We start from the raw sequence: 55,553 nt of genomic DNA on the forward strand, positions 1-55,553 counted from the left end.
ACCGTTGCTCGGGGTCGGCCTGCCCAGTGTGGCGGGTCCGGCCGGGACCGGTCCCGGGGAAACGCTGCGTGTTCGATCTCTCACTCGATAGATTCGGTATGTGCGCTTCCTGCAGCGGTGTTCGGGACCACAGGAGAAGGGAGCCACGGTGCGCCCGGGCGAGACCGTCGACGGGCGTTACCGGCTGGCGCGAAGCCTGACCCGAGGGCGGACCGGCGAGGTGTGGCTGGCCCGCGACCTGGAGCTGGGCCGCGACGTCGTGCTCAAGCGGATGGCCGTCGACGGGGCGGCCGGGTTCGACCGGTTATGGGCTGAGGCGCGGGCACTGGCGAGGTTCAGCCATCCGCACGTGGTCACGCTCTACCACGCCGTCCGCGGTGGGCGGCGGCGGGCCACGTCGTGGCTGGTGATGGAGCACGTGCCCGGCGGCAGCCTGGAGGGCCGGCCGCCGTTGCCGCCGGAGGTGGCGGCGCGGATCGGCGCCCAGATCGCCGACGCGCTGGCCGCCCTGCACGCCGAGGGCATCGTGCACTGCGACATCAAGCCGGGCAACGTGGTGGTCACCGCCGACGGCACGGCGAAGCTGGCCGACTTCGGGGCCGCGTACCGGACGGGGGGTTCCGAGACCATCACGCCGAACAGCGCGGTCAGCTACACCCCCGACTACGCCGCGCCGGAGGTGGTGCGGGGCCGTCCGGAGCCGAGGTCGGACGTCTTCTCGCTCGGCGCCACGGTGTACGCGCTGGTGACCGGCAGGCCCCCGCGAAGAGGCGGCGATCCGGCGGCGCGCGGGCCGGAGCCGGGCAGGCCGCCGCGACGAGACGGCGACCAGGCGGCGCGCGAGCCGGTCGGCGCGGACACCGCCGCGCAGGAGCCGGTCGACGCCTTCATCGCCGCGCGGGAGCCGGTCGACGCCTACATCGCAGCGCGGGAGGCCGCCCGGGGGACGGTCACGCTGGACCTCGACGTCGGCCCCCTGACCGGTGTGCTGGCGGCGATGCTGCGGCGCGATCCCGGCGAACGGCCCGACGCGGCCGATGCGCGGCGGCGGCTGGAGGAGATCGCCGCCCCGGCAGGCCCCATCCCGGCCCTCGCCGCCGATCCCGACCCCGAACCCGATCCCGGCGGGCTCCCGGCCCTGGTCCGTGACCTGCCCGCGCTCGTCAGGGCGCTACCCGATCGCGTACGCGGCCTGCCCGCGTCCCTCCGGGGCCGCCGGACGGGCGTGGCCGTGACGGCGCTGCTCACCGCGGTCGTCCTCGCCGCCGCCGGCGCGCTGTGGGCCTGGGGCGCGCGGACCACCGGCGGCCCGCCCCCAGCGGCGGGCGGGCCCACCGTCCGCACCCCGCTCGACGTGGTCGGCGACCGGCGCACGGTCGACCCGTGCGCCCTGCTCAGGCCCGCCGCCCTCGTCCGCTTCGGCCGGACCCAGCTCGACCCCGACTACGGCAACTTCGACCGCTGCGACGTGCTCATCCACCCCCCGTCCGACGCCGTCGTGGACGTCAGGATGGACTTCAACCTCGATCCCCCGCCCGAGCGGGGCGGCCCGGCGCGGACCGAGGGGATCGTGACGGTCGTCGAGGACCCGGCAGAGAGCCACGCGTGCAGCCGCACGCTGGTGCTCGCGGGCGTCGCCGACATGACCATCACGGTCACCGCGAAGCGCGACGACAAGGGCGAGACCGCGCTGTGCGAGATCGCCGACGTCGCCACCGTCGACGCCGTCGAGATCCTCAACCAGGGCGTGATCGCCCGCCGCTCCCCCGGCTTCCCCCCGGAGTCCCTGGCCCACCTGGACGCCTGCACGCTGCTGCCCGCCAGGGCGCTGGAGGTCGTCCCCGGCATCGACGCCGCCGACCCCGACCGCGGCTACGGCGGCTGGGACTGCGAATGGGCGAGCACCACCAGCGACATCTGGCTCGACCTGCGCTTCGACCGGGGCAGCCCGCCCGACGCGGAGGGCGGCACGTCCACGCGGCTCAACGGCTTCCGCTCCTTCGTCCAGCCGGAGGGGGAGGGCGACGAGACGTGCCTGGTGCAGATCGTCTACCGCACCTACGCCGACCAGCGCAGCCAGACCTCCGCCGAGACCCTGCGCGTCCTGGTGGGCGGGTCGCGCCCGATCACCCAGCTCTGCCGGATGGCCACCGACCTGGCCGACTCCGCCACGGCCGGGCTGCCTGCCCCGCGGGCGTGAACGGCGCCGGGAAGGGTCCCGGCCCGGTGCGGGCACGCTGTTGGCCGAAAGCGTCTTGGGGAGGCGGGCGATGAACGTCCCTGACAGTCTGGCCCGCGGCGTCGCGCCCGCCCCGCCGGGCACGCTGCACGCGCGGACGGTCAACGGCGGCGTCGAGGTGGCGCCCCGGCCGGGCCTGACCGTCACGTTCGGCCGTGGCGACCGTCCCGACGTGGACCTGTGCGTCGGGGAGGACGACCTGTGGGTGAGCCGCAGGCACGGCGAGCTGGCCTACCGCAAGCACCGCTGGTGGCTGCGCAACACCGGCCAGCAGCTCCTGCGCCTGCCCAGGGGCCGGTTGATGCACGCGACGACCGAGGCCGTCCCGCTGGCGACGGGCTACACGCCGGTGTTCGTCCGCGGGTCGGGCTATCGGGAGCACCTGGTCGAGCTGTACGTCTCGGGCCACGACGAGGAACGCGCCCCGCGCCGCTGCACAGACACCCTGCCGCCGAGGCGATGGCCGCTCGACGACGACGAGCGACTGCTCCTGGTGGTGCTGGGGCAGCGCTACCTGCTGTACGAGGAGGGCCCGCGGCCCCTGTCCTACCGGCAGGCCGCCGAGCAGCTCGCCTACCTGCGGCCCGGCGGCGACTGGCGGGAGCGCCGGATCGAGAACAGGATCGAGGCCGTGCGTCACCGCCTGCAGGCCGGAGGCTTCCCCTATCCGCTGACGCACGACAAGGCGGCCGGCGGGCCGTCCGACAACCTGCTGCACAACCTGCTGCGAGGGCTGGTCGACTCCACCACGCTGGTCCCGCCGGACCTCGACCTGCTGGAGGACTGAGGCCGCGGGCGGTTCAGCGGGTGTCGCGGCGCAGGGGGTGGTCGGGCGGGATCTGCACGAGGACGATGCGGTGGCCGTCGGGGTCGGCGATCCACAGCTCGATCAGGCCCCACGGCTCCTGCCGCGCCTCGCGGAGCACGGTGACGCCCGCCTCCCGCAGCCGTCGTTCCTCGGCGGCGACGTCGCGTACCTGGAGCCAGAGCGACACCGCGTCGCCGGGCGGGTCGTTCGCGCCGCCGGACAGCTCGAGCAGGCCCTGGCCCAGGAAGAAGACCACGCCCGGGTGGTCGGGCGGGCCGAACTCGCGGTAGACCGCCAGGCCGAGCGTGTCGGCGTAGAAGTGGCGGCTGCGCTCGGGGTCGCCGGGACGGAGCAACACGCGACTGCTCAGCACCTCCATGCCCGTACTCTTCCCCGATCCTCCTCCGGGGAAGCCCTCACGGGCCCCGGGAAGGCCGTCGCCGGGCGACTACCTTCCCGGGGGGTGCGCTGACGCCGTACCAGGCGGTCAGGGCGGGGTGGGGCGGTCGATCCGGTAGAGGTAGTGGTCGCGGCCGTCCTCCGGGTGGTCCGGCTCCAGCTCGCCCTCGGCGACCCGGCGCAGGCCCGCCTTGCGCAGCGCGTTCCACGACGCGAGGTTTCCCGCCGCGACCGGGACGAGGACGCAGGACGCGTCGGGCAGCTCCGTCCACGTCCGCTCGACGATCGAACGGATCATCAGCGTCCCGAGCCCCTTACCCACCTGCCCGGGGTCGCCGATCAGGTAGTCGATCGTGACCGCCTCGTCCGGAACGGGCACGATCGCGGCCAGCTCGGCCTGGTAGTCGGGATAGTCGGCGAGCCGTGACCGCTGCACCAGCCCGAAGGGACGACCGTCGAGGAGGGCGAGCAGGTCCTCCGACGGCTCCTCCCCTCGCGCGGCCGGGCCGAAGTCGCGCGCCACGGCCTCCGGCGAGGTCTCGTGGTGCCACCAGCGGGCCACGTGCGGCTGTTCGAGCCACGAGCGCAGCAGCGGGAAGTCCTCCTCGGTGAGCCGCCGCCAGGTGATCATCAGGACGCTCCTGGGGTGAGATGCCGTCGGTGGGAGCGCGCCCGCCGGTCCCCCGCACGGGGGACGGCACCGGCGGCGCGCGTGGTTCACCAGCATCACACCACAGCTCCCGAGCCCCGGCGGGGTCGAGCGGCGCGCGACGCGGCGGGCCTGGCCGGGGGACGCCGGTCGTACCTGGCCAGCACGATCGCCACGGGACCCGCCACGAAGGCCGACGACAGCGTTCCCGTCACGATCCCGGCCACCAGCGCGATCGCGAAGTCACGCAGCGAGTCGCCGCCGAAGGCCATGAGCGCGAGCAGGATGAACAGCGCGCCGAGCCCGGTGTTGACGGTGCGCGGCAGGGTCTGCAGGATCGCGCCGTTCACCGCCGCCGCGAACGGCTCCCCCGCGCGGGCCGCCCACAGCTCCCTGACCCGGTCGAACACCACCACCTTGTCGTTGACCGAGTACCCGACGATGGTGAGCATCGCGGCCAGGAAGACGCCGTCGATCGGCTTGCCCAGCCACGCGAACATCCCGGCCACCACGATCACGTCCACCAGCAGCGCCAGCACGGCCGCCGCGCCGAAGCTCCACCGGAAGCGGACCGCCAGGTAGGCGAGCTGCATGGCCACGGCCACGCCGAGCGCGACCAGGGCGTTGCGGCGCAGCTCCGCACCCAGGCTGGGGCCGATGAACTCCTCGCGCCGCTTGCTCACCTCGCCCGCCCGGCTTTCGAGCGCCTGCTCGATCCTGGCCACGTCGTCGAGGCCGAGGCGCGCGGCGCGTACGGTGACGCCGTCGTCCCCCGCCTGCACCACCGCGCCGGGGATCCCGGCGCGCGCGACGGCGTCCCCGGCCACGTCGGCCGGTACGGGCCGCGCCGTGGCGAACTCGACCAGCCGCCCGCCGGTGAACTCCACGCCGAAGTTCAGCCCGCGGGCGACCAGCCCGGCGACCGCCACCGCCGCCAGCCCGCCCGCGACCGCCAGCCACACCTTCCCGGCCCGCATGAGCTGCGGGTTCCTGCGCGTCAGCCACGTCCTGACGGCTCCGGGCGAGCCGAGCCCCGACAGGCGCGGCCCGATGCGGCCGATCACGGACTGGGTGAGCACGCGGGTGATGAGCAGGGCCGAGACGAGCGAGGCCAGCACGCCGACGGCGAGCGTCACGCCGAACCCCTTGACCGGCCCCGAGGCCAGCCAGAACAGCAGCCCGGCCGCGATCAGCGTGGTGACGTTGGAGTCGGCGATCGCGCTCCAGGCGTTCCTGAACCCGCGGTCGAGCGCCGGCCGCAGCCCGCTCGACCGCTGGTACTCCTCCCTGGCCCGCTCGAACACCAGGACGTTGGCGTCGATGGCCATGCCGATCGCCAGCACGAACCCGGCCAGCCCCGGCAGCGTGAAGGTCGCGCCCATCGCCGCCAGCACCGCGTACGAGATCACGCCGTAGCAGAGCAGCGCGACCACCGACAGCAGCCCGGCCAGGCGGTAGACGGTCACGATGAACACGGCGGTGAGGATCAGCCCGGCGACGGCCGCCCTGGCACTGGCGTCGATGGCCGCCGCGCCCAGGGTCGGGCCGACCGTACGCTGCTCGACCAGGTCGAGCGGGACCGGCAGCGCGCCGCCCTTGATCAGTACGGCGAGGTCGCGGGCCTGCTCGTGGCTGAACGAGCCGGTGATGTCGGCGCGGCCGCCCGGGATGCCGCTGCCGCAGGGCACGGACGGGTCGAGCGGCGGCGAGGAGATGACCTCCGTGTCGAGCACGATGGCGATCCGGCGGCGTGGATCGTCCTGGGGCCGGCAGGCCGCGTCCCCGGTCAGCCGCTGCCAGGCCCCTTCCTCGCGGAAGTCGATGCTCACCCACCAGCCGGGGCCGCGCTGGGGGTCGCTGCGCTCGGCGGCGTCGCTCACCCCTTCGCCGGTGATGGCCGCGGCGCCGAGCTTGAGCAGGCCGCCGTTCTCGTCGGCTACCGCCGTACGGTCACCGTCCTCGGCCGCGCCGAGCACGGGATGGAACGCGAGCTGCGCGGTACGGCCGATGACCTCGGCCGCCTGGCGCGGGTCGAGCACGCCGGGCAGTTCGACGATGATCCGCCGCTCGCCGGAGCGGACCAGGGTGGGATCGACCACGCCGAGCGCGTCGGCGCGCTGGCGCAGCACGTCGAGCGCGCGGTCGGTGGCCGCCGCGTCGGCCTTGACGGTCGGCGAGTCCCTGGTCTCGAAGACGAGCTGGGTGCCGCCGCGCAGGTCCAGGCCCAGGCGCGGCGCGGTGGTGAGGGTGAGGAACAATGAGATCGCGATGACGGCGCACGCCGCCACCGCACGCCAGAACGGCGCTCCTGACATGAAAGCCTCCACGGGCTCTGAAGGGGGAAAGCGCTCGACGGCGCGGGCTGACGCGCCGCGCGGGAGCAGCTCGGACGCCGGGTGATCGCCGGCGTCCGCGGTGTCTTCAGTGCGTGGTGGCGGGCGGCGCCCGCGCCGCGGCCGCCAGGGGCGGGCGCGCGGCGGGGACGCCGGTGGACGGCTCGGGGACGGCGACGGACCACGGATGACGGAAGCCGGGCGGCCCTGCGGCGAGCGTGACCGCCGCGCCCGTCGCACCGCCCGGGCCCGGCCAGGCCCGCAGCGAGGGAGCCGGGGGCGGAACCTCCCGCACCCCGGAGTGACGCTGCTCGGGCCCCCAGGTGGCCTGCCGAACGGTCTGGGCGCGGGTGACCTGCGCGGCGGCCTGCGCGTGGGCGGCGACCGGCAGGAACCAGGACAGGAGAAGCAGCAGCGCGGCCGACAGCCGGGTGCGCATGTCGCCTCCCCTCCCTTCGAGGCTCACCTTAACCTCGAATCGCCGTCGCCGGGATCATGCGGGGACGCCCGGGTGCGGGACGGCGAACGCCTGCGGTTTACCGGCGGCCTCGGGACTCCGGGTGCGGACGCCTGCGGCTAACGGGCGGTCTCGGGGCTCCGGGCCAGGAACACGAACTCGCGGCCTGGCCGGTCGGGCGCGTCCCTGACCTCCTCCAACGTGTACCCGTGGGCGGCCAGGTCCGCCTCGACCTCGTCGCGCTCGCGGAAGCGCAGCGTCGAGTCCGAGGTCAGCACCTGGCCGTCGGAGGCGAAGATCCACGTGCCGCGGAAGGTCACCAGCGGCGGGCTGACGTCGAGCAGGTCGAACCACTGCTCCACCTTGCCCAGGCCGGGGATCTCGGCCACCTGGTACGAGTCTTCCCTGGTCCACCCGAGCCAGGCGCGCCGGGCCGGGTCGCGGGTCTCGAACATCAGCAGCCCTCCTGGCCGCAGCAGCCCGCGTACGGCGGCCAGGGTGGCCCGCCAGTCGGCGGGGTCGGCGATGGCCTGGGCCACGTTCGCGGTCATGGTGGCGAGGTCGGCCCGCAACGGCGGCACGGCCGTGGCGTCGCCGTGGATCCAGCGCACCCGCTCGGCGCCCGGCTTGGCCCGTGCGACGTCGAGCGAGGCCCCGGCCGGGTCGACGCCCGTCACCTCGAACCCCCTGCCCGCCAGCAGCAGCGCGAACGTACCCGTGCCGCACCCCACGTCGAGCACCGTGCGCGCGCCGCGCTCGGCGGCGACGGCGGCATAGGGGTCCAGGTCACTGCGGTCGGGGTCGAACGGGTCGTAGAGGGCGGCCAGGCGTGGATCCTCGAAGACGGCGTCAGCCATGGCCGCCACGATACGCGGCCCACACGGCACGAGTCCTCCGGATTACGACCCGCCCGGCCTCCCCGCCGCCCCGGTCTCCCCGGTCTCCCCATCGCCCCGGTCTCCCGCCGCCCCGGCCTCCCCGAGGTCCCGACGTCCCCGACCTCCCCGGCGTCCCGGAATCGTCGCGGTCAGGCGGCGCGTTGGAGGGCTCGTTCGCGGCGGGCCGCGACGGACGAGCCGGACTCCCCGCGCGCCATCCGCCGCAGCACGATCGGCGCCACGGCCAGCCCCAGCACCGCCCACGCCCCCAGGACCCCGGCCGTCTCCAGGTGCCGCCACGACTCGCCGATCTCGACCACGACCGCGCCGTCCGGCAGCAGGGCGGAACGCATCCCGAGGCCCAGCCAGTAGACCGGGAAGACCTGCGCGATCGCCTGTACCCACTCGGGCAGCACGGTGATCGGGTAGAACACGCCGGAGACGGCGATCAGGCCGATCATCGGGAGCTGGAGCAGTCCCTGGCCGCGCGCGCTGGCGAACACCGAGCCCAGCACCGCGCCGATCGGCAGCGTCGCCACCAGCCCGAGCAGGAACACCCACAGCAGCGTCAGCCACGAGCCCAGGCCGGCGACGACCAGGCCGGGCACCAGGAGCAGGCCGGGGACCAGGAAGATGGCCAGGTCGACCACCAAGCCGCCGGACACCATGACGATCTTGCCGATCAGGTAACCCGTCATGCCGTTGGGGGTCGCCTTGGCCCGCAGCAGGGTGCCGTCCTCGCGGTCGGCGGTGAGGTGCTGGCTCATGGTGATCATGGCCATGCCCGCGTTCATGCCCAGGATGCTCGGCACGGCCAGGGTGCCCAGCGAGAACGAGGTCTGCCCGAACGACACGTCCCGCAGGAAGTACGTGGTGATCAGCATCAGCACGGGCCAGAAGCAGTGGTTGAACAGGTCGCCCGCGTTGGTGAGCGACTGGCGCAGCTCGATGAGGCCGCGGGACCAGCCTGCCCGCCAGGCCGTCGTGGCAGGGTTGCTCATCGGACTTGTCCTTCCTGGTTCTGGGGCTCGGTCTCGGCTCGCGTTTCCGCGTGGCGGACCAGGGAGAGGTAGGTGTCCTCCAGGGAGGCGCGGCGGACCTCCAGGTGCTCGATCGCCGCGCCGTACCGGTCGAACAGGCCGCGGACGAACGGCGTGGACTCCCGGGTCGTGTGCCGGTGGCCGCGGCCGTCGTGCCGCCAGCGGATCTCGTCCTCGCCCGCGATCTGTTCGGCGAGCTGCCCGGCTGTGCCGTCGGCGACGATCCGGCCGCCGTCGAGCACCACGATCCGGTCGGCGAGCCGTTCGGCCTCGGCCAGGTCGTGCGTGGTGAGCAGCACCGTGGTCTCGCCGGACAGGCCCTCGATCAACTCGTGGAAGCCGCGCCGGGCCACCGGGTCGAGCCCGGCGGTGGGCTCGTCCAGGAAGATCAGCTCGGGCCGGCCGACGAGCCCGATCGCGACGTCGAGCCTGCGCCGCTGACCGCCGGAGAGCGTCCTGACCTTGTGTCCGGCCTGCTCGGTGAGGCCCACCGCGGCGACGAGGCGGTCCGCGTCCCAGGGCCGGGCGATGGACGGGGTGGAGTAGGCCGCGTAGTAGCGTCCGAGGTGGGTGAGCAGCTCGCGTACCCGCCATTTGCCGTGGTCGCGCCACGACTGCAGGACGACGCCCACCCGCGCCCGCCAGCGCTCGTCACCGCGCGCCGGGTCCTCGCCGAGCACCTCGACCCGCCCGGCGGACCGCATCCGGAAGCCCTCCATGATCTCGATCGTGGTGGTCTTCCCCGCGCCGTTGGGGCCGAGCAGGCACAGCACCTCCCCCTGGTACGCCTGGAAGCTCACGTCGTGCAGGACGTCGGTCGTGCCGTAACGCATACGCAGGCCGCCGACGTCGAGCACCACTCGGCTCGTCGCCATTCCCGTTCCGCCTTTCCTCAGGAGCCGGCGCGAAGGGTGCCGACTTCTAAGCAACCGTAGTTGACTAATTTCAAATTAGTCAACCGGAGTTGCTTGATGGAAGTTTGCCGTTTCCCTCCGGGCGACCCGCCCCGAGCTGGGCTGGAATGGGGGTATGGGTGATCTGCTCGACCTGGCCCGCGCCGAGCGCGCGGCTCCCGGCGCGGCACTGGCGGAGGACGCGGCCGAGCTGGTGCGCGCCGCGCAGGCCATGTCGGAACGCTTCCGGCACGGCGGACGACTGCTCGCCTTCGGATCCCCGGCGGACGCGGCGCACGTGGCGGTGGAGTTCACCCACCCGGTGATCGTGGGCAAGCGGGCGCTGCCCGCGCTGTCCGTGGACGCCGCCCTGCTGCCCACGCTGGGCCGGGCCGGAGACCTCGCCGTCGGCATCGGCCCGCCGATCGACGGCCGCGCCCTGGAGACGGCCGCCGCCCTGGGCATGCTGACGGTCGTCCTCACCATGCCCGGCGCCGTCGAGGCGGCCGATCACGTGCTGGTCGCGCGCACCTCCGACCCCATGATCGCCCGGGAGCTGCACGTCACCGCCTACCACCTCCTCTGGGAGCTGGTCCACCTCTTCCTGGAGACCTCATGAGCGACTGCGAACGCTGCGTGACCTGCGGGGACGTCGCCATCCCCGTCCAGGTCACCGAACTGCTGCCGGACGGGATGGCGCTGGCCATCACCGGGGCGGGGATGAAGGAGATCAGCGTGGCGCTGGTGACGGGGGTGCGGCCGGGTGACACCGTACTGGTCCACGCCGAGGAGGCGATCGCGGTGGTGCCGCGATGACCGGGACGCTCTACCCGTTCCTGCGCCGCGACCCCGCCGACCTCACCGCCTCCACCGCCGCCAAGGCGCGCGAGAGCCTGGAGCTGCGGCTGCGCGTGCTCGACGAGCTGGGACCCGCGCTGGCCGCGTGCGCGACGGACGTGGCGGCGGCCCTGCGCGAGGGCGGGCGGCTGTACGCCTTCGGCAACGGCGGCAGCAGCACCGACGCCGAGTCCGTGGCGGCGCTCTTCACCGCGCGCGGCCTGCCCGCGATCTCGCTGGCCTGCGACACCGCCCTGGTGACCGCGCTCGGCAACGACATCGGGTTCGAGGTGGTCTTCGCCCGCCAGCTCGCCGCGCTCGGCGGGCCGGGCGACGTGGCGGTGGCGCTGTCGACCAGCGGCGGCTCGGCCAACGTGCTGCGCGGGCTGGACGAGGCCCGGCGGACGGGCATGGTGACGGTCGGGTTCGCCGGGTCGGGCGGCGGGCGGATGGCCTCGGAACGGCTGGCGGAGCACCTGTTCGTGGTGCCGTCGTCGTCGGTGCACCGGATCCAGGAGGCGCAGGCGACCCTCTACCACCTGCTGGCCGAGCTGGTCTCAGCAGATGCGCGGTAGCGGGTCGCCGACCAGCACGTCCACCACGCGCGTGCCACCGACCCCGGTACGCAGCAGCACCAGCGCGGCGGGCTCGGCGGCGACCGTGCCGACGATCGCGGCCTCGGCCCCGAGCGGGTGGGCCCGCAGCGCGTCCAGGGCGCGTTCGGCGTGCCCGCCGTCCACGACGGCCACGAACCGGCCCTCGCAGGCGACGTAGAGCGGGTCGAGGCCGAGCAGCTCGCACACGCCGGTCACCTCAGGACGTACCGGAACGGCCTCCTCCTCCAGCACCACGGCCACCCCGGAGGCGGCGGCCACCTCGTTGAGCACGGTGGCCAGGCCGCCTCGGGTGGCGTCGCGCAGCGTCCTGACCTGGCCGGGCACGGCGTCCAGCAGCCCGGCGACGACCTCGTGCAGCGGCGCGGTGTCGGACGCGATCGGGGCCTCGATCTCGAAGTCGCCCCTGGCCAGCATGATCGCGGCGCCGTGCGCGCCGATCGAGCCCGACACGAGAACGGCGTCGCCGGGACGGGCGGCCCCGGCCGAGAGCGTGACCGGCCGCTCGACCAGCCCGACGCCCGTCGTGGTGATGTAGCAGCCGTCGGCCCGGCCGCGCTGGACGACCTTGGTGTCACCGGTGACGATCTCCACCTTCGCGGCGGCGGCGGCCCGCGCCATGGAGGCCACGACCCGGCGCAGGTCCTCGACCGGGAAGCCCTCCTCCAGGATGAACCCCGCCGACAGGTAGCGCGGGCGGGCGCCGCACATCGAGAGGTCGTTCACGGTGCCGTTGACGGCCAGGTCACCGATGTCGCCACCGGGGAAGAACAGCGGCGAGACCACGTACGAGTCGGTGGTGAACGCCACGTCGCCGGTGTCGAGTCGCAGGGTGGCGCCGTCCTCCAGCGGGGCGAGCAGCGGGTTGCGGAACGCCTCCAGGAAGACGGCCTCGACCAGCGTCTGCGTGGCCTTGCCGCCGGAGCCGTGGGCGAGCGTGATGCGCTCCTCCCTGACGACCGGCTTGCGGCGGCGGGCCCGTTCGATGCGGTCGAGCACCTGCTGCTCGCGGTTCACGTCAGCGCCCTCTCCCTGGTGAAGCGGCCGAAGTTGTAGTACGCCGCGCACGCGCCCTCCGAGGAGACCATGCAGGTGCCGATCGGCGTCTCCGGGGTGCAGGCCGTGCCGAACACCTTGCACTCCCACGGCTTGAGCACGCCCTTGAGCACCTCGCCGCACTGGCAGGAGCGCGGATCGGCGACCCGTACGCCGGGCAGGTCGAAGACGCGCTCGGCGTCGAAGGCCGCGTACTCCTCGGCCATCGCCAGCGCCGAGTGGGCGATGAAGCCGAGCCCGCGCCACTCGAAGTGCGGGCGCAGCCGCATCACCTGGCCGATGGCGCGCATCGCGACCTGGTTGCCGTCCCACGGCACGACCCTGGCGTACTGGTTCTCCACCTCGCAGCGGCCCTCGGCGAGCTGGCCGAGCAGCATGTGCACGGAGGCCAGGATGTCCAGCGGCTCGAACCCGGCCACCACCAGCGGCTTGCGGTAGTCGCGGGCGATGAACGCGTACGGCTCGCAGCCGATCACCGCCGACACGTGGCCGGGGCCGATGAACCCGTCGAGCCGCAGGTCCGGCGAGTCGAGGATGGCCTTGATCGCCGGAATGATCATGACATGGTTGCAGAAGACCGAGAAGTTGCGCACCCCTTCCGCCGCCGCCCGCAGCACGGTCATGGCGGTGGAGGGCGCGGTGGTCTCGAAGCCGATGGCCATGAAGACGACCCGGTGGTCCGGGTTCGACTTGGCGATCTTGAGTGCGTCGAGCGGCGAGTACACCATGCGGATGTCCGCGCCCGCCGCCTTGGCGTCGAGGAACGAACCGGTGCCGCCGGGCACCCGCAGCAGGTCGCCGAACGAGGTCATGATCACGCCGGGCTGCCTGGCGATGTGGATGGCGTCGTCCACCCGGCCCATCGGGATCACGCACACCGGGCAGCCGGGACCGTGCACCAGCGACACCTGCTCCGGCAGGTGGTCCTCCAGGCCGTGCTTGTAGATGGTGTGCGTGTGCCCGCCACACACCTCCATGAACGCGTACGACCGCCCCGGCCGGCACCGCGCCGCGATGTCGGCGGCCAGCGCCCGTGCCCGGCCCGCGTCACGATATTCGTCGACGAACCGCATCCGCCCCCCTCAAGAGATGTCCGACGCCCGCAGCGCGTCGATCTCGTCCGCGTACGGCTGCCCCAGCCCCTCCAGGTAGTCGAGGACGGCCTGCGCCTCCGACTCGGAGATCTTGGACAGCGCGAACCCCACGTGCACGAGCACCCAGTCGCCCGGCTTCAGCTCCTGCTCGGCCAGCAGGCCCACGTTGATGCGCCGCCGCACCCCGCTGACCTCCACCACGGCCAGGTCGTCGTGCTCCCCGGCCGGGCCGATCAGCTCACCTGGGATGCCCAGGCACATCGCCCGCCCCCTCGCCACCGAACCAGACCGACTCCAGCACCAGCTCGTCGCCGCCGCTGACGCCCACGTCGCCGCTCTCGCAGCGCGGGCACGCCGCCAGCACGTCGGTCGACTCCGACTCACGGCCACAGGCCCGGCACTCGACCGTGACCGGCGTGATGACCAGGTCCACCACCGCGTCCTGCGCGGCCGTGCCCTGGGCGGCGAGCGTGAACGCCTGCCCGAACGCCTCCTCGGCCACCGCGTGCCTGGCGCCGACGCGTACCCGCGCGGAGGCCACGCGCCTGCCCGCCGCCTGGCGGTGAATCAGCTCGACGAGGCCCTCGCACAGCCCGATCTCGTGCACCTACATCCGCTCCATCCTGAAGTACCGGCGGATCTCCGGCCATTGGTGGGCCACGACCGCCGCCAGCCCGCAGGCCAGGAGCAGCCACTTCGCCCTCGACTTCCACATGTCACACCACCTCATTCCTGAGCACGATCGCGGCAGCCAGGTCCGGCGCTTTCCGCAATCATTTCCATAACCAGGGCTTTCACCAGGTTCGCCGCCTCGGGGACGGCCGCGCGTACGGGCTCGCTCAGCTCGTACAGCGCCTCGCCGAGGCTCTCGGGCTCGCAGCACACCACGCGCACCACGCCGGGCACCCGGCCCAGCTCGGCGGCGAGCCGCAGCACCTTGACCGGGTCCATGCCGTGCGTCTCCAGGGCCGCGCCGCGCGACGGGGTTCCCGGGTCGACGACGGTGAGCGTGCCCGGCGGCTCGCCGCGCGGGGCGGCGTCCACCAGGACTGCGGCGTCGTAGTCGCGTTGCAGCGCGTACGCCAGGTCCATGCCCCGGATGCCGAAGTCGGCCACGTCCACGCCCGGGACGCGCGGCAGGCCGGACAGGTGGCGGACCACCTCGACGCCGAAGCCGTCGTCCCCCAGGAACACGTTGCCGATCCCGGCCACCAGCACCCGGTACGCCCGCTCACCCAGCGGCTCGACCTCCTCGGCCGCGTAGAAGAAGCGGTGGCCCGGCAGGCGGGCCTCGCCCAGGTCGCGGCCGGGGTCGTCGTCGAGCGTCACGGCGACGTGGAAGGCGCCCTCGGCGTCCTGCTCGACGGCCTCGACCACGCCCTCCCTTCCGGCCAGGACCAGGTCCAGGACGTCGGCGCGGGCATGGGGGCGCAGCCGTACGCGGCTGCCCGCCATCACGGTCACGCCGTCGATCACCACTTCGCCCGGCCCTCTCGACTCCATCCGCTCCCAGAACCCGGCCGCGCCGCCTGCCTCGGGGCCGGTCATGCGGTCGGTCATATGGTCGGTCATGGGGTCGGCTCCGTCTTGCGCATGATGCCGTGCAGGCGCATCAACTGCTCCTCCGTGAGTGCCGTGCAGCGGTCGAGGATCTCGCGGGCGCGCGGGTCGCCGTCGCGGATCTCGGCCCGCTCCCCGTCGCTGAGCGCCAGGACGCTGAGCGTGAGGAGCTGGTCGATCTCGGTCGCGTCGAACAGGTCGCCGGGGCTCTCCTGGGCGATCCTCGGGTGGTCGTACAGGATGATCGGCGACGCGAGCATCGTGCGGAGGTCCTCCCCCACCAGCACCGGCCACGCGCCGTCGTTCCGGCAGCCCGCCGCGTGCTCGCGCAGGTGCTCGGGCGGGTCCATGAGCGAGACGAAACGGCCGCGCGGCACGTGCAGCACGGCGTGCGCCGAGACGAACGTCCGCGCGAGCGCCGCCACCCGTGCCCTGCCCGGATCTCGCGTTCCGAGGTCCCGCGCTCCGAGGACCCCTGTTCCGAGGTCCTGGGTGTCAGGGTCCTGGGTGTCGAGGTCCTGGGTGTCGAGGGCGGGTTCCGGGGTGGTGTTGACCAGGTCGGCCGTGATCCGGAACAGCCCGGGACCCAGCGGCTCGGCGGCCACCTCGACGTGTCCGCGCAGCGCCTCCCAGCGGTGCGGCACCGCCCCCTCGCGTTCCTCCCCGGCCGGCAGGTCGATCTCCGTGCGGACGGAGCCGCCGCCGAGGGCGAGCACCCGGGCGCTCACCTCGCGCTCGCGGGCCTCCTCGCCCCGGCCCCTGGCCACGACGTGCAGGAACCGCACGCACACCTCGACGGTGTCGTCCGGGCCGGCCTCCACCAGGCACTGGGTACGCATCCGGCACCGGCCGCCGTCGTACCACGCGGGGTGGACGCCGCCGATCGTCCACCGGTGCCGGTTCTTCAGCGCCGACTCCCGGTACGGCCACAACAGGTACCCCTCGTACAGCACGGCCCGCGCGATCTGCCTGATCTCGTCCACCGGCTCACCTCCCGGCCAGCAGCGAGCGGATGGCGTCGTCCCAGCCGGGCAGCGTGTGCCGGACCCGGTAGGCGTACAGCAGGTCGAACGTGTCGCGGCCGAGCCGGAGCCAGGCGGTGTGCGGGAAGTGACGCTCCATCAGCTCCCGCCACACGCGCACCGGCATCGCGAAGCCCGCCTCGGTACGCCGGGGCAGGTGGGCGGCCTGGAGCCGGTCGCCGTCGAGGTAGAAGAGCGTGCCGGTGAACAGGAAGTCCAGCGGCGCGTCACCGTCCGCCAGGCCGTGGAAGAACTTGGCGGCGGCCACCTCGAAGTCGTACGTGCAGGGCACGGTGACCCGGGCCCGCGTGCTGCCGGTGAAGCCGGGCACCTGGGTGACGGTCTGGGCCCACAGCAGGCTCGACAGATTGCGCGACCATTCCTGCGGCGGGCCGAACAGCTCCGCGAGCCGCTCCTGGTCGTCCTCACCGTAGGCGCGGCGGGTGGCGTCGATACGCACCTGGGTGGCCAGCGTGAGCGAACGTACCTCGGTCCCGCCCGGGACCTCGATGCTCAGCGTGAAGTCGAGCGCGGGCACGGCGGCGGGCGCGGCGGGCTCGACGCCCACGACCTCGATACGCGGCTCGGGCGGCTCGGGCGGCCCGCCCGGCGCGCGCGTCAGCGGTGCGGTGGCCGGGTCGGGCGTCGGTGGTCTGGTGGTCGGTGGCATCGGCTAGGCGGGTGAGAGGTTGGGCATGCTTGGATCGATCGGGTCGTGCCGGCCGGGGTTGACGCCGGTCGAGCGCTTGGCGGTGGAGCGGCCGTCGGGCAGGTGGCCGGGCTGGCTCTCGTAGTTGCCGGTCGCATTGCCCTCCTTGACGCCCTTGACGTGGGAGGGCGCGTCGGGCCGGATGTCGGGCCTGCCCGTCTTGATGGGCTTCTTCGCGGTCATGCCGGGCTCCTGTCTTCGCTGAGGTCGGTGAAGAAGCGGTCGATCAGCTCGCGTACGGCCGAGCCGCCGGTCAGGCCCTGCCAACGGGCCCGTACCAGGCCCACGAGCCGGTAGCAGTCGTCCAGCGGGACGATCCAGGCCCCGTGGTCGCGGTCGAGCAGCAGCGCCTCGACGTCGGGCTCCAGGCGGGCGAGCGCCGGGTCGTCCCAGGCCGGGGCCGCGACGGCGCCCGCCGGGCTGGGGTAGTACATGACGGGGCGTGCCGCGGCGGAGTCGCGTACCAGGAAGACCGTGCGTACGGGGGCGCCCAGGCCCGACCACGCGAAGCCGGTCAGCCGCTCGCGCCGCCTCGGCACTAGGCGGTACTGTCCGCCCCCGGCCGCCTCGTGGTCGAAGAGCACCTGGCAGGCGCGGCAGGCGCAGCGCAGCTCGCGGATGGTGAGGTCGAGCAGGTGGCGGTGCCCGTCGGGCACGGGCTCGCCGCACATGTCGCACCGCTCATCCACTCCCGCGGACCCTGCGCCCGTGGAGGCGGCGTCCATGGACGCGTCGTCCTGGGCGGCGGGCGGGCGGTCGTCCGCCACGCCGGGGCGCCTGCCACCGGGCAGGGCCAGCAGCCGCAGCAGCCCCGTCATCGGGTCACCGGTCCACGCCGGGTGGTCAGGGTGTCGAGCGGGATCAGCGGGCGTTCGTCCGGCTCGATCTCGACCCGGTCGACCTCGGGGGCCACCGCGCGGATGGCCTGCTCGACCTCCGCCGTGGCCGACGTGCGGCAGCCCGACGGGCGTACGCGGACGCGCACCAGGCCGTCCGCCACCGACAGGATCTCGCCCCCGAGCCCCGCCACCGCCGCCTCCGCCCGGGTCCTGGTGTCCAGCGGGTGCAGGTCATGCAGCAGGAGCAGGGGCGAGACCAGCTCGTCGGCGGCCACCTCGACCGCCACCGCCTCGCCCGCCAGCGCCAGGATCCGCGCCAGCCCCTCCCCGTAGAGGGCCAGCAGCTCCTTGACCAGCTCGACCGCCGCAGGACCCGCCTCGTCCAGCATCGCCTCGATGCGCTCGATCCGCTCCGCCGCCCCCGCCCATTCCGGCGGCGGCGACGGCAGAGGCTGCTGCTGCTTCGAGATCGGGGCCTGGGCCTGGTCCGGCGTCACCGTCCGTTCCGGCATCTCCGCCGCCCCTATCCGGCCGCGCCGAACGTCGGCGAGTGCACCTGCTGGAGCACCTTGCCGCCGCCGAGGTACATGTGGACGCCGCACGGCAGGCACGGGTCGAAGCTGCGTACGGTACGCATGATGTCGATGCCCTTGAACGAGTCGGGCCCGTTCTCCTCGAAGATCGGCTGCCCCTGCACCGCATCCTCGTACGGCCCCGGCGTGCCGAAGCTGTCGCGGGGGCTGGCGTTCCAGGGCGTCGGCGGGTACGGGTGATAGTTCGCGATCTTGCCGTCCCTGATCACCATGTGGTGCGAGAGCACCCCGCGCACCGCCTCGTGGAACCCGCAGCCGATCGCCTCCTCCGGCACGTCGAAGTCGCTGAACACCTTCGTCCGCCCGGCCCTGACCTCGGCCATCGCCTGCTCGATGAAGTGGACGGCCATCGCCGCCGCGTACGCGACGAAGTAGACGCGGGCCCGGTTGCGCTCGATGGTGTTCGACCAGCGCGGCACCCTCCACTCGAAGCTCATCTCGGGCAGCGACTTGCTCCTCGGCAGGTTGATCTCCACCGAGTGCCCGGTGGCGCGTACGGTGCCGGTGTCGACCAGCCCGGCGAGCGCGGTCGTCCAGAGCCTGGCCAGCGGGCCGCCGCCGGTGTCGAGCGCCAGGTGGTCGCCGGTGCGGCCGTCGTACCAGCGGGGGCTCATCACCCAGCTGTAGTTGCCGTCGAGGTCGCGTTTCTGCGGGTGGGGCAGCGTGGTCTGGTTCCACGGGTGGCGCTGGTCCACCGGGTTGCCGAGCGGGTCGTGGGTGACGAACGTCTCCTCGCCCTGCCAGTCGTCGTAGTACGAGCTGCCCAGCATGATCCGGATGCCGAGGTTGATGTCCACCAGGTTCGTGGTCAGCAGCTCCCCGTCGAGCACGATGCCGGGGGTGACGAACATCCGGCGGCCCCACTCGCTCATGTGCCGGTAGTCGTAGTCGACGTGCTCCGGGTCCTGGAACGCCCCCCAGCAGCCGAGCATCACCCTGCGGCGGCCGACCTCCTCGTAGCCGGGCAGCGCCTCGTAGAAGAAGTCGAACAGGTCGTCGTTCATCGGGACGGCCCGCTTGACGAAGTCGAGCACGCGCAGCAGCCTGGCCAGGTAGTCGGTGAACACCTGGGGCGTGGCCACGGTGCCCACGCCGCCCGGGTAGAGCGTGGAGGGGTGCACGTGGCGGCCCTCCATCAGGCAGCACATCTCCCTGGTGACCCGGCTGACCTGCAGCGCCTCCTGGTAGACGGCGCCGGTGAACGGGTTGAACGCGCGCATGACGTCGGCGATCGTGCGGTGGCCGTGGATGCGGGCGTTGGGCGCCTCGGTGGTCTCGGCACGGCGCAGCACGCTGGGGTTGGTCTGCTTGACCATCTGCTCGCAGTAGTCGACGAAGACCAGGTTGTCCTGGAAGAGCGTGTGGTCGAACATGTACTCGGCCGCCTCGCCGAGGTTGACGATCCACTCGGCGAGCGGGGGCGGCTTGACCCCGTACGCCATGTTCTGGGCGTAGACCGAGCAGGTCGCGTGGTTGTCACCGCAGATGCCGCAGATGCGGCTGGTGATGAAGTGCGCGTCGCGCGGGTCCTTGCCCTTCATGAACACGCTGTAGCCGCGGAACAGCGACGAGGTGCTCTTGCACTCGACCACCTCGCCGTTGTTGAAGTCGATCTTCGTGTAGATGCCGAGGTTGCCGATGATCCTCGTGATCGGATCCCAGGACATCTCGACCAGCTCGCGCTCGGTCTCCGTCTCCTGGCCGCGTCCCCTGGTGCGGGTTGTCACCTTGCCGTCTCCCTAGTTGCCCCAGCGCGGGTCGTACCCGCTGGTCAGCTTGCGGCCCCTGTGCCGCCACTTCGGCTCCTTGCCGGCCGCGTGGTTGGTGATGGAACGGAGCCTGCGGATCAGCGACCCGTACGCGTGGCTCATCGACGCCGACACCGTGGCACCGGGCGGCGCGTCCATGAAGGGCATGAACTTGTCGGGGAAGCCGGGCATCGTGCAGCCGATGCAGATGCCGCCCACGTTGGGGCAGCCGCCGACCCCGTCCATCCAGCCGCGCTTGGTGACGTTGCAGTTGACCACCGGCCCCCAGCAGCCGACGCGCACCAGGCACTTGGGCGAGTTGTAGTCGTGGGCGAAGTCGCCCTGCTCGTAGTAGCCGGCGCGGTCGCAGCCCTCGTGCACCGTCTTGCCGAACAGCCAGGTCGGGCGGAGCAGGTCGTCCAGCGGGATCGTCGGGGCCATGCCCGCCGCCTGGTAGAGCAGCCAGGTCAGCGTCTCCATGAAGTTGTCGGGCTGCACCGGGCAGCCGGGCACGTTCACGATCGGCAGGCCGCCGGCCGAGCGGAAGTCGCGGCCGAGGTAGTCGGACAGGCCCATGCAGCCGGTCGGGTTTCCGGCCATCGCGTGGATGCCCCCGTACGTGGCGCAGGTGCCGATCGCGACCACCGCCCACGCCTTGGGCGCCAGCCGGTCGATCCACTCGTTGACGGTGATGGGCTGGCCGGTCTCCGGGTCGCTGCCCATCGAGGTCCAGAAGCCGTCGCCGTTGATGCGCTCGTTCGGGATCGAGCCCTCCACCACGAAGATGAACGGCCCCAGCTCACCCCGTTCCCCCTGCCTGAAGGCGGCCAGGAAGTCCTCGCCCGTCTCGGTCGCCAGGACCTTGTTGTGCAGGTGGACCTTGGGCAGGCCCGGTACCAGGCCGAGCAGCACGTCCTCCAGGCTCGGCAGCGTGGCGGCGGTGATCGACACGGTGTCGCCGTCGCAGCTCATGCCCTCGGAGGTCCACAGGATGTGCACCTCGTCGAGCGCGGTGGATGTCGTCATGGCCCAACCCCCCGTGTGGCCACTCCAGGTGAATGTCACTCACCTCTCGGTAGCGGACATACCGCGCCGCTGACCTGCGCAAACCCTGAGCATCGCGTGCGTTTCAGCACGGATCGGAGGGTAGGCGGAGCGGATGTGGTGGCTGACGCGCCCCGCCGGAGAGTCCGCCTAACCTGACACCAGGTGAGCTTTCTATGGCGGAAAGTGTTATAAGTGCCGTCTTGTGTGAAGGTAGGGGACCGGGCGGACACTCGTAGCGAAACGCTCATCGTCTGCCCGGGGGTGGTTCCTCGTGCGCGACGGGTTCGAATCCCGCGAATCCTGGCCCTTCGAGTGCCTGCGCTGCCTGTACGTCTGGGAAGAGGATTACGTCGTCAGGCACCTGACCGACGACCACGGCAACGACGTCGAGGTCTGGCTCAGCTCCGGCGTACCCGTGCAGCCGCCGTGGTCGGGGCTGTCCTGCCCGGAGTGCGGCGCGTTTCACCTGACCTCGTTCCCGTCCGGCTATCTGGCCCGGCATCCGGAGCTGACGGCCGCGCCCGATCCGTTGCCGCTGGCCAAGGTGCCGGCCGTGCCCATCAAGGACGTCGTGCCCATCAAGGACATCGAGCTGACCGCCGACCGGCCGGGGCTGCCGCGCCGGCTGCTGATCGCGATCGGCTTACCGGTGGTCGCCTTCGTGGGCTACGAGCTGTACCAGTACGTCCTGGCGCCCGCCGTCCCGCACCACTAGGGACCCGGGCGGCAGCCCGTCAGAGGACCGCCGGTCCGCCGACGTCGATCCGCAGGTCCGCGCCCGTACGGGTGGCGCGGATCGCGGCGGCGTTGGGCTCGTCGACCTCGGCGACCCAGCGGGCGGCCTGGTCGGGGGTCTTGCCGAACTCGACGTGCCGCCGGACGAGCCGCTCCAGGCGGACGCGGTCGTCGAGGTCTGCGTACCAGACCTCGGTCATGGCCGCGCGCACCCGGGGCCAGGGCTCCTCGCCGGACAGCAGGTAGTTGCCCTCGCTGACGACGACCCGCGTGCCCGGCGGCACGGGGATGGCGCCGGCGATGGGCTGCTCGATCCCGCGGTCGAACGAGGGCGCGTAGACCGTGTCGGCGATCTCGGCGCGCAGGCGGCGCAGGAGTGCCAGGTAGCCGTGGGCGTCGAAGGTGTCGGCGGCGCCCTTGCGGGACAGCCTGCCCAGGCGTTCGAGCTCGATATCGGCCAGGTGGAAGCCGTCCATCGGCACCCAGACGGCCGGCAGCCCGCCGGCGGTGAGCGCTCCGGCGAGCCGCCCGGCCAGCGTGGACTTGCCCGCTCCCGGGCACCCCGCGATGCCGACCAGCACCCGCCCGCCGCCGTCCGCCAGCCGCCGCACCCGCTCGACCAGCCCTTCGGCGCCCATCCCCCACCCCCGGCTCCTCGATCCGGCTCTCCGCGCGGGACCGGATCGACCGCATGCTACGCGACCGGCCCCGCCACCCATGAATCCCCTCGTCAGACCAGGTCGGAGCGAGGGCGGGCACCGGGCCTGGGCCGCTTCGCTGTCCATTTCATGGGACGGGCTTTGAATGGTCATGCATCCTTGTGTATATACTTCTACTCGTGTCCAAGATGCTCACCTCTCTCCCAGTCGGCGAACGCGTCGGTATCGCCTTCTCCGGCGGCCTCGACACCTCCGTGGCCGTCGCGTGGATGCGCGAGAAGGGTGCGGTGCCCTGCACCTACACCGCCGACATCGGCCAGTACGACGAGCCCGACATCGCCTCGGTGCCGGGCCGCGCCACGGCGTACGGCGCGGCGGTCGCCCGGCTGGTCGACTGCCGGGAAGCCCTCGTCGAGGAGGGCCTGGCCGCCCTGGCCTGCGGAGCGTTCCACATCCGCTCCGGCGGCCGCACGTACTTCAACACCACCCCGCTCGGCCGGGCCGTCACGGGCACGCTGCTGGTGCGCGCGATGCTCGACGACGAGGTGCTGATCTGGGGCGACGGCTCCACGTTCAAGGGCAACGACATCGAGCGGTTCTACCGCTACGGCCTGCTCGCCAACCCGTCCCTGCGCATCTACAAGCCGTGGCTCGACGCCGACTTCGTCAACGAGCTGGGCGGGCGCAAGGAGATGTCGGAGTGGCTGCTCGCCCGTGACCTGCCCTACCGGGCCAGCACGGAGAAGGCGTACTCCACCGACGCGAACATCTGGGGCGCGACCCACGAGGCCAAGTCGCTGGAACACCTCGACACGGGCATCGAGATCGTCGAGCCGATCATGGGCGTACGGTTCTGGGACCCGTCCGTCGAGATCCCCGCCGAGGACGTCACGATCGCCTTCGAGCGCGGGCGGCCGGTGTCGATCAACGGCAAGGAGTTCCCCTCCGCCGTCGACCTGGTGCTGGAGGCCAACGCCATCGGCGGACGGCACGGCCTGGGCATGTCCGACCAGATCGAGAACCGGGTCATCGAGGCCAAGAGCCGGGGCATCTACGAGGCGCCTGGCATGGCCCTGCTGCACGCGGCGTACGAGCGGCTGGTCAACGCCATCCACAACGAGGACACGCTGGCGAGCTACTACACCGAAGGCCGCAAGCTGGGCCGGCTGCTCTACGAGGGCCGCTGGCTCGACCCGCAGTCGCTGATGCTGCGCGAGTCGCTGCAGCGGTGGGTCGGCACGGCGGTCACCGGCGAGGTGACGCTGCGCCTGCGGCGCGGGGAGGACTATTCGATCCTCGACACCTCGGGCCCGGCGTTCAGCTACCACCCCGACAAGCTGTCCATGGAACGCACCGAGGACGCCGCCTTCGGGCCCCTCGACCGTATCGGCCAGCTCACGATGCGCAACCTCGACATCGCCGACTCGCGCGCCAAGCTGGAGCAGTACGCCGGGCTCGGCATGGTCGGCAGCCCGCACCAGACGCTGCTCGGCGCCACCCAGACGGCCGCCGCCGGGCTGATCGGCGAGATGGACGAGGGCGGCGCCGAGGCGATCGCCTCCCGTGGCGAGGTGCCGGGCGACCTCCCCGACGACGACGTGCTCCTCGACAACGCCGCCATGGAGCTGGGCACCGACTGACCCTCCCCGGCCCGCGCACAGGTCGTCCGCAGCCCCTCACCGCACGTCGGTGGGGGGCTTTGTCGGTATGGCAGTGTCGGTATGGCAGGGCGTGTTTGACGGCTCAGGCGGGCACATCCGTACAGCGGGAACCCTTGCCACGATGATTCTGGTAACAAACATTTCCCAAGATAACCGGTCTACCGGGTTGTCATTGACTGGAATTGTTGGAACATATGGTTCGAGTCATCGAGTGAAGTCCAAAGATCGCTTACCGCAAAAGGGTCAGCGGCGAGGGGAAAGGGGCAACGCTCATGCACCAACGTGCTGTCCGTAATTTGGCCAAGCTGGAAACGACGCAGGCCAGGATCACGCGCATTTTCGATGCCGCGGCCGGCGGGAAGAACAACTTCCTGGCCGACAAGGACACGGTCCGCCATTTCGATCAAGCGACTCCCGCCCTCACCACGGCGGCCCGCGCGGTGCTGGAGTTCCTCTCACGGGTGATCCGCCACCTGGCCACGGTCGAGGACGTCGACCAATTCATGATCATAGGCAGCGGGATCCCCAGCGGGCTCTCGGCCGGCCACGGGCTGCACGACATGGCACGCCGCCCCTCCGGCCCCGCCCCCCGCGTGCTGTACGTCGAGTCCAACCCCATGGTGGTGACCCTGGCCCAGGCCACCATCGAGCCGTTCACCGACCTGGTGCGGGTGGTGGAGGGCGACGTGCGGGAGATCGACGAGGTGCTCCGGCACCACGTGGTCAAGACGTTCATCGACTGGGAACGTCCGGTGGCCGTCCTGGTGCTCTCGGCCTACAGCCTCAACGACGACGAGTACGCCCACTACGTCATCAAGCGCCTGCGCCACAACGCGCCGGGCGGCAGCTTCCTCGGCCTGCTGCACACGACGTTCGACGGCGTCCCGCCGGAGTTACTGCCCGGCATCCGCGACCTGCTCGCCATGACCCTGCCCCACCTCGCGATCCGATCCAAGGACGAGGTCGCCGCGCTGCTGGAAGGGCTCGACCTGGTGGAGCCCGGACTGGTGTGGGTGCCCGAGTGGCATCCGGACGGCAGCGAACTCGCCTGCCGGGAGACACCCACCTCGTCGGGCAACTACGGCGCCGTGGCCCGCATCCCCTGAAGAGACCTTCCCCGCTCCCTCAAGAAGGGTTCGCCCTGACACTGGGAGCGCTCCCGAAGTAAATGGCCCCGGCCCCTCGGGGCGGCCCGAAAAGATCGTTCCGGTTCCCGATCAATCACGGCGCGTGATCTTTTGCCCGACCGAGCGGGTTCGGCGGGCTCTTTTGCCTGTTCAGGCATTCGTTCAGGGAATCTCCAGGTACGACGGGTAACCTCGCTTTGCATGAAGTGGCAGCGCACAATCAACGGGGCGCTGGCCAGGTACACCGGATTCCAAATCAACCGAGTAGGTAAAGCAGGGCAAGCGGCGAAGGTTCCGGACAAGACCTCGGTCAAGCGACCGAACACGCCGTTCCGGCCCCCGTCCGAACCGGAGATCGACCGCCTGGTGAAGTCACCGGTGTTCATCATCTCGCCGGTGCGATCGGGCTCGACGCTGCTGCGGGCGATGCTCAACGCTCACCCGGACCTGCACGCTCCCCACGAGCTGCACGTACGCCGGCTGAGAGTGGAATTCGATACCTCGCTGGCCGACAAGGCGATGGCGGCACTCGGGCACAACCGGGCCGACCTCGAACACCTGCTGTGGGACCGGGTCCTCCATCGTGAGCTGGTACGCAGCGGCAAGCGGTTCATCGTGGAGAAGACGCCGGCCAACGCCTTCGCCTACGAGCGGCTGGCCGCCTGCTGGCCGGACGCGCGGTTCGTGTTCCTGCTGCGCCACCCCGCCTCCATCGCGACCTCCTGGCACGAGGCCAGCCCCGACAGGCGCACTCCCGACGAGGCCGCGGCCGACGCGCTGCGGTACATGAAGGCCGTACAGCGGGCCCGCGCGGCGCTGCCCGGCCTGACCGTCCGCTACGAGGAGCTGACCGCGGACCCCGAGCGGATCGCCCGCGGCATCTGCGGGTTCCTCACCCTGCCCTGGGCTCCCGAGATGCTCTCCTACGGCACGCCCGACGTGGTGTCCAAGGGTCTCGGCGACTGGAAGGACAAGATCCGGTCCGGCGCCGTGCAGCGCGGCCGCGACCTGCCGCGCGCGGACGAGGTCCCCGCGGTGCTCAAGGACATGTGCCGGACCTGGGAGTACCTCACATGAAGATCCGCTACATGCTCCTGCACGCCTACGGCATGGGCGGCACCATCCGTACCGTGGTCAACCAGGCCAACGCCATGGCCGAGGCGGGCCACGACGTCGAGATCGTCAGCGTGGTCCGGCGGCGCGACGAGCCGCAGTTCGCCATCGACCGGCGGGTGGCGGTGTCCGCGCTGGTCGACCAGCGCGAGGGCGTCCCCGCCGACTCCCTGGCCCGCAAGGTGTGGCGGCGGGCGCGCGGCAAGATCGTCCCGTACGGCGAATTCGCCGCCGAGTGGTTCACCGAACGGGTCGAGGCGGCGGTCATGGACTACGTCTCCGGCCTGCGTGACGGCATCCTGGTCACCACCCGCCCCGCGCTCAACCTGATCTCGGCCCGCCGCGCCTCCTCCGGCGTGATCCGCGTCGCCCAGGAGCACATGAACCTGGGCTCCTACCACGAGGCCGTACGCGAGCAGATCGCCCGCCACTACGACCGCTTCGACGCCGTGGCGGTGCTGACCGAGACCAGCCGCACGGAGTACCGCGACCTGCTGTCCGGCACGCCGGTGGTGCGCATCCCGAACGCCGTGCACATGGAGCAGCGCAAGCACTCCGACCAGAGCAACCCGATCGTGATCGCGGTCGGGCGGCTGGTGCCGCAGAAGGGGTTCGACATGCTCATCCCCGCCTTCGGCGCCGCCGCGGGCGAGCACCCGGAGTGGAAGCTGCGCATCTTCGGCACCGGCCCGTCGAAGGAACGCCTGCAGGCCCGCATCGACAAGGCCGGGCTCGGCGACCGGATCCGGCTGATGGGCCGCAGCAACATCATCCACGAAGAGCTGGCCAAGGCGTCGGTCTACGCGCTCAGCTCGCGCATCGAGGGCCTGCCCATGGCCATGATCGAGGCGATGGGGCACGCCCTGCCGATCGTCGCCTTCGACTGCCCCACCGGGCCGGCCGACGTCCTGACCCCCGGCAAGGACGGCGTGCTGGTGCCGCCCCGCGACGTGGACGCCCTGGCCGAGGCGCTCGGACGCGTGATGGGCGACCGCGACCTGCGCGTACGCCTGGGCGCCGCGGCGGCGGAGACGGCCCACGGCTACACACCGGACGTGGTCATGCCGCTGTGGGAGAGGCTGTTCGCCGAGCTGACCGCCGGCCGGCCGATCACCGAAGGGCCCCACCCGGCCCGCTGACGACGGGCGCCCGCTCGGACAGCCCCCTGCACCCGGCGGGGCGGGCGCCCGGCCGAAGACCGGCGACGGGACACCCCGGCCTTGCCGGTCAGCACATGGTCCAGCTCGCCGACCTGGACTTGCGTACCGGGGAGGTGAGCTGGAAGACGACCGTGTGGCTGGAGCCCAGCTCGGGCTCGACCAGCTTCTTCGAGCCGAAGTAGTCGCTGTTCCCGTAGGACGGCAGCCGCCTGGAGCCGCTCTCGATCACCTCGCCGTCGACCAGCCACTGGTAGGAGAACTGGGCGCCGTTCTGGGTGGCGTCCAGGCCGACGCCGAAGTTCACCGAGCCCGAGTAGCAGGTGACGCCCTCCTGGTTGATCTTCGAGCGGCCGGCGACGCGCACGTAGGCGAGGTTGAACGAGGCCGCGGCCTTGGCCCTGCTCTTGGACGCCGTGGGGGACGGGCGGGTGGTCGTCGGCTTCGCGGTGGGCGTGACCGGCCGCTTCGTGGGGGTGGCGGCGGGCGTGGGGCGCGCGGTCGTACGCCGCTGGGACGGGGTGGCGCTCGGGCGGACGGTCCTGCTGGACGAGGGGGACGGCGTCCGGGTCTTCTTCGCACGCCCAGCGGCGGTCCCAGTGGCGGAGTGGGAAGGCGACGGGTCCTCGGATCCGGCGGCGGCCAGCGCCGACGAGACAGGGGTACGGGCGGAGGCGGCGTTCCAGACGACCACGCCCGTCACCAGACAGGCCGCCAGCGCCGCGGAGACCCCGGCGATCAGCGGCATCCGCCGCGCGGGGCGGCGGTGGGGCGGGAGGGTGTGGTGCGGTGCCTCCCGGCCCCCTCGATCACCGGCGTGGGGCACGTGCCGAGCCGGATGCTGGGCCGGATGCTGGGCCGGATGCTGGGCCGGGTGCTGGGCCGGGTGCTGGGCCGGGTGCTGGGCCTGGTTCAGGCCGGGGGCCCGCTGGGGGTGGCCGCCCGGCCCGGGGTGGGCGCCGCCGCCGATGAGGCGTAAGAGGACGTCCTGCATGCGGGGGCGGGCGGCCGGGTCCTTGGCCAGGCAGGCGTACACGATCGAGCGGAGCGGCTCCGGGAGGTCGCCCAGGAACGGCTCATGGTTCAGGATCCGGTTGATGACGGCGGGCAGCGAGTCGTCGCCGAACGGGGGCGTGCCGGTGGCCGTGTACACCATGACCGAGCCCCAGGCGAACACGTCCGCCGCCGGGCCGACGTACGCGCCGGCGAGCTGCTCGGGCGCCATGTACGCGGGCGTGCCGACGACGCCGCTGGTCACCGTGAGCGCGGAGTCGGCGGCGCGGGCCACGCCGAAGTCGATCACGCGCGGCCCGTCCCGGCCGAGCAGCACGTTGGCGGGCTTGAAGTCGCGGTGCACGATTCCCGCCTGGTGGATGGCGGCCAGCGCCGTCGCCGTGCTGACGGCCAGCCGCTGCAGGTCGGCGCCGAGGTGGCGGCCCGCCTGCTGGAGCGAGGGGCCTTCGACGTACTCGCTGACGATGTACGGCCGCCCGCCCATCGACGCGTCCAGCACCTGCGCGACGCAGAACGGCTCCACCCGCCGGGCCGCGGCCAGCTCCTTGGCGAAGCGGTCGTCGCCGCCCGCGGGCTGCCGCAGCACCTTGACGGCCACGGGCCGCCCGTCAGGGGCCTGGCCGAGGTAGACGACGCCCTGGCCGCCCTCGCCGAGCCGGCCGAGGAGGCGGTAGGCCGCGATCGCCTCGGGGTCGTCTGGGCGCAGCGGTTCGGGTTGGGGCATGCGGGATGACTCCTGTGGCGGCCGGGACGGACCTCATGCACCCTAGCGGGATAAATCCGTACCTGTCGGCCAATCGCACGGGCCTACCGGGGTCCGGCGACGCCTCGGGCGTGCTCGGTGGCGTACGTCTCCTCGCCCAGGATCGTGCGCAGGGTGACCGCCGTCTGCTCGGCCTCGGGCCGGTCCGCCGGGGACTGTGACACGCCCGCCTCGGTCCTGGCGGCGGCGGCCGTTCCCAGCAGGCGCGCGGCCTGGGTGTGCTCGCCCAGGTCCGCGAGGGTGCCGGCCAGCGCCTCCATGGCTCGGGCGAGGGCACGCGGGTCGCCCCCGGCACGCGCGGCGCGTACGGCCTCCTCGTGCAGGGCGTGCGCCCGGGAGGCGTGGCCGCGCCGCCGGGCGACGAGCCCGAACTCGGTCAGGATGGCGGCGGCCACGCCGGGCTCGTACCCGTGCCGCCGATGCCATTCCAGCACGACGCTCAGGTGGGCGTCGGCGATGTCGAGGCGGCCCGTGTGGCGGGCGACCCGGCCGAGCCCGATGCGGGCGTACGTCTCGGCGAGCCTGAGCGACTGTTCGGCGGCCAGCCGCCGGGCGCGCTCGTACAGGGGCTCGGCCTGCGCGTGCTCGCCGGTGGCCAGGAGCACGTCAGCCAGCCCGCACAGCTTGAACGGGATCTCGGCGCCGAGCCCGAGTCGCTCGACGAGGTCGAGGCTGCGGCGGAAGAGGGCGGTGGCGCGGTCGTACCGTCCGGTGGCCTCGGCGGCGGCGGCGAGGCTCTCCACGGCGAGCATCTGGCCCCAGGGGTCGCCCAGCTCGGCGAACGCGGCCAGGCTCCGCTCCGCGTCCCGCTCCGCCTCCCCTGCGGCGCCGCGGGCGAGGGCGTGCCAGGCGCGGGTGTTCAGGGCGGCGGCGACCCCCCAGCGGTCTCCCCCGGCGCGGAACCCGGCCAGCGCCCGCCCGGTCAGCCGCTCGCTGCTCGCCAGGTCGCCGACCCCGAACAGCCCGGTGGCGAGGACCCACAACGCCCGCGGATCACCGTCCGCCCTCGGGGCGGCGGCGGATTCGTGACCGGTCATCATGGCGAGGGCGGCGCACCACGCCTCGGCGCCGCCCCCGCCCGCGCCGAGCGACAGGGCCGACGAGAACGCCCGGTGCGCCTCCTCCAGGCGGCCCCTGAGCATCCAGTACCAGGCGAGCGCGGTGGCCAGGCGGCGCACCAGGGGCCCGTCCCCCGCGCGGACGGCGTCGTCGAGCACGCCGCGAAGGTTGGCCGTCTCGGCGTCCAGCACCTCCAGCCAGCGCCGCTGGCCGGGGCCGCGCAGCAGCGGGTCGGCGCGTTCGGCCAGCCCGGCGTAGTAGTCGTCGTGCCGCCGCCGCGCCTCGGCCAGCTCGCCCGACTCCGCCAGCCGCTCCACGCAGTACGCCGCCACCGACCCGGCCAGCCGATACCGGCCGCCGCCCACGGTCACCAGCGACCGGTCCACCAGCCCGGCCAGCAGATCCACCACGTCGTCACCGGAGACGCCGGAGATGTCGGCGCGGGATACGCCGGAGCCTCCGTCAGCGACCCCGAGAACGCCTCCGGCGACCCCCAAGCCGCCGGAGGCGTTCGGTGCCGCGCACACCGTCTCCGCCGCGCCGAGCGTGCAGCCGTCGGGGTGCAGGGCCAGGCGGCACAGCACGGCCCGCTCTGGCCCGGTCAGCAGCTCCCAGCTCCAGTCGATGGCCGCCCGCAGCGTGCGCTGCCGCGCGGGGGCGTCCCGCCGCCCGCCGGTGAGCAGCCGGAACCGGGCGTCCAGGCGGCGGGCCACCTCACCCACGCCCAGCGCGCGCACGCGGGCCGCGGCCAGCTCCAGCGCCAGCGGGATGCCGTCGAGGCGGCGGCAGATGGCGGCCACGTCCGTCGCGGTGCGGGCGTCGAGCGTGAACTCCCCGCCCGCGGCTGCCGCGCGGGCCGTGAACAGCCGCGCCGCGTCGGCCCGCGCGACCGTCGCGTGGTCGGCGTCGGCGTCGGGCACCTCCAGCGGGGCCACCACCTGCAGGTGCTCGCCGGAGATCCCGAGCGGCTCGCGGCTGGTGGCCAGGATCCGCAGCTCGGGGGCGCCGGCCAGCAGGCGTCCCGCGAGCTGGGCGGCGGGCTCGACGACGTGTTCGCAGTTGTCGAGCACGAGCAGGATCCGGCGCTCGCGTACCGCGTCGAGCACCCGCTCCACGATCGGGGCGGGACGGCCGCGCGGGCCCGCCACCGTGGCGTCGGCCAGGCCGAGGGCGGCGGCGATCAGCGTGCCCACCCCGGCCGGGGTCGGCAGGGCTCCGGCGCGCGCCGGGTGGTCGAGCGCCGTGAGGTCGACCAGCCAGACCCCGTCGGCGTACGCGGGCGCGGACCGGGTGGCGGCGGCGACGGCCAGGCGCGTCTTGCCGACCCCGCCCGGCCCGGTGAGCGTCACCAGCCGGTACGCCCCCAGCAGCCCCGCCACCCGATCCGTGGCCTCCTCCCTGCCGATCAGCGCGGTGAGCGGCACCGGCAGGTTGGTACGGGGCCGGGCCGCGTCCAGCTCGCGGTCCTGCTCGAGGATCGCCTGGTAGACGGCCGCCACGTCAGGCGAGGGATCCACGCCCAGCTCGGCGGCCAGGCGTTCGCGCAGGTCGTGGTAGGTGGCCAGGGCTTCGTGCTGGCGTCCGGAACGGTAGAGCGCGCGCATGTAGGAGGCGCGGAACCGTTCGCGCAGGGGGTGGCGGCGCACCTGGTCGGCGAGGTCGGGCACGAGGCGGTCGTGCCGGCCCAGCTCCAGCTCGACCTCGGCGTGCTCCTCCATCGCGGCCAGCCGCTGCTCGGCCAGCCGGGTGACCGTGCCCTGGAGGAACAACTCCCCGGCGAAGTCGGCGTACGCCTCGCCCCGCCACAGCGCGAGCGCGTCGTCCAGCAGCGCGGCGCGCGCCGACGGGTCGGCGACCTCTCGCGCCCGGCCGGTCAGCACGCCGAACCTGCGCGCGTCCACCGCCTCGGCCCCGACGCGTAACGCGTAGCCGGGCGGCTGCCACACCACCAGGTCGCGGCCGCCCGGCTCGGCGTGCTCCAGGGCCCGCCGCAACTGCGCCACCTTCGTCCGCAGCACGCCGACCGGGTCGCGCGGCGGCCCCGCGCCCCACAGGTCCTCGACCAGCCGCTCCACCGGCACCGACCGGCCGTCGTGGCTCAGCAGGTCGGCCAGCAGCAGCCGGACCTTCGCCTCCGGCACCTTGACCGGCGCGCCGTCGTCGGTCCGCACCTCCAGCGGGCCGAGCACCCGAAACCGCATACGGCCACGCTAGGCCAACCCCACCTGCCACGGCACCTTCCGTCTCCGGGGAGTGGCGGGCGGCCGACATCGAACCGGAACCGGATCACCACCCCCGTGCCCGACCGTGACCGCATGCTGACGAATTCGGGGCCCGCGCGGCGGGCCGGAGCGCGGGAGTGGGCGGGGCTGGCGGTGCTGGCGCTGCCCACCATCCTGCTCGCCCTCGACCTGACCGTTCTCTACATGGCGCTCCCCCACCTCGGCGCGGAGCTGGGCGCCGGCAACACCCAACTGTTGTGGATCAGCGACATCTACGGGTTCATGATCGCCGGTGTGCTCATCACGATGGGCACGCTCGGCGACCGCGTCGGCCGCCGGCGGCTGCTGCTGATCGGCGCGACCGCGTTCATCGGGGCGTCGGTGCTGGCCGCGTACTCCACGAGCGCCGAGATGCTGATCGTGGCCAGGGCGCTGCTGGGGCTGGCGGGGGCCACGCTGACGCCGTCCACGCTGTCGTTGATCACGAACATGTTCGCCGATCCCCGGCAGCGGTCGCTGGCCATCGGGGTGTGGCTGACCTCGTTCTCCCTGGGGGGCGCGATCGGGCCGGCGGTCGGGGGCGCGCTGCTGGAGCGGTTCTGGTGGGGGTCGGTGTTCCTGCTGGGCGTGCCGGTCATGGTGCTGCTGCTGGTGACCGGGCCGCTCCTGCTGCCCGAGCACCGCAGTCCCGGCGCGGGCCGGCTCGACCTGGTGAGCGCGGTCCTGAGCCTCGCGGCGATCCTGCCGATCGTCTACGGGATCAAGCAGATCGCCAAGGAGGGCGTCCGGGTGGTGCCGCTGCTGGCCGTCGCGGCGGGCGTCGCCGTGGCCGTCCTCTTCGTACGGCGCCAGCGCTCCATCGCCGGCCCCCTGCTGGACCTGCGGCTGTTCGCCAACCGGCGGTTCACGGGCGCGCTGGTGAGCATGCTGCTGGGGATGGTGACGCTGTACTCGTTCACCTTCTACTTCACCCAGTATTTGCAGCTCGTCGAGGGGCTGTCGCCGTTCGTGGCGGGCCTGTGGTTCATCCCCATGGCGGCGACGACCATCGTGGCGGCCATGGCCGCGCCGCTGATCGCGCGCAGGCTCCCGCCGCCCAGGGTGATCGCGGCGGGGCTGGTGCTCGCGGCGGGCGGCTTCGCGTCGCTGGCCCTCATCGACGCGGGCTCCGGCCTGACCCTGATCATCGTGGGCGGCGTGGTCATCGCGGTCGGCATCAACCCGCTGCTGGTGCTCAGCACCGACCTGATCGTCAGCTCGGCCCCGCCGGAGCGGACCGGGTCGGCGGCGGCGATGCAGGAGACCAGCGCCGAGTTGGGCTCGTCCCTGGGCATCGCCGTCTTCGGCACCCTCGGCACCGCCCTCTACAGCGCCCAGATCACCGGCACGCTGCCCGGCGGCCTCCCGCCCGAGGCGGCCGAGACCGCCCGTGACAGCTTCGCGGGCGCGTTCGCGACCGCGGCCGACCTGCCCGCCGAGATCGGTACGGCACTCGTCACCGCCGCCCGGGACGCGTTCCTGACCGGCATGAACGCCGTCACCCTCATCAGCGCGGGCGTGCTGCTGGCCATCGCCGTCGTCGTCGTGACGGCGCTCAAGGGCGTACGCCCCCTGGGAGAGGCGACCGCGGAGACCGGCCAGGAGGAGACCGGCCGCGACGAGGCCGAGCGCGGAGGCGCGGTGGTGTGACGGAACCTCGCGCGGAGCCCTCCTGCCGGGGAGGCTCCGCCCGGCGTCCGTGGGCCGGTGACTTGACGGGGCCGCTCCGGGTAGCAGGTCCCCGTGAGCCGGAACGTCACGCAGAAGCTGATCGCCGCGCACCTCGTCACGGGAGAGACGCGGCCGGGCGGGGAGATCGGGCTGCGCATCGACCAGGCCCTGATCCAGGACGCCACCGGGACCATGGTCATGCTCGAACTCGAGGCCCTCGGCCTCGACCGGGTACGCACCGAGACCGCCGTCCAGTACGTCGACCACAACCTCCTGCAGACCGACGAGCGCAACATGGCCGACCACGTGTTCCTCCGCTCGGCCTGCCGCCGGTTCGGCATCTGGCACTCGCGGGCCGGCAACGGGGTCTCCCACCCCACCCACATGGAGCACTTCGGCGTGCCGGGCAGGACGCTGGCCGGGTCGGACTCGCACACGTGCGCGGCGGGCTCGCTCGGCATGCTGGCCATCGGCGTCGGCGGGCTGGAGGTGGCCATGGCCCTGGCCGGGGAGCCGCTGTTCGTCACGATGCCCGAGGTGTGGGGCGTGCGGCTCACCGGCGAGCTGCCGCCGTGGGTGAGCGCCAAGGACGTGATTCTCGAGATGCTGCGGCGTCACGGCGTACGGGGCGGGGTGAACCGGGTCATCGAATACCACGGCCCCGGGCTCGCCACGCTGACCGCGATGGACCGGCACGTCATCGCCAACATGGGGGCCGAGCTGGGCGCCACCACCACCGTCTTCCCCTCCGACGGCCAGGTGCTGGAGTTCCTGAGCGCCCAGGGCCGGGCCGCCGACCACACCGAGATCCTGGCCGACCCGGGAGCCGGGTACGACGTGCGCGACGAGATCGACCTGTCCACGCTGGAGCCGCTGATCGCGTGTCCCAGCTCGCCCGGGAACGTCGTCCCGGTTCGGGAGGCCGCGGGCGAGCCCGTCCACCAGGTCGTGGTGGGGTCGTCGGCCAACCCGGGCCTGCGCGACTTCGCCGTGGTGGCCGCGATCCTGCGCGGCAGGCAGGTCCACCCGCAGGTGTCGCTCGACGTGAACCCCACCTCGCGGCAGATCCTCGCCGACCTGGCCAAGACGGGGGCGATCACCGACCTGGTCGAGTCCGGTGCCCGCATCCACCAGACCGGCTGCCTGGGCTGCATCGGCATGGGCCAGGCCCCGGCCGTGGGCCGCAACAGCCTGCGGACGTTCCCGCGCAACTTCCCCGGCCGCTCGGGCACGCACGACGACTCGGTCTGGCTCTGCTCGCCCGAGACCGCCGCCGCGGCGGCGCTGACCGGCGTCATCACCGACCCGCGCGACCTCGGCCCCGATCCACCCGAGGTACGACGGCCACGCACGGTCAGCGCGGGCGCGGCGCTGTTCGAGCGTCCGCTGCCCCCCGAGCAGGCCGAGGAGGTGGCGCTCAGCAAGGCCCCGAGCATCGGGTCGCTGCCCGAGCTGGACCCGCTGCCCGACGCCCTCACGCTGCCGGTCGTGCTCAAGGTGGGCGACGACGTCTCCACGGACGAGATCCTGCCGGCGGGCGCGCGGGCGCTGCCGTACCGCAGCAACGTCGCGGCGCTGGCCGACTTCGCCTTCACCCAGCTCGACCCGGACTACCCGGAACGAGCCCGCGCCGCGGGCCCGCACGCCGTCGTCGCGGGCCGCAACTACGGTCAGGGCTCCTCCCGCGAGCACGCCGTCATCGTCCCCCGCTACCTGGGGCTGCGCGTGGTCGTCGCCAAGTCGTTCGCCCGCATCCACTGGCAGAACCTGGCCAACTTCGGCGTGCTCGCCCTCGAGTTCGCCGACGAGTCCGACTACGACGCGATCGGCGGCGAGCTGCGCTTCGAGGGCCTGCGGGAGGCGGTTGAGAAGGGCACCGAGCTGACCGTGAACGGCATGGTGCTGCGGCACCGCCTGTCCCCCAGGCAGCGGGCGATGGTGCTGGCCGGTGGCTGGATCCCGCTGGTCCTGCGGCGCGCGTGACCCCGGGAGGCGCTACGCCGGGGGGTTCGCGCCGTCTGGCTCCCCCGAGGCCGCGGCCAGCAGCCGCCGCCCGATGGCGCGGGCGGCTTCCTGGAGCTCAGGGCAGCGTACGATCCGGTACGGGGCCGGGATCGCCGCGAGCTGCTCGGCGTACCACGCCGGGTTGCTGGTGCTGCCGGTCAACCGGCTCGTGCGGGCGTCGAGCGGTTCGAGGCGTCCGAGCGCGCGGGGCAGCCACCGGGCCGCGGTCTCGGCGGGCGCGTCGATGACGACCTCGGTCTCGTACTCCCAGCCGACGGCCAGGTGCTCCTCCAGCATGGCGACCGGGTCGAGGCCGGGCGGCGGGGTGAAGGCGTCGTCGAGCACCTCCACGTCACGCACCCGGTCGATCCGGTACGCCCGCCGCGCGTCCTTGGGGCACGACCGGCACAGCAGGTACCAGCGGCCGTGCCGGACGACGACCGCCCACGGCTCGACCTCCGCGGCCCATTCCGACCCGGCCTCCGAACGGTAGCCGAGCCGTACCCTGCGCCGGTCGGAGCAGGCCCGGACGAGGGCGGTCGTGGTCGCGGGGTCGGGCCGCGCGGCGGACCGGTCGGGCGCAGGGGCGGCGGTCCGGCGTACGGCCTCGATCTGGGCGGCCACCGGCTCGGGCAGCGCGCGGACGATCTTGCCGAGCGCGGCGCCGACCGGGTCTGCGGGGTCGCCGGCGTCGTGGTGGCCGTCGAGCACGGCCATGACCAGGCCGAGCGCCTCGGCCGCGGTGAACATCAACGGCGGCGGGCGCACGCCCCTGCCCAGCCGGTAGCCGCCGTACGGGCCGCGTTCGGACTCGATGGGGATGTCGGCCTCGCGCAGGATCTCGACGTAGCGGCGGACGGCGCGCTCGGAGACGCCGAGTTTGTCCGCCAGCCGCTCGGCGGTGATGCCGGGACTGCCCTGGATGAGTTCGAACGCCAGCAGCGCCCGCGCCGTGGGGCTCGCGTCGGACCGCACAACACCCCTCACAATCCGGAAGCAGAACGTCCGGAAAAGACCCTAGCATTCGGAGCATGCACGAGGGCACGACACCATGACCGGCACGAACAGCTCAGGCACGTGGAGCGGGCGTGCCCGCGGAGGCAGGGCCGACAGGACACCGATCTCCCCCGAGCAGGTGCGCATCGTCCCCGCGAACGAGGCGTCCTGGGAGGACCTGTCAGCGGTGTTCGGCACCGCCGACGCGCGCCGGTGCCAGTGCCAGTGGTTCAAAGTCAGCGGTTGGCTGTGGCACAACTCCACCCAGGAGGGGCGTACCGCGAGTCTGCGCTCCCAGACCGCGTGCGGCGTCCCGGACGCGAAGGCGACCAGCGGCCTGGTCGCGTACGTGGACGGCGACCCGGCGGGCTGGGTGGCGGTCGAGCCGCGCGTCGCCTACCCCAAGCTGCGCACGTCCCGCGTCCCGTGGAGCGGCCGGGAGGAGGACAAGGACGACGACGGCGTGTGGGCGGTGACCTGCTTCGTGGTGCGCAGGCCGTACCGGGGGCGGGGGCTCTCCTATGCGCTGGCCCGCGCCACGGTGGACTTCGCCCGCGAGCGGGGGGCGCGGGCGCTGGAGGGGTACCCGATGATCACCCAGCCCGGCAAGGAGATCACCTGGGGAGAGCTGTTCGTGGGAGCCCGCCAGGTGTTCGAGGAGGCGGGCTTCACGGAGATCAGCCATCCGACGCCGCGCCGGGTGGTCATGCGCATCGACTTCGACCGAGGCAGCGCCGGACGCTGACGGGCGGCACGACCGCCGTGGCCGCGCCGCCCGCTTCACCCGCGCGTATCCGCCAGATCGGCGGCGGGGTCGGCGGCAAGGTCGGCGGCGGGGTCCGCGGAGTCGCGGGCGGGGCGGCGCAGGACGATGAGCGCCACCGCGAAGGCCGCGACCAGCAGCCCGGCGGAGATGCCGAACGCCAGCCGGTACCCCTCCGTCAGCGCGACGGCCTGACCGGCCCCGGCGGTCAGCAGCTCACCGGTACGCGCGGCGGCCATCGTGGACAGCACGGCCACGCCGATCGCCATGCCCACCTGCTGCGTGGTGTTGAACAGCCCGGACGCCAGCCCCGCGTCGCTCTCCCGCGCCCCGGACATGCCCAGCGTGGCCAGCGCCGGCAGCACCAGCCCGCCACCCGAGATCAGCAGCATGGGCGGGAGCAGGTGGGTGAGGTAACCGGCGTCCACCGTGACCCGGGTGAGCAGCACCATCGCCGCGACGAGCAGCACCAGCCCGCCCATGAGGACGGCACGGGCGCCGTAGCGGGCGCTGAGCCGGGCCGAGACGAACAGGGAGATCGAGCCGATGCCCACGGCCGCCGGCAGCATGGCCAGCCCCGTGTCCAGCGCCCCGTAGCCGAGCACCCGCTGCATGTAGAGCGCGACGAGCACCTGGAACGCGAACATGCCCGACAGGGCGAGCATCTGGGCGAGGTTCGCGCCGGCCACGTTGCGCGAGCGCAGGATGCGCAGCGGCATCAGCGGCGCCCGTGCGGTGGCCTGCCGCGCCACGAACGCCCCCAGCAGCGCCAGCGAGAGCGCGCCGAGGCCGAGGGTGTGGGCCGCGAGCCAGCCGTACTCCTCGACCTTGACGACGGTGTAGATGCCCAGCATCAGCCCGGCGGTGACCAGCACGGCGCCGACCACGTCCGCGCCGGCGGACAGGCCGGCTCCCCGGTCGGCGGGCAGCACCCGAAGCGCGAGCGCGATGGTCACCACGCCGATGGGCACGTTGACGAAGAAGATCCAGGGCCAGCTCAGGGCGTCGGTGAGCACCCCGCCCAGCACCTGCCCGATCGAGGCCCCGGCCGCCCCGGTGAAGCTGAAGATCGCGATCGCCTTGCCGCGTTCGCCCGGCTCGGTGAACAGCGTCACCAGGATCCCCAGCACCACGGCGGAGGCCAGCGCGCTGCCCGCCCCCTGCAGGAACCGGGCGGCGATCAGCGTGCCGGGGTCGGTGGCCGCGCCCGCCAGCACGGACGCGGCCGCGAAGATCGCGTTCCCGGCGAGGAACAGCGTCCGCCGCCCGATCAGGTCGCCCAGCCTTCCCGCGAGCAGCAGCAGCCCGCCGAAGGGGATCAGATAGGCGTTGACGATCCAGCTCAGCTCCGCGCCGGAGAAGCCCAGATCCCGCTGGATGGCGGGCATCGCCACCGTGACGATGCTGCCGTCGAGGATCGTCATCAGGCCCGTCGCGGACAACACGCCCAGCGCCGTCCAGCGCGAGCCGTTACGCACATACGACATGGTTCTCTCCCGTCTCAGTCGACAGGAAAGACCGTAGCAGATAGTTCCGTAATAGACGATCCTCTTCGGACCTACTTTGCGCGCTCCCGTGCCCTGCGCGCCTGCTGCGTCCCCTCGGCGGGCGCCGCGAGATGCCCGGCGACCAGGCGGCTCAGGGCGCGGACCAGGACCTCGCGCTCACCGGCGGGCAGGGCGTCGAGCGCGTCCCGGTGCACGCCGTCGACGATCTCCTGGCTGCGCCCGGCGATCTCCGCGCCCGCCTCGGTGACCGCGATGATCCGCGCCCTGCGGTCGGCGTTGGACGGGCGGCGCTCGGCGTAACCGGCCTTCTCCAGCGCGTCCACGGTCACCACCATCGTGGTCTTGTCCATGTCGCCCAGCTCGGCGAGCTGGATCTGCGTACGCTCCTCCTCCAGCGCGTGCACCAGCACGCAGTGCATGCGCGGCGTCAGCCCGATCTCGGCGAGCGCCGCCGCCATCCGGGTGCGCAGCACGTGACTGGTGTGGTCGAGCAGGAAGGACAGATCTGTTTCTGTACGCGCGGGAGCCATCGCTGTCATGCCGCCAGCCTACCCATGTCATCCCGGCACGGATTATCTACGAGCAGACGACCTCGCCGCCGTGTGATCCGTCAGGCGGGCAGCCGGTAGACGGACACGTGGGAACGCGAGCCCTCCAGGAACTCGGCCCCCGCCCAGTCGGCGTGCCTGCTCTCCAGCTCGAACCCGGCGAGCTGGGCCATCAGGTCGAGCTCGGCCGGCCAGATGTAGCGGTGCGGGCTCAGGAACAGCTCGGCCCGCCCGCTCCCGTCGAACGTGAAGTGGTGGGACACGACCCTCTGATGTAGCACGTCGTAGGTGTCGAGGCCGATGTAGCCTGGCTCGACCTGGCACACGACGGCCTGCTGCCCTGGCGGCAGCTTGCGCAGCTCGGGCACCCACAGCTCGATCACGAACCGCCCGCCCGGCCGCAGATGACGGGCCGCGTTACGGAAGCAGGCCACCTGCTCGGCCTGCGTCTGCAGGTTGGAGATCGTGTTGAAGACGAGGTAGACGAGCGAATAGTCCCCCGGCGCCACCACGGTCGCCATGTCGCCCGTGACCACGGGGATCGTGGCCTCGTCCGCCTTCGTACGGAGTTGGTCGATCATCGCGGGCGACAGCTCGATGCCGGTGACCGGCACGCCCATCTCGGCCAGCGGCACCGCGACCCGGCCGGTGCCGATGGCGAACTCGAGCGCCCTCCCGCCACCCGCCAGCTCGGCCAGCCGGGCCACGGTCGGCCCCAGGACCTCCGGCGCGAACATCCCGGTGCCCGGCGTGTCGTAGCGCCGGGCGGCCTCGGCGTTCCAGATCTCCTCCTGCCGCATGCCGCCCACCCTGTCCGGGCGCCGTACGCGGTGTCCAGTGATTTTCCGACGCCGGCGAGCCCGTGGCCGGTCGCCTTTACGGCCGTCCGACATTCACGCTCTACAGTTCTAGGAGCCTAGACGCATGGAGACCCCGTGATCGACTTCTATCTGGACGGCCGCAGCGGCCTCTCGCCGTACCTGCAACTGGTCCAGCAGGTACGCCACGCGCTGCGGCTCGGCCTGCTCCACGAAGGCGACCAGCTCCCGACGGTCAAGGACGTGGTCGCGCGGCTGGCGATCAATCCCAACACGGTGCTCAAGGCGTACCGGGAGCTGGAGCACGAGGGCCTGGTCGCCGCGCGGCCGGGGATCGGGACGTTCGTGACCAAGACGCTGGCCGGCGCCTCGCTGGCCGCCCACGGCCCGCTGCGCCAGGAGCTGCGGCGCTGGCTGGACAAGGCCCGCCGGGCCGGGCTCGACGACGAGAGCGTCGAGGCCCTCTTCCTGACCACGTTCCGGGCCACGTCCCGGGAGGACACGGCGTGACCCCCGTCCTGCGGGCCCGGGGCCTGGGCAAGAGGTACGGCAAGCGCTGGGCGCTGCGCGACTGCACGATCGACGTCCCGTCCGGGCACGTCGTCGGGCTGGTGGGCGCGAACGGAGCGGGCAAGACCACCCTGCTGAAGCTGGCCTGCGGGCAGCTCGCGCCGACGGCGGGCGACATCAGCGTGTTCGGCGGCCCGCCCGCGGGCGGCCCCGGGCAACTGGCGAAGGTCGGCTTCGTCGCCCAGGACACCCCCCTCTACACCGGGCTGAGCGTCGCCGACCACCTGCGCCTGGGCGCCCGCCTCAACCCGGGCTGGGACGACGCCCTCGCCCGCGAACGCGTCGACCGGCTCGGCCTCGACCTCACCCGGCGGGCGGGCAGGCTGTCGGGCGGGCAGCGCGCCCAGCTCGCCCTCACCCTGGGCCTGGCCAAGCGCCCGGAGCTGCTCATCCTGGACGAGCCGGTCGCCGCGCTCGACCCGCTGGCCCGCCGCGAGTTCCTCCAGGGCCTGATGGAGGCCGTCGCCGAGCACGAGCTGAGCGTGCTGCTCTCCTCCCACCTGATCTCCGACCTGGAACGCACCTGCGACTACCTGATCGTGCTGGCCGACTCTCGCGTACGGGTCGCGGGCGAGGTGGACGACCTGCTGGCCACCCACCACCGGATCACCGGCCCGCGCCGCGACCAGCACCGGCTCCCGGCCGATCAGCGGGTCGTGTCCGCCGGGCACACCGGCCGGCAGAGCACGTTCGTCATCCGGACCGACGCCCCGATCCACGACCCCGCCTGGACGGTCAGCTCGCTGACCCTGGAGGACCTGGTCCTCGCCTATCTGGGCGAACCCGGTCAGGCCGAGCACCGGCCGGTCCTGGAGGTGGTGCGATGATCTGGCTGGCCTGGCGGCAGTTCCGCGGGGCGGCGGCGGTGACGGCCGCCGCGCTCGTGGCGCTGGCAGCCGTCCTGGCCTGGACCGGCCCGCGCCTGGCCGCCGACCACGCCACCGGGATCACCGCCTGCACAGCGTCCGGCACGGCGTCGGAAGCCTGTGGCCGCTTCTTCGACCGGCTCTTCGAGGACTACCAGGCCCCGTTCCTGACCGTCACCCTCGTGGTGCTGCTCCTGCCGGGCCTGATCGGGCTCTTCTGGGGCGCGCCGATGATCACCCGCGAGCTGGAGACCGGCACGCACCTGCTGGTGTGGAACCAGACCATCACCCGCACCCGCTGGCTGGCGGCCAAGCTCGTCATGATCGGCCTGGCCGCGACGGCTGCCGGAGGGCTGGCCGCGCTCGCGGCGACCTGGTGGTCGGGTCCGCTCGACCGGTCCGCCCCTGCGGGCTGGACGCTGATGGATCCCGTGGTGTTCGGCGCGCGCGGGGTCGTCCCCATGGCGTACGCGGCGTTCGCGTTCGTCCTCGGCGTGACCGTGGGCCTGCTCGTCCGCCGTACCTTGCCGGCCATGGCCGTCACGCTGGTGCTGTTCGCGGCGGTGCAGGTCAGCGTGCCGCTGCTGGTCCGGCCGCACCTGATGCCCCCGGTGAGCGGGACCTTCGAGCTGGGCCCGGCGAACGTGACCAGCTTCGGCGTGCCCGTCGGCGGCTCTCCCACGGTGTTTCTGGAGCCGGCGGTGCCCGGCCACCCGGGCTCGTGGGTGCTGTCCACCCGCCTGGTCGACGGGGCCGGACGTCCCGTGCCCACCGACGTGGCCGGTGCGGCCGTCCCGGTGTCGTCCACCTCGGGCCCGTGCGCGCCGTCCGCGCGGCGGAGCCCGGTGGCGGGCGAGGGAAGCGACCTGGACGGGTGCCTGGCCGAGATCAACCGGCTGGGCTACCGCCAGCAGGCGACGTATCAGCCGTTCGAACGGTTCTGGCCCTTCCAGTGGATCGAGACCGGGATCTACGCCCTGCTCACCCTGGGCCTGGCCGGGGCCTGTCTCCGGTGGGTGCGCGGGCGGCCGTCGTGACCGCCGGGGCCGGGTGCGCTCGGCTCCGTGGTGACGGGCGGCGGGTCAGGCCCCGGGGGCCGCGGCGGCCAGGAGCCGGGCCAGCTCGACCGGCCGGGTGAACATTGGCCAGTGGCCCGAGTCGAGGTCCACCAGGTCGAGGTGCTCGACCCTGGCCAGCTCGGGCACGTCACCGGCCGCGATCCACGCCTCCGCCTGGGCGGGCGTGAACTCGGGGCACACGACGAGGACGGGGACGCCGAACCGCCGCTCGTCCGTCAGGCGCACCACGCCCTTCGACACCCCCGCGGGGACGGGGATCGCGGCGGCCTCGAAGTCGCGCCTGGCCGCCTCGCTCAGGTCGGCGGAGTCGGGCCCGTCGAACGGCCCCCAGCCGGGGAAGGGCATGACGCCGTCCTTCACCTCGAAGAAGTCGGCGTAGGGCTGCCCGTCGGCGGCCGGGAACCCGCCGACGAGCGCGACCTTGGCGACCCGTTCCTGACGGGCGTCGGCGGCCAGCCAGGCCAGGGTGGCGGCGGCGGAGTGGCCGACCACCAGCGGTGGCGCCGACGCCGCGTCGACGGCGGCGAGCACGGCCGCCACCTGGTCGTCGAGGGTGGCCGAGGCGGACCCGTCGCCCTGTCCTGGCAGGGCGATCGGCACGGGGCGGTGGCCGAGCTTCTCGAGCGCGGGCACGACGTCGTCCCACGCGGACGCGTCGAGCCACATGCCGGCGATGAGCAGGATGTCCATGATCAGTTCTCTTTCTTCGGCGCGTTCCGGCCAGGCTCTGCCCGCCGAACGCGGTCAGGAGACCAAGCTAGGACCAGTTCCGGACGTTCCCCTTCCTGTTCACCTGGTGACCTGCTCGCCCCTGCCCTCAAACGGGCTCACCGTGCGGACGCCGCCCGTCGGCGGCGATCGGGACGGTCAGCGACGGAGCCGCCTCGATGGCGTCGTCGTCGTCCGCGACGAGGAAGCCGCCCGACTGGTGGCGCCACAGCCGCGCGTACGGGCCCTCCGCCTCAAGCAGCTCGCCGTGCGTGCCCTGCTCCACGATGTGCCCCTGGTTGAGCACGACCAGCCGGTCCATGCGGACGACGGTGCTCAGGCGGTGTGCCACCACCAGCGCCGTACGGTCCTGCATCAGATGCCACAGGGCCTCCTGGACGAGGATCTCGCTCTCCGAGTCGAGGGCGCTGGTCGCCTCGTCCAGCAGCAGGATCGGGGCGTCGCGCAGGATGGCGCGGGCCAGGGCGAGGCGTTGCCGCTGGCCGCCGGAGAGCTTCACGCCGCGCTCGCCGACCAGGGTGTCGAACCCGTCGGGCAGCGCCTCGGCGAACTCCGTGACGTGCGCCGCCCTGGCCGCCCTGAGGATCTCCTCTTCGGTGGCGCCCGGCCGGGCGAACGCGATGTTGTCGCGGATCGTCCGGTGGAACATGCCGGGCTCCTGGGGGACGTAGGCGATCAGGCCGCGCAGGTCGGCCTGGCGCAGCCGGGCGATGTCCTGGCCGCCGATGAGGATGCGGCCCCCGTCGATGTCCATGAGGCGCAGCAGCAGCCGGGTGAGCGTGGTCTTGCCGCCGCCGGACCGGCCGACCAGCCCGATCTTGGTGCCGCTCGCGATGTCGAGGTCGAGGCCGTCGAACAGGGGCGGGCCCGCGGCGTGCGTGAACCTCACCCGTTCGAAGCGGACGCCGGCGTCGGCCGGGCGCAGCGGCTGCGGGTCGGGCGGGTCGACCACGGTGGGCCGCGCCAGCAGCAGCTCGGTGAACTGGGCGGCCTCGGTGAGCACGCTCTCAAGGCGCCGGTAGATCTGGTTGAACTCGAACATGATGCCGGTCGTGTTCGTGTAGTAGGTGAACGTCACCACGATGGCCTCCACGCCCAGGCCGCCCCGCAGCGCCACGGCCAGGAGCAGGCCCACGGCGGCGGTCAGCACCGAGAGCGGCGCGACCACGGTGTCGACCCGCAGGTTGCCGTAGTCCCAGGAGCGCAGCGAGAGCCGCTGCTGCTCGGCGACCCTGACCCGGTGCTCGGCGGCCTCGCGGTCCTCGGCGGCGAACGCGCGCACGGTGTCCATGTTGGCCAGCACGTCGGCGACGTGGCCCGACACCCGCACCTTGGCGGCCTCGCGCTCGTCGACCAGCCGCTGCCGGCGGCGGATGAGCGGGGCCACCAGGAAGCCGGTCACGAGAATGAGCCCCAGCAGCACGAGGACCAGCAGCGGGTGATACTGCCACAACACGACCGAGGCGAAGACCAGCGGCACGAGCTTGGCCATGATCGAGAACGTCAGCGCATCGGCGAACTCCTCGAACCTGCCGGAGAAGCCCAGCACCCGTTTGGTCAGCGAACCGGCGAAGTTGTCGTGGAAGAAGGCGGCGTCCTTGATCAGCAGCTCGTCCATGCCGACCACGCCGAGCCGCTCGATGCCGCGGGCGTCCGTACGGTTGAGGAAGTGCAGCCCCAGCCGCCACAGCACCTCGCCCGCCAGCAGCAGCGCGCCGAAGCCGAGCACGTAGGGCAGCAGCGCGCCGACCGAGCCGTCGCCGCCTCCCGCCAGGTGCCCCACGAGCCCCGCCACCGCCAATGGCGCCAGGTAGAACAGGCAGATGTAATAGTGTGGAACACCTAGTTAGAAAGTGCGCGAAAGTGAGCAAGACCACATGCCATCCCCCAACCGCCCGGCCATGCTGGCGGGCATCTACGCTCGCATCTCGGAGGATCAGGAAGGGCTCGCCTTGGGCGTCGAGCGACAGCAAGAGGACTCTCTAGCTCTCGCCGCCCGTCTCGGCGCAACCGTCGTAGACACCTACGTGGACAACGACATCAGCGCGTCAACCCGGTCACGGAAGCCCCGCCCACAGTTCGACCGGCTTCTAGCCGACGTGCGAGCCGGACGTATCAATACCATCATTTACTACAGCTCGTCGCGCCTCACGCGGCGCCCCCTCGAATTCGAGCTGATCATTCAGCTAGTCGAGCAAACCGGCGTTCAACTCCACACGGTCACGGCCGGAAGCGTGGATCTAAGCACCCCCAATGGGCGCATGATGGGTCGGTTCCTCGCTGCTAAAGATGCGGGCGAAGCGGAGGAGATCTCAGAGCGGGTAGCCCGGAAGTTCGCCCAGCGCCGTCAGCAGGGCAAAGCTCACGGCGGGCCGTATATGCGGGGATGGCTCAGGGCCGACCCGCTGAAGGGCATCGGGTACTGCACGCACCTAGACCCCGAAGCGGTCAAGCACATCGACGACGCGGCAAGGTGGCTTCTCGCGGGCGCGACCAGAACGGGAGTTATGAACCGATGGAACGAGGCGGGTTTCCTCACGGTCAACGGCGGTGAGTGGACACTCGCCTCTGTCGCAACGCTTCTGACCTCGCCTCGACTCGCCGGGCTGATCGCCTACAAAGAGGAGATCGTAGGCGAAGGAGATTGGCCTGCCGTTCTCCCTCGCAAGAGATGGGAAGCGATACAGCCACTCATTCGCCCCGGCGGGAAAAGACCCCCGGGATTCAACACGCGCAAGCACCTGCTATCCGGGTTCCTGTCGTGCGGCATCTGCGCAGTCAACATGAGGATTCGGATAGATCGGGGTGCAGAAAACCGTTACGCGTGCGCGAAGGGCTCAGCAACCGGGGCGTGCGGGGGGACTAGCCGCAATATGCAATGGCTCGAAACGATCGTTCGTAAGTACGTAGACACCCGCATAGCAGATGAGGAAGGCACACCGGCAGCAGCGCCGGAAGCCGCCATGTCGGATGCAATCGACGGCCACATATCCACGCTAGAAGAACGCCTAAGGGAAGCCCGCGAGGCGGCTAAGGCTGGCCTGATGTCGATGATCGACGCCGGGGAGATCATGACCGAACTACGCACACAGATCGACGACCTTCGTGCGCAGCAAGCGCAAGCCGTCGTAGCCGAGCAACGCAACGAGATGACCCCGGCCGAGGTTCGCGCCATCTGGGCGAGAACAGACCTAGACACGCTCGCAGAGCGGCGAGAGATCCTAGCCAAGTACATAAAACTGGTCATGGTTCACAAGCTACCCAAGGGCAAATGGACCCGCCATAACCTCCCCCTCGACTCAATCACCATCATCCCCGCCTAAGCAGAAAACCCCCGGGAGACCGGGGGCTTTTCTATGCGGCCTTAGGTTGCGGCTCTCTCTTCACGATGCGGGCGGTAGCTACTACCGACGCCCATCTCTCCGCATCCGGCTTGTGGTCTCTGTGGGCTTGTTGCTCGATAGCCTCGACCACATCGGGGGGAAGGATCACGCGGCATCCGCCGCGCCACGGATGGCGATAGCGATGTCTTCCCGGGACCATTCGTCTTCCTTCCGGTAGAGAACAGTCATCACCATGTTGCCCTTCAGCGCCAGGGCGATACGCCCGGCTTGCCGGATGGAACCATCGTCCCCGTAATTGGATTGCCCATAGGTCACTTCGGGGGCGACGAGGGCAGTCCGGATTCCCTCGACGGCCACCAGCATGCCGAGGGCTCGACCGGCCGCGTGCCGAGTCATGTAGAAATCGCCAACGTTCACGCCGCCTCCCCCAGCTCGATCGCAGCGGCCTTGACCGTCCGGCATCCGTTCACGTGGCCACTACAGCCCCACAGATCAGGATGTTCGGACCCCCACCTATTGATGCCAGCGGGAATGAAGTTCGCGGGGCCGTGCTCGCAGTAGACGACACCCCTAGACACGTGGAAGTTGTCGAGGTGCTTCGGCTTACGCTTCGCCGGGGCAGGCTTGGGCGTGATCGCTGGCGGCTCGCTGGCGGCCGGTGCTTCCATCCTTGTCATCATCTGGGCCAGGGCTTCGGCTGTCTTGGCTTGGCTTTCGGCCATCCTGGCGAGAGAAGCGGCGATGTCGCCCAGGCCCGCTATCGAGCCATGCCCAGGGATGTCAGCTTCGTGAACCACGGGGCCGTAGCTGCCAGTCTTGCGGATGGTCGGCAGAACCTCATGTGTGATCCACCGCTTGAACGCGCGGGCTTCCGGCTTGCGACTGCGGAGGATCAGCGAGTACATCCCGGGTTCGTTGACCACGGAAACCCGCTGGTCACCGCCAGGGGTCTTCACAGTGTTAAACCCCTTCTCATCGTCCTCCAGCCCCGCCAAAGCGCGCGTGACGTTCCCGAGCTTGAGGATCTTGCACACGTCCGCCGCGACCCACCAGGGCTCGCCGTCGATCATCACGACGCGCACGTTGGAACCGCCATACTGGAAGATCTCCAGGTCCTTCACCACAGTCCGCCTTCACCTAGAGCAGCTTCGTTGCGCTTTTCGTCGAGGGTCATCACGAGGGCACGGAAGTTCGGGCCGACCTTGCCGAACACGGCGCCCACTTCAGGCACCGGACCAATCTCGGGAACGGCCACGAGGTGAGCCCCCCGGCCCGCAACGTCAGGACGGACCTTGTTGAAGAGGGTCATGTAAGCGGGGTTGAGCATGAGCCACGGCTCGTGCTTCTCTGCGATGGCCCAAAGATCATTGAGCATGTCCCATTCGGGTCGCCATTCGCCGTCCACTGCGAGCGCGGTTGCCGTCTCTTCCCTCTGCTCGTCTGTCGGCACGTAGACGATGACGCCCTTACCGGCCTCGACCAGCACGTGGGAGTACGTCTTGCGAGTGCCGCCCTTCCGGGCAGCCTTGGCCAGCGCGATCAGGTCGTCGCGCGTGATCTCGACGGCTTCGGCGTTGGGCCTGTCGCGGTGCTCGACGGGACAGAAAGCCTGTCCGGCCGTGTGGGTGTCGGTGACTGTGATGGACATCGGGCCGTGCGCGGAGACCATGACGAGCGCCACGGGGACCGGCGACCGCGCCGGTAGCCATGCTTCGGCGTTGCTCAGCGCCTTACTGAGATCGCCCGAGGCGACCGTGAGGAGTGTTGCCACATCGAACAAGCTAGCCGAACAACCAACTTGCAACCAACCTGCAAACCTGTGACGAAGGTCACACCGGACGAGTGTCGGCAAAACGGCTACCCGGACATCTATATACGGTTAGGAAACCCCCCTCCGGGGGGACTGGGGGGCAGCCAAGCAACATAGCTGCCCCAGCTAGCTATCTAAGCGCGATCGTGAAGCCCCAAGCGGAACGATCGCTAGCTCACATAACAACCATGTTCGCTAGTAACGCGCCCCCGGGCGCGCGAGGTTTCATGCCCAGAGCAAAAGCAATCTGCTCGACGGCAGGATGCCGTCAGACAGTCTCAGCTAGGGGCCGATGCACAGAGCACGATCCCGGCCCATGGGCCGGACACACGCGACAGGACATCTCTCGGCTTCCTAGCAACTGGTCTACGCTCCGTCGCCGAATCCTTCGGCGCGATCGGCACCGCTGCTACGTCTGCGGCGGAAGCGCCAACGAGGTAGACCACATCGAGCCCGGCGACAATCACGACCCGTCGAACCTGGGCGCGATATGCGCCCGGTGCCATCTCGCTAAGACGCTCAGAGAGCGCTAGGAGCGCCCCGACGCTCAGCCCCAGGAAAGAACTAAAGCCCCGCCGTAGCGGGGCCTTAGAAGCGATCCTAGAAGCGCTCAGCGCACTTGGGACCGGTACCGGCTTCAATGCTTGCCGGGTTCGTAAGGAACCTTCCACAGATACAGCAGAAGCCCCACAGCTTCCCTACCGCTTGAGCGTCCTCAAGGGTTAGCTCGTGGTCTTCGGTGAGGTTCTGGACAACGCCCGGCGCATACTCCCGCGTTACCCTGTCGCCGTCGAAGTCGATTGCGAGAGCGTAGGGACGACCCGAACCCTTAGCGATCCTCACCTCATAAATGACGCCGTCGAGGCGGTAGAACCCGGCCTCGATGTCGAGCATTACCGGGGCCTTAGCACCCTTGCGGGGCTGGTCGAGAAGGCTCTTGATCACAAGCTTGGCAAGCTCAATGTCTACCTTCCCGTCAGCGAGAGCGGTTTCAACACCGTCCCAATACTTCAGCGGTTCCCGCTCGTCGGCGAGCTTGTAGATAAGGTCATACTGCTTTTCCGTGGCGATGCGCATCGCGATTCCCCTTTTCCCGTTCCTGCTGACACGGGAAAAGCTATCAAAGCGTGTACACGCTTTGCAAGTTGGTTGTCTCTGGCAAAGCAAAGCCCCCGCCTGGATGGCGGGGGCTTCCGGCTGCTACCTACAGGGCTTCATCCGGGCGAAGCTGCCGGATGGCTCCCGAGGCGTACTCCTCCGAGCCATCCGGAAGAACCCGAACGGCGTAAGGCCGTCCACGCTCCGAGAGGGCGACCCGGTACACGCGTCCGCGACGGTGATAGAACCCTTCCGCGAGAGGCGTACGCTCCCACTTGCGAGGCTGACCGAGCAACATTTCGATGTAGCGCCCAGCCGTCCGCCGAGTGAGCATCGAAACCATAGCCTCGATGTTCAGCGGGGGGTTAGCCAGATCGTCGGCAATCTCCCGGATTAAAGCAAGCTGGCCATCCGTGGCCAGCTCGACCTTTGCGCGAGGCATGCAACTTCCTTCCTGTTGAGCGGTTCCTGCTGACAGGAAGAACGTTAGCAAAGCGTGTACACACTTTGCAAGTTGGTTGCGATTGAGAACAAGAAAGCCCCCCGCCCGCAAGGGGGCGAGGGGCCTAGCTAGGTGCCACACAGGGGCGCCTAATGCGACCTACCTACGCACATACAAGGCAGTGTTCTCAGGTACGAGGATCGGGAACTCAAGCTCTACCGTATGCACTTCATACACCGGGTTGCCCTGGTTGTAACGAGGAACCGCGTTCGTTACACACGCCTCGATCTCACACCCATCACGGTCACGACCAACGATGATCACGCGTCCAACAGTGAGTTCGCTAGGCAGCATCTCGCATCGAGCCCTTCCCTGATCGCCTGCTGACACTGCGAAGCCTCGCACAACGTGTACACGCTTTGCAAGTTGGTTTGAGCGAGCGTCGATCAAGCGCAGATCACACAGTGTGACTAGAAGCGGTTCGATAGGGAGGGGGTACCCCCACAGTCCAAACGAATTGAGAACTGTGGAGGGCTGGGCCTCGCTATCCGTACGGGTCTGGCGATTCGGTCTCCGAAGGGCCGATTACGCATTGTGAGCTGCGGATTGACGACAGATTCGACCGTCGAAAAAGCGCCTAGCTTTCGTCCAGGACGGGATACCCATCACGCACTAGAAGCGTGAGGGGTCGAACGGGGTCGTCCTCTTCGACCGACCCGTCAGGGACGGTTACGCCAAGATGCGACCGTACGGAAGTCGATGGATATCCCCACACCCAACGTGGGTGATCGCTTCGTACGAATAGGTTTCCCTCAGCGTCTAGCACGAGGTCCCCGGGCTTCCACTTGTTCGGGGGGTGGATCTTCCCCTGCAACCCGCTGGGGTCGAGGTCTTTGCGCTCAGTCATGGCGACAGCCTACCGACCGAGGCTGACAAGCTGGGGGTGACAACCATCTTTTGCCGGTTGGTTGTTCGATAGCTTTGAAGAGGTGGGGGCGACGGCCCCGGCTGGAAGGGCGACGGCCCGACCGGCATTCGGTGTGGTGTAAGTGACAGAAAACACGTCCCTGTGAAGGGGGAGATGCGGGCAGGTCAACCCGCCACCGACGCAATGCCTGTCTAGCTCAACGGAAGAGCGCCGCTCTTACAAAGCGGATGTCGAGGTTCGATTCCTTGGATGGGTACGGAGAGAGATGGTAAGTCCGGGCATGCACCCCCGGCCCCCGCTAAGTCGCAGAGTTCGCATTGGGGCATCTCTCAAGCCGCTCTAGCCCAATGGCAGAGGCACGCGCCTTAGGAGCGCGGTAGTCAGGGTTCGAGTCCCTGGGGCGGCACAGAGGTTCGTTCGCTGGCATGACAGGCCGGTTGGGCGGACTTCAGGGATGGGGTGTAGTCAGCATTCCGGCCCCATGTGGCGGCTTTGTCAGCCGCAAACAGGGCGGGCGGTGCCGGTTCGATTCCGGCCATCCCGAGCAACGGTTCCTAGCTCAATTGGCAGAGCGCTCCCGTGAAGTGGGAGAGGTTCTAGGTTCGATTCCTAGGGTTCCGACGTGGGGAGTAGTCCGGGTTCGAGTCCCGGCGCGGGGCTTGCATCCCCCGCGTGGTGTAACGCAGCACCCCCCCGAGAACTTGCACACTCCGTAGTGGCCGGCTGATTGGCCGCGGTTCGAGGAACCGCAGGTCAAAGCCATGTGGCCGTTTGCCCGGCCAGCGCGGAGAGCGATCAAGGCGGGATGGTGAAGTGGCCGATCACGGGGGCCTCATGAGCCTCTACTCGCGGGTTCGAATCCCGCTCCCGCAACGAAGCGGGTTCGCCTGCGTCGGCCTTGCTAGCCGACGTGGCCGGTAAAGCGTGTACACGCTTCCCGCCTGCACATGGGGCCGTCGCGTAACAGCGTGGCAAGCGCACGGGGCTTTAGGCCCCGTAGCGGGGGTTCGACTCCCCCCGGCTCCACATACCTACTGAAGCCCGACGAAAGGGGGTGTGAGTGTGGCTGGCCATGGCCCAGCACCGAAGGAAGGCCGCGTAAGGCGGAACGAAGATCCCGTCGATTCCATCACGCTCACCGACGCGCCCCCGGCCGTTGAGGCGCCCCGGCTTCGCGGGTACGCGAAGTACAGCGCGGCGACCCGCGAATGGTGGGACACCTGGAAGGCGGCGCCGCAAGCGTCGGCCTTCACCTCGACGGACTGGATGCGGCTGGCGATGCTGGCGCCGCTCGTCGAGCAGTACCACGAGGAGCCCAAGACAGCGATCCTTGCCGAGATCCGGCTTAACGAGGAGCGGCTAGGGGCGACGGTCGCCGACCGTCAGCGGCTGCGCATGAAGCTCTCAGGGCCGAAGGAAACCAAGCCGACGCTTGCGCCCGTGGCCGATATCGCCGACCGGCGTAAGGCGTTGGAGGACTAGTGGCCGATCCGAAGTTGGCATCCGTCGTCAATGTGACCCGTCTCCCGGACGGGTTTTTCTCTTTCACGATCGACGGCTACGCGTTCCCGTGGACGGTCGAGCACGTCTCTACCGCGTTCACTCCGGATGGTTCCGGCCCGTATCTGACGGTCCGGATTCCGGCCGATCGCGTCGAGATCATCAACCAGGCATACGCACACGAGTAAGGAGGGGGCTTGCCGTACGCCCTCGACGGGCGTTGGACGGCCCCTGAATTCAGTCTCGGATACCAGGTAATCGACTGGATCGAGGCGTATCTAGTCCATGGCCCTGGCGACGTTCAGGGGCAACCGATCGTGATGGATCGCGAGTATTCGCGGTTCATCGTGGACGCGTACGAGGTCGATAGGCGCGGCCGGAGGCGCGTCACACGGGCTTTCCTATCCCGCCCGAAGGGACGGGCCAAGTCCGAGCTTGCGGGCATGCTCGTGTGCGCTGAGGCGCTAGGGCCGGTGCGCTGTGACGGCTTTGACGCGAACGGGAACCCGGTCGGCAGACCGGTCACGTACCCGTTCATTCGGTGTCTGGCGACCGAGGAATCGCAGGCTGGAAACACCTACGACAACGTCTATTACATGCTCTCGGAAGGGCCGGTATACGACGCCTACCCGGGGCTTGATATCAACCTGGCGAAGGTTAATCTTCCCCAGCCGGGCGGCGGCGAAATCGTTCCGTCATCCGCCTCGTCGGCGAGCAAGGACGGCGGGAAAGAGACCCTAGGAGTGTTTGACGAGACCCATTTGTATGTCACTCGCGAACTGCGAGAGATGCACAAGACGGTTTCCCGAAACCTCCTGAAGCGTAAGAGCGCGCAACCGTGGGCGCTCGAAACAAGCACGATGTACGCGCCTGGCGAGGACAGTATCGCCGAGGGGATGCACTCCGACTTTCTGAAGGCCGTTGAAGGGCTTATCGAGCATCCCGGGCTATTGTTCGACCACAAGGAAGCCCCGCCCGTTTCGATCAGGAACAAGGCCGAGCTTCGGAAGGCGCTCCGCTACGTCTACGGTCCGGCGTCCGAATGGATGGACCTTGACCGCATGGTCATCGAGCTACAGACCATGCAAGAGCACGAGGTTCGCCGGTACTTCCTCAACCAGCCTACGGCGACCGTTGACCAGGCCATCGAGAAAGAAGCTTGGGATGCGATCGAGTCGGAAGACCGACCCCAGCCGGGCGACCAAATCGCCATTGGGTTTGACGGCTCGATCCGGTACGACTCAACGGCGATCGTGGGTTGCCGCCTATCCGATGGGCTGATCTTCCCGATTTCGATATGGGAGAACCCCCATACGGGCGATGACTGGGAAGTCGATGTACTGGCCGTAGATGCGGCCATGGCTAAAGCCATGAAGGAATACCGCGTCGAGTGGGTCTATGCCGACCCGGCTTACTGGCAAGACATCGTGGGCCGTTGGGCGATCGAGTTCGGCGATGACACGGTTTTCGAGTTCTGGACTCATCGCGATACGCCGATGAGTACCGCCGTCGAGCGGTTCCGTACCGGCATCCAGACTCAGCAAATCTCGCACGTCGGCGATGCCGTATTGACCCGCCACGCGATGAACGCCCGTACGCGCGAAGTGCGCGCGGGCGTGGTCCTGAGGAAGGACACCAAGAAGTCAAAGCGGCACATTGACGCGTGCATGGCTGCCGTGCTGGCAGTCGAGGCGCGGGCCGACGCGATAGCGGACGGGCGCCTACGCAAGAAGCGTTATCGCGCCATCAGCTATTGAGAGGGTTTCTTGACGTTCCTAGAGCCGTACCCCCGCACGCCCATCGAGTGGGTGAAGCATCTTGAGCGGGAGCTGAACAACCAATCGGCCGCCGCGAGGCGGTATGACGACTATTACGAGGGCCGTCATCAACTGTCGTTTGCTGCGGCGAAGTTTCGCGAGGCGTTCGGCCCGATGTTTGAGAATCACTGGGCGGACAACTTCTCTTCGCTGGTCGTCGATTCGGTTGCCGAGCGTTTGCAGATAGACGGCTTCCGGTTCGGGGATGATCCTGAGGCGGACGCCGACGCGACCGACATGTGGCAGCGAAACAGCCTCGACGCTGAGAGCGACGCGACTCACACCGACTCGCTTGTTACCGGCGCAGCGTTCGTGACCGTGTGGGGCGACCGCGAGGGTCAGCCGGTCATCGTTCCCGAGTCGGCACACGAGATGGTGGTGTCGTACGCGCCCGGCTCGCGGAAGGTCATCCGCGCGGCACTCAAGAAGATCGTTGACGAGTGGGGCGACGCTCACGCGACGCTCTACCTTCCGGGGCGGGTCTACGCCTCGACGTACGCGAACGGTCGTGAGGACTGGGGCGAGTTCACGGACGCTCCGAACCCGTTGGGTCGGGTTCCGGTGGTGCCGCTCTTGAATCGGCCGAGATTGAACGGCTACGCGGCTTCCGAATTGAAGCGGGTCATCCCCCTTCAGGATGCCGTGAACAAGGTTCTCATTGACGCGTTGATCGCTTCGGAGATGGGCGCCTTCCCCAT

55 protein-coding genes and 5 tRNA genes (1 of these 60 only partly in view) are annotated in these 55,553 nt (G+C 71.1%); 27 read left to right on the forward strand and 33 right to left on the reverse strand.

The window, feature by feature from the left end:
• The first annotated feature begins 148 nt into the window (after positions 1–148).
• Positions 149–2,200 carry a serine/threonine-protein kinase gene (locus tag ACZ6S0_RS01340; protein ID WP_465912609.1) on the forward strand — a complete coding sequence of 684 codons (2,052 nt, stop codon included), beginning with the start codon at positions 149–151 and terminating at the stop codon, positions 2,198–2,200.
• A gap of 70 nt (positions 2,201–2,270) precedes the next feature.
• Entirely contained in the window at positions 2,271–3,026 is a 756-nt protein-coding gene (locus ACZ6S0_RS01345; RefSeq protein ID WP_465912610.1) for an FHA domain-containing protein, read from the forward strand.
• Between the two features lie 13 nt (positions 3,027–3,039).
• On the opposite strand, the gene ACZ6S0_RS01350 is transcribed toward ACZ6S0_RS01345, so the two are convergent.
• The 7 genes from ACZ6S0_RS01350 to ACZ6S0_RS01380 all read right to left on the reverse strand — a co-directional run bounded on the left by ACZ6S0_RS01350 (position 3,040) and on the right by ACZ6S0_RS01380 (position 9,678).
• On the reverse strand, positions 3,040–3,426 hold the full coding sequence (locus ACZ6S0_RS01350; RefSeq protein WP_465912611.1) for a VOC family protein: 387 nt from the start codon (positions 3,424–3,426) through the stop codon (positions 3,040–3,042).
• Positions 3,427–3,534: 108 nt separating this feature from the next.
• Entirely contained in the window at positions 3,535–4,077 is a 543-nt protein-coding gene (locus ACZ6S0_RS01355) for a GNAT family N-acetyltransferase (RefSeq protein WP_465912612.1), read from the reverse strand.
• 95 nt (positions 4,078–4,172) lie between these two features.
• A complete protein-coding gene (secD, locus tag ACZ6S0_RS01360; protein ID WP_465912613.1) occupies positions 4,173–6,410 on the reverse strand; it encodes a protein translocase subunit SecD in 2,238 nt (745 codons plus the stop codon).
• 106 nt (positions 6,411–6,516) lie between these two features.
• Complete coding sequence (locus ACZ6S0_RS01365) at positions 6,517–6,867, reverse strand: hypothetical protein (protein WP_465912614.1); 351 nt, start codon at positions 6,865–6,867, stop codon at positions 6,517–6,519.
• A gap of 137 nt (positions 6,868–7,004) precedes the next feature.
• The gene (locus ACZ6S0_RS01370) at positions 7,005–7,742 is read right to left on the reverse strand and encodes a class I SAM-dependent methyltransferase (RefSeq protein WP_465912615.1); all 738 of its coding nucleotides are present in this window, start codon (positions 7,740–7,742) and stop codon (positions 7,005–7,007) included.
• A 170-nt stretch (positions 7,743–7,912) separates the two neighbouring features.
• A complete protein-coding gene (locus ACZ6S0_RS01375) occupies positions 7,913–8,764 on the reverse strand; it encodes an ABC transporter permease (RefSeq protein ID WP_465912616.1) in 852 nt (283 codons plus the stop codon).
• A complete protein-coding gene (locus ACZ6S0_RS01380; RefSeq protein WP_465912617.1) occupies positions 8,761–9,678 on the reverse strand; it encodes an ABC transporter ATP-binding protein in 918 nt (305 codons plus the stop codon). The genes ACZ6S0_RS01375 and ACZ6S0_RS01380 overlap by 4 nt, the downstream gene beginning before the upstream one ends.
• A gap of 154 nt (positions 9,679–9,832) precedes the next feature.
• Here ACZ6S0_RS01380 and ACZ6S0_RS01385 point away from each other — a divergent pair, with 154 nt between their 5' ends.
• From ACZ6S0_RS01385 to ACZ6S0_RS01395, 3 genes are read left to right on the forward strand one after another with little or no spacing between them, the layout of a single operon-like run.
• Positions 9,833–10,315: a phosphoheptose isomerase gene (locus tag ACZ6S0_RS01385; RefSeq protein WP_465912618.1), complete on the forward strand. Its 483-nt coding sequence runs from the start codon at positions 9,833–9,835 to the stop codon at positions 10,313–10,315.
• The gene (locus ACZ6S0_RS01390) at positions 10,312–10,512 is read left to right on the forward strand and encodes a HypC/HybG/HupF family hydrogenase formation chaperone (RefSeq protein WP_465912619.1); all 201 of its coding nucleotides are present in this window, start codon (positions 10,312–10,314) and stop codon (positions 10,510–10,512) included. The genes ACZ6S0_RS01385 and ACZ6S0_RS01390 overlap by 4 nt, the downstream gene beginning before the upstream one ends.
• Positions 10,509–11,108, forward strand: coding sequence for a D-sedoheptulose-7-phosphate isomerase (locus ACZ6S0_RS01395; protein WP_465912620.1), 600 nt, complete (start codon positions 10,509–10,511; stop codon positions 11,106–11,108). Before ACZ6S0_RS01390 ends, ACZ6S0_RS01395 begins: the two co-directional genes overlap by 4 nt.
• Here ACZ6S0_RS01395 and hypE read toward each other — a convergent pair.
• The 13 genes from hypE to ACZ6S0_RS01460 are packed head-to-tail and all read right to left on the reverse strand — an operon-like array spanning position 11,091 to position 20,794.
• A complete protein-coding gene (gene hypE / locus ACZ6S0_RS01400; protein WP_465912621.1) occupies positions 11,091–12,164 on the reverse strand; it encodes a hydrogenase expression/formation protein HypE in 1,074 nt (357 codons plus the stop codon). The two genes, ACZ6S0_RS01395 and hypE, sit on opposite strands and share 18 nt — an antisense overlap.
• Positions 12,161–13,276, reverse strand: a complete 1,116-nt coding sequence (hypD, locus tag ACZ6S0_RS01405) for a hydrogenase formation protein HypD (protein WP_344878317.1) — start codon at positions 13,274–13,276, stop codon at positions 12,161–12,163. Before hypD ends, hypE begins: the two co-directional genes overlap by 4 nt.
• Before the next feature lie 9 nt (positions 13,277–13,285).
• On the reverse strand, positions 13,286–13,558 hold the full coding sequence (locus ACZ6S0_RS01410) for a HypC/HybG/HupF family hydrogenase formation chaperone (protein ID WP_344878314.1): 273 nt from the start codon (positions 13,556–13,558) through the stop codon (positions 13,286–13,288).
• A complete protein-coding gene (locus ACZ6S0_RS01415) occupies positions 13,536–13,904 on the reverse strand; it encodes a hydrogenase maturation nickel metallochaperone HypA/HybF (protein ID WP_465912622.1) in 369 nt (122 codons plus the stop codon). The genes ACZ6S0_RS01410 and ACZ6S0_RS01415 overlap by 23 nt, the downstream gene beginning before the upstream one ends.
• Complete coding sequence (locus ACZ6S0_RS01420; RefSeq protein WP_425568598.1) at positions 13,905–14,012, reverse strand: DUF6893 family small protein; 108 nt, start codon at positions 14,010–14,012, stop codon at positions 13,905–13,907. It abuts the gene before it with no gap.
• Between the two features lie 11 nt (positions 14,013–14,023).
• Positions 14,024–14,869, reverse strand: a complete 846-nt coding sequence (locus tag ACZ6S0_RS01425) for a hydrogenase maturation protease (protein ID WP_465912623.1) — start codon at positions 14,867–14,869, stop codon at positions 14,024–14,026.
• Positions 14,866–15,840: a hypothetical protein gene (locus ACZ6S0_RS01430; RefSeq protein WP_465912624.1), complete on the reverse strand. Its 975-nt coding sequence runs from the start codon at positions 15,838–15,840 to the stop codon at positions 14,866–14,868. The genes ACZ6S0_RS01425 and ACZ6S0_RS01430 overlap by 4 nt, the downstream gene beginning before the upstream one ends.
• Positions 15,841–15,844: 4 nt before the next feature.
• On the reverse strand, positions 15,845–16,549 hold the full coding sequence (locus tag ACZ6S0_RS01435) for a DUF6084 family protein (RefSeq protein WP_465912625.1): 705 nt from the start codon (positions 16,547–16,549) through the stop codon (positions 15,845–15,847).
• Positions 16,550–16,552: 3 nt separating this feature from the next.
• The gene (locus ACZ6S0_RS01440) at positions 16,553–16,771 is read right to left on the reverse strand and encodes a hypothetical protein (RefSeq protein ID WP_465912626.1); all 219 of its coding nucleotides are present in this window, start codon (positions 16,769–16,771) and stop codon (positions 16,553–16,555) included.
• Positions 16,768–17,406 carry a DUF5947 family protein gene (locus ACZ6S0_RS01445; protein WP_465912627.1) on the reverse strand — a complete coding sequence of 213 codons (639 nt, stop codon included), beginning with the start codon at positions 17,404–17,406 and terminating at the stop codon, positions 16,768–16,770. The genes ACZ6S0_RS01440 and ACZ6S0_RS01445 overlap by 4 nt, the downstream gene beginning before the upstream one ends.
• Positions 17,403–17,939 (reverse strand): hypothetical protein, encoded by a 537-nt coding sequence (locus tag ACZ6S0_RS01450; RefSeq protein WP_465912628.1) that lies wholly within the window; start codon positions 17,937–17,939, stop codon positions 17,403–17,405. The genes ACZ6S0_RS01445 and ACZ6S0_RS01450 overlap by 4 nt, the downstream gene beginning before the upstream one ends.
• 11 nt (positions 17,940–17,950) lie before the next feature.
• Complete coding sequence (locus tag ACZ6S0_RS01455) at positions 17,951–19,747, reverse strand: nickel-dependent hydrogenase large subunit (RefSeq protein WP_465912629.1); 1,797 nt, start codon at positions 19,745–19,747, stop codon at positions 17,951–17,953.
• A 12-nt stretch (positions 19,748–19,759) separates the two neighbouring features.
• Positions 19,760–20,794: an NADH-quinone oxidoreductase subunit B family protein gene (locus ACZ6S0_RS01460; RefSeq protein WP_465912630.1), complete on the reverse strand. Its 1,035-nt coding sequence runs from the start codon at positions 20,792–20,794 to the stop codon at positions 19,760–19,762.
• Between the two features lie 292 nt (positions 20,795–21,086).
• Between ACZ6S0_RS01460 and ACZ6S0_RS01465 the strand changes: the two genes are divergently transcribed.
• A complete protein-coding gene (locus ACZ6S0_RS01465; protein ID WP_465912631.1) occupies positions 21,087–21,530 on the forward strand; it encodes a hypothetical protein in 444 nt (147 codons plus the stop codon).
• Positions 21,531–21,549: 19 nt separating this feature from the next.
• Here ACZ6S0_RS01465 and ACZ6S0_RS01470 read toward each other — a convergent pair whose 3' ends face one another.
• Positions 21,550–22,188 (reverse strand): nucleoside/nucleotide kinase family protein, encoded by a 639-nt coding sequence (locus tag ACZ6S0_RS01470; RefSeq protein ID WP_465912632.1) that lies wholly within the window; start codon positions 22,186–22,188, stop codon positions 21,550–21,552.
• A gap of 200 nt (positions 22,189–22,388) precedes the next feature.
• Between ACZ6S0_RS01470 and argG the strand changes: the two genes are divergently transcribed.
• The 4 genes from argG (at position 22,389) to ACZ6S0_RS01490 (ending at position 27,249) form a co-directional block, all read left to right on the forward strand.
• On the forward strand, positions 22,389–23,849 hold the full coding sequence (gene argG / locus ACZ6S0_RS01475) for an argininosuccinate synthase (RefSeq protein WP_465912633.1): 1,461 nt from the start codon (positions 22,389–22,391) through the stop codon (positions 23,847–23,849).
• Positions 23,850–24,166: 317 nt separating this feature from the next.
• Positions 24,167–24,976 (forward strand): SAM-dependent methyltransferase, encoded by an 810-nt coding sequence (locus ACZ6S0_RS01480; protein WP_465912634.1) that lies wholly within the window; start codon positions 24,167–24,169, stop codon positions 24,974–24,976.
• A gap of 222 nt (positions 24,977–25,198) precedes the next feature.
• The gene (locus tag ACZ6S0_RS01485; RefSeq protein WP_465912635.1) at positions 25,199–26,074 is read left to right on the forward strand and encodes a sulfotransferase family protein; all 876 of its coding nucleotides are present in this window, start codon (positions 25,199–25,201) and stop codon (positions 26,072–26,074) included.
• Positions 26,071–27,249, forward strand: a complete 1,179-nt coding sequence (locus ACZ6S0_RS01490) for a glycosyltransferase family 4 protein (protein WP_465912636.1) — start codon at positions 26,071–26,073, stop codon at positions 27,247–27,249. Before ACZ6S0_RS01485 ends, ACZ6S0_RS01490 begins: the two co-directional genes overlap by 4 nt.
• A gap of 88 nt (positions 27,250–27,337) precedes the next feature.
• Here the strand turns inward: ACZ6S0_RS01490 and ACZ6S0_RS01495 are convergent, their stop codons facing one another.
• Positions 27,338–29,005, reverse strand: a complete 1,668-nt coding sequence (locus tag ACZ6S0_RS01495) for a serine/threonine-protein kinase (protein ID WP_465912637.1) — start codon at positions 29,003–29,005, stop codon at positions 27,338–27,340.
• Positions 29,006–29,088: 83 nt separating this feature from the next.
• Complete coding sequence (locus ACZ6S0_RS01500) at positions 29,089–32,304, reverse strand: AfsR/SARP family transcriptional regulator (RefSeq protein WP_465912638.1); 3,216 nt, start codon at positions 32,302–32,304, stop codon at positions 29,089–29,091.
• A gap of 114 nt (positions 32,305–32,418) precedes the next feature.
• Here ACZ6S0_RS01500 and ACZ6S0_RS01505 point away from each other — a divergent pair, with 114 nt between their 5' ends.
• Both ACZ6S0_RS01505 and ACZ6S0_RS01510 read left to right on the forward strand, forming a co-directional pair.
• Positions 32,419–34,014 (forward strand): MFS transporter, encoded by a 1,596-nt coding sequence (locus ACZ6S0_RS01505; protein WP_465912639.1) that lies wholly within the window; start codon positions 32,419–32,421, stop codon positions 34,012–34,014.
• A gap of 93 nt (positions 34,015–34,107) precedes the next feature.
• Positions 34,108–36,018, forward strand: a complete 1,911-nt coding sequence (locus tag ACZ6S0_RS01510; RefSeq protein WP_465912640.1) for an aconitate hydratase — start codon at positions 34,108–34,110, stop codon at positions 36,016–36,018.
• Between the two features lie 12 nt (positions 36,019–36,030).
• Here the strand turns inward: ACZ6S0_RS01510 and ACZ6S0_RS01515 are convergent, their stop codons facing one another.
• Positions 36,031–37,014 carry a helix-turn-helix transcriptional regulator gene (locus ACZ6S0_RS01515; RefSeq protein ID WP_465912641.1) on the reverse strand — a complete coding sequence of 328 codons (984 nt, stop codon included), beginning with the start codon at positions 37,012–37,014 and terminating at the stop codon, positions 36,031–36,033.
• 76 nt (positions 37,015–37,090) lie between these two features.
• Between ACZ6S0_RS01515 and ACZ6S0_RS01520 the strand changes: the two genes are divergently transcribed.
• On the forward strand, positions 37,091–37,780 hold the full coding sequence (locus ACZ6S0_RS01520) for a GNAT family N-acetyltransferase (RefSeq protein ID WP_465912642.1): 690 nt from the start codon (positions 37,091–37,093) through the stop codon (positions 37,778–37,780).
• Positions 37,781–37,815: 35 nt separating this feature from the next.
• On the opposite strand, the gene ACZ6S0_RS01525 is transcribed toward ACZ6S0_RS01520, so the two are convergent.
• The 3 genes from ACZ6S0_RS01525 to ACZ6S0_RS01535 form a co-directional block, all read right to left on the reverse strand.
• Complete coding sequence (locus ACZ6S0_RS01525; RefSeq protein ID WP_465912643.1) at positions 37,816–39,285, reverse strand: MFS transporter; 1,470 nt, start codon at positions 39,283–39,285, stop codon at positions 37,816–37,818.
• 71 nt (positions 39,286–39,356) lie between these two features.
• On the reverse strand, positions 39,357–39,845 hold the full coding sequence (locus tag ACZ6S0_RS01530) for a MarR family winged helix-turn-helix transcriptional regulator (RefSeq protein WP_465912644.1): 489 nt from the start codon (positions 39,843–39,845) through the stop codon (positions 39,357–39,359).
• 71 nt (positions 39,846–39,916) lie between these two features.
• Positions 39,917–40,654 (reverse strand): class I SAM-dependent methyltransferase, encoded by a 738-nt coding sequence (locus ACZ6S0_RS01535; RefSeq protein ID WP_465912645.1) that lies wholly within the window; start codon positions 40,652–40,654, stop codon positions 39,917–39,919.
• A 135-nt stretch (positions 40,655–40,789) separates the two neighbouring features.
• Here ACZ6S0_RS01535 and ACZ6S0_RS01540 point away from each other — a divergent pair, with 135 nt between their 5' ends.
• Genes ACZ6S0_RS01540 through ACZ6S0_RS01550 form a run of 3 tightly spaced genes read left to right on the forward strand, consistent with a single transcriptional unit; the run spans position 40,790 to position 43,145 of the window.
• Positions 40,790–41,182, forward strand: coding sequence for a GntR family transcriptional regulator (locus ACZ6S0_RS01540; protein WP_465912646.1), 393 nt, complete (start codon positions 40,790–40,792; stop codon positions 41,180–41,182).
• Positions 41,179–42,069: an ABC transporter ATP-binding protein gene (locus ACZ6S0_RS01545; protein ID WP_465912647.1), complete on the forward strand. Its 891-nt coding sequence runs from the start codon at positions 41,179–41,181 to the stop codon at positions 42,067–42,069. The genes ACZ6S0_RS01540 and ACZ6S0_RS01545 overlap by 4 nt, the downstream gene beginning before the upstream one ends.
• Positions 42,066–43,145 (forward strand): ABC transporter permease, encoded by a 1,080-nt coding sequence (locus ACZ6S0_RS01550; RefSeq protein ID WP_465912648.1) that lies wholly within the window; start codon positions 42,066–42,068, stop codon positions 43,143–43,145. The genes ACZ6S0_RS01545 and ACZ6S0_RS01550 overlap by 4 nt, the downstream gene beginning before the upstream one ends.
• A 45-nt stretch (positions 43,146–43,190) precedes the next feature.
• Here ACZ6S0_RS01550 and ACZ6S0_RS01555 read toward each other — a convergent pair whose 3' ends face one another.
• Both ACZ6S0_RS01555 and ACZ6S0_RS01560 read right to left on the reverse strand, forming a co-directional pair.
• Entirely contained in the window at positions 43,191–43,877 is a 687-nt protein-coding gene (locus tag ACZ6S0_RS01555; protein ID WP_465912649.1) for an alpha/beta fold hydrolase, read from the reverse strand.
• Between the two features lie 127 nt (positions 43,878–44,004).
• On the reverse strand, positions 44,005–45,711 hold the full coding sequence (locus ACZ6S0_RS01560; protein WP_465912650.1) for an ABC transporter ATP-binding protein: 1,707 nt from the start codon (positions 45,709–45,711) through the stop codon (positions 44,005–44,007).
• 106 nt (positions 45,712–45,817) lie between these two features.
• On the opposite strand from ACZ6S0_RS01560, the gene ACZ6S0_RS01565 reads away from it, so the two are divergent.
• Positions 45,818–47,239, forward strand: coding sequence for a recombinase family protein (locus ACZ6S0_RS01565; RefSeq protein WP_465912651.1), 1,422 nt, complete (start codon positions 45,818–45,820; stop codon positions 47,237–47,239).
• A 165-nt stretch (positions 47,240–47,404) separates the two neighbouring features.
• Here the strand turns inward: ACZ6S0_RS01565 and ACZ6S0_RS01570 are convergent, their stop codons facing one another.
• The 3 genes from ACZ6S0_RS01570 to ACZ6S0_RS01580 are packed head-to-tail and all read right to left on the reverse strand — an operon-like array spanning position 47,405 to position 49,031.
• Positions 47,405–47,677: a hypothetical protein gene (locus tag ACZ6S0_RS01570; RefSeq protein ID WP_465912652.1), complete on the reverse strand. Its 273-nt coding sequence runs from the start codon at positions 47,675–47,677 to the stop codon at positions 47,405–47,407.
• On the reverse strand, positions 47,674–48,381 hold the full coding sequence (locus ACZ6S0_RS01575) for a BRO-N domain-containing protein (protein ID WP_465912653.1): 708 nt from the start codon (positions 48,379–48,381) through the stop codon (positions 47,674–47,676). Before ACZ6S0_RS01575 ends, ACZ6S0_RS01570 begins: the two co-directional genes overlap by 4 nt.
• On the reverse strand, positions 48,378–49,031 hold the full coding sequence (locus ACZ6S0_RS01580) for a hypothetical protein (RefSeq protein ID WP_465912654.1): 654 nt from the start codon (positions 49,029–49,031) through the stop codon (positions 48,378–48,380). Before ACZ6S0_RS01580 ends, ACZ6S0_RS01575 begins: the two co-directional genes overlap by 4 nt.
• Before the next feature lie 266 nt (positions 49,032–49,297).
• Here ACZ6S0_RS01580 and ACZ6S0_RS01585 point away from each other — a divergent pair, with 266 nt between their 5' ends.
• Positions 49,298–49,603: an HNH endonuclease signature motif containing protein gene (locus ACZ6S0_RS01585; RefSeq protein WP_465912655.1), complete on the forward strand. Its 306-nt coding sequence runs from the start codon at positions 49,298–49,300 to the stop codon at positions 49,601–49,603.
• Between the two features lie 67 nt (positions 49,604–49,670).
• On the opposite strand, the gene ACZ6S0_RS01590 is transcribed toward ACZ6S0_RS01585, so the two are convergent.
• A complete protein-coding gene (locus ACZ6S0_RS01590) occupies positions 49,671–50,147 on the reverse strand; it encodes a DUF6011 domain-containing protein (RefSeq protein ID WP_465912656.1) in 477 nt (158 codons plus the stop codon).
• Between the two features lie 1,576 nt (positions 50,148–51,723).
• Here ACZ6S0_RS01590 and ACZ6S0_RS01595 point away from each other — a divergent pair.
• The 9 genes from ACZ6S0_RS01595 to ACZ6S0_RS01635 form a co-directional block, all read left to right on the forward strand.
• Positions 51,724–51,794 (forward strand) — tRNA-Val (locus tag ACZ6S0_RS01595).
• A 77-nt stretch (positions 51,795–51,871) separates the two neighbouring features.
• Positions 51,872–51,944 (forward strand) — tRNA-Leu (locus ACZ6S0_RS01600).
• Positions 51,945–51,993: 49 nt separating this feature from the next.
• Positions 51,994–52,082 (forward strand) — tRNA-Thr (locus tag ACZ6S0_RS01605).
• A 4-nt stretch (positions 52,083–52,086) separates the two neighbouring features.
• Positions 52,087–52,159, forward strand: a tRNA-Phe gene (locus ACZ6S0_RS01610).
• A 178-nt stretch (positions 52,160–52,337) separates the two neighbouring features.
• Positions 52,338–52,411, forward strand: a tRNA-Met gene (locus ACZ6S0_RS01615).
• Between the two features lie 189 nt (positions 52,412–52,600).
• Positions 52,601–53,020, forward strand: a complete 420-nt coding sequence (locus ACZ6S0_RS01620) for a phage terminase small subunit (protein WP_465912657.1) — start codon at positions 52,601–52,603, stop codon at positions 53,018–53,020.
• Complete coding sequence (locus ACZ6S0_RS01625) at positions 53,020–53,226, forward strand: hypothetical protein (protein ID WP_465912658.1); 207 nt, start codon at positions 53,020–53,022, stop codon at positions 53,224–53,226. The genes ACZ6S0_RS01620 and ACZ6S0_RS01625 overlap by 1 nt, the downstream gene beginning before the upstream one ends.
• 9 nt (positions 53,227–53,235) lie before the next feature.
• Positions 53,236–54,795: a terminase TerL endonuclease subunit gene (locus ACZ6S0_RS01630; RefSeq protein ID WP_465912659.1), complete on the forward strand. Its 1,560-nt coding sequence runs from the start codon at positions 53,236–53,238 to the stop codon at positions 54,793–54,795.
• Positions 54,796–54,846: 51 nt separating this feature from the next.
• Positions 54,847–55,553: the 5' portion of a phage portal protein gene (locus tag ACZ6S0_RS01635; protein WP_465912660.1), read on the forward strand. It continues 676 nt past the right edge of the window; 707 of the gene's 1,383 nt are visible here — the first part of the coding sequence; it begins with the start codon at positions 54,847–54,849; its stop codon lies beyond the right edge, outside the window.

Source organism: Nonomuraea sp. NPDC051298 (assembly GCF_055586305.1).

Coding starts and splice junctions, on each gene's coding strand:
- ACZ6S0_RS01345 (WP_465912610.1), top strand. CDS start 2,271: ATGAACGTCCCTGACAGTCTGGCCCGCGGCGTCGCGCCCGCCCCGCCG.
- ACZ6S0_RS01350 (WP_465912611.1), bottom strand. CDS start 3,426: ATGGAGGTGCTGAGCAGTCGCGTGTTGCTCCGTCCCGGCGACCCCGAG.
- ACZ6S0_RS01355 (WP_465912612.1), bottom strand. CDS start 4,077: ATGATCACCTGGCGGCGGCTCACCGAGGAGGACTTCCCGCTGCTGCGC.
- secD (WP_465912613.1), bottom strand. CDS start 6,410: ATGTCAGGAGCGCCGTTCTGGCGTGCGGTGGCGGCGTGCGCCGTCATC.
- ACZ6S0_RS01365 (WP_465912614.1), bottom strand. CDS start 6,867: ATGCGCACCCGGCTGTCGGCCGCGCTGCTGCTTCTCCTGTCCTGGTTC.
- ACZ6S0_RS01370 (WP_465912615.1), bottom strand. CDS start 7,742: ATGGCTGACGCCGTCTTCGAGGATCCACGCCTGGCCGCCCTCTACGAC.
- ACZ6S0_RS01375 (WP_465912616.1), bottom strand. CDS start 8,764: ATGAGCAACCCTGCCACGACGGCCTGGCGGGCAGGCTGGTCCCGCGGC.
- ACZ6S0_RS01380 (WP_465912617.1), bottom strand. CDS start 9,678: ATGGCGACGAGCCGAGTGGTGCTCGACGTCGGCGGCCTGCGTATGCGT.
- ACZ6S0_RS01385 (WP_465912618.1), top strand. CDS start 9,833: ATGGGTGATCTGCTCGACCTGGCCCGCGCCGAGCGCGCGGCTCCCGGC.
- ACZ6S0_RS01390 (WP_465912619.1), top strand. CDS start 10,312: ATGAGCGACTGCGAACGCTGCGTGACCTGCGGGGACGTCGCCATCCCC.
- ACZ6S0_RS01395 (WP_465912620.1), top strand. CDS start 10,509: ATGACCGGGACGCTCTACCCGTTCCTGCGCCGCGACCCCGCCGACCTC.
- hypD (WP_344878317.1), bottom strand. CDS start 13,276: ATGCGGTTCGTCGACGAATATCGTGACGCGGGCCGGGCACGGGCGCTG.
- ACZ6S0_RS01410 (WP_344878314.1), bottom strand. CDS start 13,558: ATGTGCCTGGGCATCCCAGGTGAGCTGATCGGCCCGGCCGGGGAGCAC.
- ACZ6S0_RS01420 (WP_425568598.1), bottom strand. CDS start 14,012: ATGTGGAAGTCGAGGGCGAAGTGGCTGCTCCTGGCCTGCGGGCTGGCG.
- ACZ6S0_RS01425 (WP_465912623.1), bottom strand. CDS start 14,869: ATGACCGACCATATGACCGACCGCATGACCGGCCCCGAGGCAGGCGGC.
- ACZ6S0_RS01435 (WP_465912625.1), bottom strand. CDS start 16,549: ATGCCACCGACCACCAGACCACCGACGCCCGACCCGGCCACCGCACCG.
- ACZ6S0_RS01440 (WP_465912626.1), bottom strand. CDS start 16,771: ATGACCGCGAAGAAGCCCATCAAGACGGGCAGGCCCGACATCCGGCCC.
- ACZ6S0_RS01445 (WP_465912627.1), bottom strand. CDS start 17,406: ATGACGGGGCTGCTGCGGCTGCTGGCCCTGCCCGGTGGCAGGCGCCCC.
- ACZ6S0_RS01450 (WP_465912628.1), bottom strand. CDS start 17,939: ATGCCGGAACGGACGGTGACGCCGGACCAGGCCCAGGCCCCGATCTCG.
- ACZ6S0_RS01460 (WP_465912630.1), bottom strand. CDS start 20,794: ATGACGACATCCACCGCGCTCGACGAGGTGCACATCCTGTGGACCTCC.
- ACZ6S0_RS01470 (WP_465912632.1), bottom strand. CDS start 22,188: ATGGGCGCCGAAGGGCTGGTCGAGCGGGTGCGGCGGCTGGCGGACGGC.
- ACZ6S0_RS01485 (WP_465912635.1), top strand. CDS start 25,199: ATGAAGTGGCAGCGCACAATCAACGGGGCGCTGGCCAGGTACACCGGA.
- ACZ6S0_RS01490 (WP_465912636.1), top strand. CDS start 26,071: ATGAAGATCCGCTACATGCTCCTGCACGCCTACGGCATGGGCGGCACC.
- ACZ6S0_RS01495 (WP_465912637.1), bottom strand. CDS start 29,005: ATGCCCCAACCCGAACCGCTGCGCCCAGACGACCCCGAGGCGATCGCG.
- ACZ6S0_RS01500 (WP_465912638.1), bottom strand. CDS start 32,304: ATGCGGTTTCGGGTGCTCGGCCCGCTGGAGGTGCGGACCGACGACGGC.
- ACZ6S0_RS01505 (WP_465912639.1), top strand. CDS start 32,419: ATGCTGACGAATTCGGGGCCCGCGCGGCGGGCCGGAGCGCGGGAGTGG.
- ACZ6S0_RS01520 (WP_465912642.1), top strand. CDS start 37,091: ATGACCGGCACGAACAGCTCAGGCACGTGGAGCGGGCGTGCCCGCGGA.
- ACZ6S0_RS01525 (WP_465912643.1), bottom strand. CDS start 39,285: ATGTCGTATGTGCGTAACGGCTCGCGCTGGACGGCGCTGGGCGTGTTG.
- ACZ6S0_RS01530 (WP_465912644.1), bottom strand. CDS start 39,845: ATGACAGCGATGGCTCCCGCGCGTACAGAAACAGATCTGTCCTTCCTG.
- ACZ6S0_RS01535 (WP_465912645.1), bottom strand. CDS start 40,654: ATGCGGCAGGAGGAGATCTGGAACGCCGAGGCCGCCCGGCGCTACGAC.
- ACZ6S0_RS01550 (WP_465912648.1), top strand. CDS start 42,066: ATGATCTGGCTGGCCTGGCGGCAGTTCCGCGGGGCGGCGGCGGTGACG.
- ACZ6S0_RS01555 (WP_465912649.1), bottom strand. CDS start 43,877: ATGGACATCCTGCTCATCGCCGGCATGTGGCTCGACGCGTCCGCGTGG.
- ACZ6S0_RS01565 (WP_465912651.1), top strand. CDS start 45,818: ATGCTGGCGGGCATCTACGCTCGCATCTCGGAGGATCAGGAAGGGCTC.
- ACZ6S0_RS01585 (WP_465912655.1), top strand. CDS start 49,298: ATGCCCAGAGCAAAAGCAATCTGCTCGACGGCAGGATGCCGTCAGACA.
- ACZ6S0_RS01590 (WP_465912656.1), bottom strand. CDS start 50,147: ATGCGCATCGCCACGGAAAAGCAGTATGACCTTATCTACAAGCTCGCC.